The organism is Streptomyces sp. NPDC060049, from assembly GCF_042736715.1.
Lineage (GTDB): Bacteria > Actinomycetota > Actinomycetes > Streptomycetales > Streptomycetaceae > Streptomyces.
In genome coordinates, this window is sequence record NZ_JBHWVV010000006.1 from 396,662 (window position 1) to 441,447 (window position 44,786).

General features: G+C 72.4%; 35 protein-coding genes and 4 pseudogenes (1 of these 39 cut by a window edge). 29 read left to right on the top strand and 10 right to left on the bottom strand.

Annotation, left to right across the window (positions count from 1 at the left end; all coding sequences use genetic code 11):
* From ACFWBY_RS14330 to ACFWBY_RS14375, 10 genes are all read left to right on the top strand, one after another.
* Window positions 1-358, top strand: partial view of a PucR family transcriptional regulator gene (locus tag ACFWBY_RS14330; protein ID WP_385329231.1) — the end only. 1,223 nt of this gene lie to the left of the window's left edge; only the last 358 of its 1,581 coding nucleotides appear in the window; the start codon falls outside the window, past its left edge; the stop codon is at window positions 356-358.
* A gap of 207 nt (window positions 359-565) precedes the next feature.
* Window positions 566-2,011 carry an aldehyde dehydrogenase family protein gene (locus ACFWBY_RS14335; protein WP_385329228.1) on the top strand — a complete coding sequence of 482 codons (1,446 nt, stop codon included), beginning with the start codon at window positions 566-568 and terminating at the stop codon, window positions 2,009-2,011.
* Between the two features lie 158 nt (window positions 2,012-2,169).
* Window positions 2,170-4,155 carry an acyl-CoA dehydrogenase family protein gene (locus ACFWBY_RS14340; RefSeq protein WP_385329225.1) on the top strand — a complete coding sequence of 662 codons (1,986 nt, stop codon included), beginning with the start codon at window positions 2,170-2,172 and terminating at the stop codon, window positions 4,153-4,155.
* Window positions 4,156-4,229: 74 nt separating this feature from the next.
* The gene (locus tag ACFWBY_RS14345) at window positions 4,230-5,546 is read left to right on the top strand and encodes a hypothetical protein (RefSeq protein ID WP_385329222.1); all 1,317 of its coding nucleotides are present in this window, start codon (window positions 4,230-4,232) and stop codon (window positions 5,544-5,546) included.
* A 20-nt stretch (window positions 5,547-5,566) separates the two neighbouring features.
* Window positions 5,567-6,820 (top strand): 1-deoxy-D-xylulose-5-phosphate reductoisomerase, encoded by a 1,254-nt coding sequence (gene dxr, locus ACFWBY_RS14350; protein ID WP_385329220.1) that lies wholly within the window; start codon window positions 5,567-5,569, stop codon window positions 6,818-6,820.
* A complete protein-coding gene (locus ACFWBY_RS14355; protein ID WP_385329217.1) occupies window positions 6,817-8,118 on the top strand; it encodes a M50 family metallopeptidase in 1,302 nt (433 codons plus the stop codon). Before dxr ends, ACFWBY_RS14355 begins: the two co-directional genes overlap by 4 nt.
* 267 nt (window positions 8,119-8,385) lie before the next feature.
* Window positions 8,386-9,543, top strand: a complete 1,158-nt coding sequence (ispG, locus tag ACFWBY_RS14360) for a flavodoxin-dependent (E)-4-hydroxy-3-methylbut-2-enyl-diphosphate synthase (RefSeq protein WP_385329214.1) — start codon at window positions 8,386-8,388, stop codon at window positions 9,541-9,543.
* Between the two features lie 200 nt (window positions 9,544-9,743).
* The gene (locus tag ACFWBY_RS14365) at window positions 9,744-10,589 is read left to right on the top strand and encodes a GNAT family N-acetyltransferase (RefSeq protein ID WP_385329212.1); all 846 of its coding nucleotides are present in this window, start codon (window positions 9,744-9,746) and stop codon (window positions 10,587-10,589) included.
* A 113-nt stretch (window positions 10,590-10,702) separates the two neighbouring features.
* On the top strand, window positions 10,703-11,275 hold the full coding sequence (locus ACFWBY_RS14370) for a GNAT family N-acetyltransferase (RefSeq protein WP_385329209.1): 573 nt from the start codon (window positions 10,703-10,705) through the stop codon (window positions 11,273-11,275).
* Window positions 11,276-11,317: 42 nt separating this feature from the next.
* Window positions 11,318-13,015, top strand: a complete 1,698-nt coding sequence (locus tag ACFWBY_RS14375) for a proline--tRNA ligase (RefSeq protein ID WP_385329206.1) — start codon at window positions 11,318-11,320, stop codon at window positions 13,013-13,015.
* A gap of 129 nt (window positions 13,016-13,144) precedes the next feature.
* On the opposite strand, the gene ACFWBY_RS14380 is transcribed toward ACFWBY_RS14375, so the two are convergent.
* The 4 genes from ACFWBY_RS14380 to ACFWBY_RS14395 form a co-directional block, all read right to left on the bottom strand.
* Window positions 13,145-14,089 (bottom strand): slipin family protein, encoded by a 945-nt coding sequence (locus ACFWBY_RS14380; RefSeq protein ID WP_385329204.1) that lies wholly within the window; start codon window positions 14,087-14,089, stop codon window positions 13,145-13,147.
* Window positions 14,090-14,130: 41 nt separating this feature from the next.
* Window positions 14,131-15,033 carry an aminoglycoside phosphotransferase family protein gene (locus ACFWBY_RS14385; protein WP_385329201.1) on the bottom strand — a complete coding sequence of 301 codons (903 nt, stop codon included), beginning with the start codon at window positions 15,031-15,033 and terminating at the stop codon, window positions 14,131-14,133.
* A 74-nt stretch (window positions 15,034-15,107) separates the two neighbouring features.
* The gene (locus ACFWBY_RS14390) at window positions 15,108-15,563 is read right to left on the bottom strand and encodes a ferritin-like domain-containing protein (protein ID WP_385329199.1); all 456 of its coding nucleotides are present in this window, start codon (window positions 15,561-15,563) and stop codon (window positions 15,108-15,110) included.
* Entirely contained in the window at window positions 15,560-16,105 is a 546-nt protein-coding gene (locus ACFWBY_RS14395) for a hypothetical protein (RefSeq protein WP_385329195.1), read from the bottom strand. The genes ACFWBY_RS14390 and ACFWBY_RS14395 overlap by 4 nt, the downstream gene beginning before the upstream one ends.
* 155 nt (window positions 16,106-16,260) lie before the next feature.
* Here ACFWBY_RS14395 and rimP point away from each other — a divergent pair, with 155 nt between their 5' ends.
* The 9 genes from rimP (at window position 16,261) to ACFWBY_RS14440 (ending at window position 28,264) form a co-directional block, all read left to right on the top strand.
* Window positions 16,261-16,758, top strand: coding sequence for a ribosome maturation factor RimP (rimP, locus tag ACFWBY_RS14400; protein ID WP_385329192.1), 498 nt, complete (start codon window positions 16,261-16,263; stop codon window positions 16,756-16,758).
* 2 nt (window positions 16,759-16,760) lie between these two features.
* Complete coding sequence (gene nusA / locus ACFWBY_RS14405; protein ID WP_385329189.1) at window positions 16,761-17,852, top strand: transcription termination factor NusA; 1,092 nt, start codon at window positions 16,761-16,763, stop codon at window positions 17,850-17,852.
* Between the two features lie 177 nt (window positions 17,853-18,029).
* A complete protein-coding gene (locus tag ACFWBY_RS14410; RefSeq protein ID WP_385329187.1) occupies window positions 18,030-18,317 on the top strand; it encodes a YlxR family protein in 288 nt (95 codons plus the stop codon).
* A gap of 154 nt (window positions 18,318-18,471) precedes the next feature.
* On the top strand, window positions 18,472-21,609 hold the full coding sequence (gene infB / locus ACFWBY_RS14415; RefSeq protein ID WP_385329185.1) for a translation initiation factor IF-2: 3,138 nt from the start codon (window positions 18,472-18,474) through the stop codon (window positions 21,607-21,609).
* A gap of 153 nt (window positions 21,610-21,762) precedes the next feature.
* Complete coding sequence (locus tag ACFWBY_RS14420; protein ID WP_030161467.1) at window positions 21,763-22,056, top strand: DUF503 domain-containing protein; 294 nt, start codon at window positions 21,763-21,765, stop codon at window positions 22,054-22,056.
* 27 nt (window positions 22,057-22,083) lie between these two features.
* A complete protein-coding gene (gene rbfA, locus ACFWBY_RS14425; protein WP_385329182.1) occupies window positions 22,084-22,536 on the top strand; it encodes a 30S ribosome-binding factor RbfA in 453 nt (150 codons plus the stop codon).
* Window positions 22,533-23,441: a tRNA pseudouridine(55) synthase TruB gene (truB, locus tag ACFWBY_RS14430; RefSeq protein ID WP_385329179.1), complete on the top strand. Its 909-nt coding sequence runs from the start codon at window positions 22,533-22,535 to the stop codon at window positions 23,439-23,441. The genes rbfA and truB overlap by 4 nt, the downstream gene beginning before the upstream one ends.
* Before the next feature lie 298 nt (window positions 23,442-23,739).
* Window positions 23,740-27,231, top strand: coding sequence for a serine protease (locus ACFWBY_RS14435; RefSeq protein ID WP_385329176.1), 3,492 nt, complete (start codon window positions 23,740-23,742; stop codon window positions 27,229-27,231).
* 58 nt (window positions 27,232-27,289) lie between these two features.
* Window positions 27,290-28,264, top strand: coding sequence for a bifunctional riboflavin kinase/FAD synthetase (locus tag ACFWBY_RS14440; RefSeq protein WP_385329174.1), 975 nt, complete (start codon window positions 27,290-27,292; stop codon window positions 28,262-28,264).
* A gap of 84 nt (window positions 28,265-28,348) precedes the next feature.
* Here the strand turns inward: ACFWBY_RS14440 and ACFWBY_RS14445 are convergent, their stop codons facing one another.
* A complete protein-coding gene (locus ACFWBY_RS14445; protein ID WP_385409660.1) occupies window positions 28,349-31,759 on the bottom strand; it encodes an SCO5717 family growth-regulating ATPase in 3,411 nt (1,136 codons plus the stop codon).
* Window positions 31,760-32,203: 444 nt separating this feature from the next.
* A pseudogene (locus ACFWBY_RS14450) lies at window positions 32,204-32,594 on the bottom strand (hypothetical protein); the annotation flags it as partial.
* On the opposite strand from ACFWBY_RS14450, the gene ACFWBY_RS14455 reads away from it, so the two are divergent.
* Window positions 32,568-32,900 carry a hypothetical protein gene (locus ACFWBY_RS14455; RefSeq protein WP_385329738.1) on the top strand — a complete coding sequence of 111 codons (333 nt, stop codon included), beginning with the start codon at window positions 32,568-32,570 and terminating at the stop codon, window positions 32,898-32,900. The pseudogene ACFWBY_RS14450 and the gene ACFWBY_RS14455 sit on opposite strands and share 27 nt — an antisense overlap.
* Window positions 32,901-33,077: 177 nt before the next feature.
* Here ACFWBY_RS14455 and ACFWBY_RS14460 read toward each other — a convergent pair whose 3' ends face one another.
* Complete coding sequence (locus ACFWBY_RS14460; RefSeq protein ID WP_030161442.1) at window positions 33,078-33,323, bottom strand: DUF397 domain-containing protein; 246 nt, start codon at window positions 33,321-33,323, stop codon at window positions 33,078-33,080.
* Window positions 33,324-33,453: 130 nt separating this feature from the next.
* Window positions 33,454-33,981: pseudogene (locus tag ACFWBY_RS14465) on the bottom strand (type VII secretion protein EccC); the annotation flags it as partial.
* On the opposite strand from ACFWBY_RS14465, the pseudogene ACFWBY_RS14470 reads away from it, so the two are divergent.
* The 6 genes and pseudogenes from ACFWBY_RS14470 to ACFWBY_RS14495 all read left to right on the top strand — a co-directional run.
* Window positions 33,979-34,582: pseudogene (locus tag ACFWBY_RS14470) on the top strand (type VII secretion integral membrane protein EccD); the annotation flags it as partial. The pseudogenes ACFWBY_RS14465 and ACFWBY_RS14470 sit on opposite strands and share 3 nt — an antisense overlap.
* Window positions 34,583-34,754: 172 nt before the next feature.
* Window positions 34,755-35,042: a 30S ribosomal protein S15 gene (gene rpsO, locus ACFWBY_RS14475; RefSeq protein WP_385329166.1), complete on the top strand. Its 288-nt coding sequence runs from the start codon at window positions 34,755-34,757 to the stop codon at window positions 35,040-35,042.
* Window positions 35,043-35,327: 285 nt separating this feature from the next.
* Window positions 35,328-37,550 carry a polyribonucleotide nucleotidyltransferase gene (locus tag ACFWBY_RS14480; RefSeq protein ID WP_385329702.1) on the top strand — a complete coding sequence of 741 codons (2,223 nt, stop codon included), beginning with the start codon at window positions 35,328-35,330 and terminating at the stop codon, window positions 37,548-37,550.
* The gene (locus tag ACFWBY_RS14485) at window positions 37,547-38,926 is read left to right on the top strand and encodes a M16 family metallopeptidase (protein WP_385329163.1); all 1,380 of its coding nucleotides are present in this window, start codon (window positions 37,547-37,549) and stop codon (window positions 38,924-38,926) included. Before ACFWBY_RS14480 ends, ACFWBY_RS14485 begins: the two co-directional genes overlap by 4 nt.
* A gap of 29 nt (window positions 38,927-38,955) precedes the next feature.
* Window positions 38,956-39,708, top strand: coding sequence for a 4-hydroxy-tetrahydrodipicolinate reductase (gene dapB / locus ACFWBY_RS14490; protein ID WP_385329161.1), 753 nt, complete (start codon window positions 38,956-38,958; stop codon window positions 39,706-39,708).
* An 18-nt stretch (window positions 39,709-39,726) separates the two neighbouring features.
* On the top strand, window positions 39,727-40,173 hold the full coding sequence (locus ACFWBY_RS14495; protein WP_214947946.1) for a hypothetical protein: 447 nt from the start codon (window positions 39,727-39,729) through the stop codon (window positions 40,171-40,173).
* Between the two features lie 68 nt (window positions 40,174-40,241).
* Here ACFWBY_RS14495 and ACFWBY_RS14500 read toward each other — a convergent pair whose 3' ends face one another.
* Window positions 40,242-40,799 carry a PH domain-containing protein gene (locus ACFWBY_RS14500; RefSeq protein WP_385329158.1) on the bottom strand — a complete coding sequence of 186 codons (558 nt, stop codon included), beginning with the start codon at window positions 40,797-40,799 and terminating at the stop codon, window positions 40,242-40,244.
* A gap of 48 nt (window positions 40,800-40,847) precedes the next feature.
* Window positions 40,848-41,087 carry a hypothetical protein gene (locus tag ACFWBY_RS14505; protein ID WP_385329156.1) on the bottom strand — a complete coding sequence of 80 codons (240 nt, stop codon included), beginning with the start codon at window positions 41,085-41,087 and terminating at the stop codon, window positions 40,848-40,850.
* Window positions 41,088-41,320: 233 nt separating this feature from the next.
* Between ACFWBY_RS14505 and ACFWBY_RS14510 the strand changes: the two are divergent.
* The 3 genes and pseudogenes from ACFWBY_RS14510 to ACFWBY_RS14520 all read left to right on the top strand — a co-directional run.
* Window positions 41,321-41,528, top strand: a pseudogene (locus tag ACFWBY_RS14510) (FAD-dependent thymidylate synthase); the annotation flags it as partial.
* A gap of 129 nt (window positions 41,529-41,657) precedes the next feature.
* Window positions 41,658-42,557, top strand: a complete 900-nt coding sequence (gene dapA / locus ACFWBY_RS14515; RefSeq protein WP_385329153.1) for a 4-hydroxy-tetrahydrodipicolinate synthase — start codon at window positions 41,658-41,660, stop codon at window positions 42,555-42,557.
* A 114-nt stretch (window positions 42,558-42,671) separates the two neighbouring features.
* On the top strand, window positions 42,672-44,357 hold the full coding sequence (locus tag ACFWBY_RS14520) for a ribonuclease J (RefSeq protein WP_385329151.1): 1,686 nt from the start codon (window positions 42,672-42,674) through the stop codon (window positions 44,355-44,357).
* The last annotated feature ends 429 nt before the right edge of the window (window positions 44,358-44,786 follow it).

The window sequence follows — 44,786 nt, forward strand, 5'->3', positions numbered from 1 at the left end:
CCAGGCCCTCGCCGTGGCCCGCCGCCGCGGCCGCGCGATGGTCGAGCACGAGGAGCTCGCGGCCGGCTCGGTCCTCCCCCTGCTCGCCGACGACGCGGTGCGGGCCTTCGCGGACGGCACGCTGCGCGCGCTGCGCGAGCACGACGAGAAGGGCCGGGGCGACCTGCTGGCCTCGCTCCAGGCCTGGCTCTCGCGCCACGGCCAGTGGGACGCGGCGTCGGCCGACCTCGGCGTCCACCGCCACACGCTGCGCTACCGGATGCGGCGCGTGGAGGAGATCCTCGGCCGCTCCCTGGACGACCCGGACGTCCGCATGGAGCTCTGGCTGGCACTGAAGGCCACCTCGACCCCGGTATAGCCGGACGACCTCTACGGACTCCCACGGTCGCCCGTACGGGCGACCTGCGGACGGGCCCCGCACGCGCGGCGTCGGCGCCGACACTGACAAAGCGGCGCGCCACGCCGGACACGTACTCCATGCCGGACAAACACCGAATCCGCGCCGGAGTCCTACGGTGGAGGGGACAAGGACCCACCGCACACACTCCGAAGGGCCGGGATCAGCATGACCTCCACCCACGCCTTCTGGCTCGCCGGACGCCAGGCCACCGGCGACGACAGCCTCGACGTCCACTCCCCGTGGGACGGCCGTCTCGTCGGTACCGTGAGCGTCCCCACCGACGCCCAGGTCGAGGAGGCCGTGGCCGCGGCCCACGCCGTGACGGCGGAGTTCTCCGCGACCCCCGCCCACGTACGCGCCGAGGCCCTGGCCCACGTCGCGCGCCGGCTCGCCGAGCGCACCGAGGAGATCGCCCTGCTGATCTCCGCCGAGAACGGCAAGCCCATCAAGTGGGCCCGCGGTGAGGTCGGCCGTGCGGTGTCCGTGTTCCGTTTCGCCGCCGAGGAGGCCCGCCGCTTCAACGGCGGAGAGGCCCAGCGCCTGGACACCGACGCCGGTGGCGTCGGCCGCCTCGCCCTGACCCGCCGCTTCGTCAAGGGCCCGGTCCTCGGCATCGCGCCGTTCAACTTCCCGCTGAACCTGTGCGCCCACAAGGTGGCCCCCGCCATCGCCGTCGGCGCGCCGATCATCCTGAAGCCCGCCCCGGCCACCCCGCTCTCCGGTCTGATCATCGGTGAGCTGCTGGCCGAGACCGACCTGCCGGTCGGTTCCTGGTCCGTGCTCCCCGTCGCCAACGACAAGATGCCGGAGCTGGTCAAGGACGAGCGCCTGCCCGTCATCTCCTTCACCGGTTCCGACAAGGTCGGCTACGCCATCCAGCAGGCCGTGCCCCACAAGCACTGCACCCTGGAGCTCGGCGGCAACGCCGCGGCCGTCGTCCTGGAGGACTGGGCCTCGGAGGCCGACCTCGACTGGGCCGCGACCCGCATCGCCACCTTCTCGAACTACCAGGCCGGCCAGTCCTGCATCGGCGTCCAGCGCGTCATCGCCGACGCCGCCGTCTACGACCGCCTCGTCGAGAAGGTCGTCGCCAAGGTCCAGGAGCAGGTCACCGGCGACCCGAACGACTCGGCGACCGACGTCGGCCCCCTCGTCTCCGAGGACGCCGCCAAGCGCGTCGAGTCCTGGGTCGACGAGGCCGTCGCCGCCGGAGCCAAGCTGCTCACGGGCGGCAAGCGCGAGGGTGCCTCGTACGCGCCCACCGTCGTCTCCGAGGTGCCCGAGGGCGTCACCCTGGCCACCGAGGAGGTCTTCGGGCCGGTCCTGACCCTGCGCAAGGTCGAGAACACCGACGAGGCCTTCGCCGCCGTCAACGACTCGAAGTTCGGCCTCCAGGCGGGCGTCTTCACCCGGAACATCCAGAGCGCGTTCCGTGCCCACCGCGAGCTGGAGGTCGGCGGCGTGATCGTCGGCGACGTCCCGTCCTACCGCGCCGACCAGATGCCGTACGGCGGGGTCAAGCAGTCCGGCGTGGGCCGCGAGGGCGTGCGCTACGCGATGGACGACTACACGTACGAGCGGGTCCTGGTCCTCAGCGGCCTTGACATCTGACCGAACCCGTACGTCGAAGAGCAGACGGCCGGAGCCCACTGTGCGGGGGCTCCGGCCGTCCCCCTTTTACCGCCGCTTCCCCGCCGCCCGAAACGGGTACGACTCACAGGTAGCACCCACCGGTAAGCACCCCCACTCTCGGCGAGGTGAGTCCCCTCATGGCGGCAGCACAGCCCGGCGGTACGCGGCCCGTACAGCCCGCACAGCCCGTACCACCCGTTCGGCCCAAGGTGACCGAGCGCGAGGCGCGACAGGTCGCGGAAGCGGCCCGGGAACAGCACTGGCAGCGGCCGAGCTTCGCCAAGGAGCTGTTCCTCGGCCGGTTCAGGCTCGACCTGATCCATCCCCACCCGGTCCCGGCGGACGAGGACGTCCGGCGCGGTGAAGCCTTCCTGGCCCGGATGCGGGAGTTCTGCGAGACCTCGATCGACGGGGCGCGCATCGAACGCGAGGCGAAGATCCCCGACGAGACCGTGCGCGGGCTGAAAGAGCTCGGCGCGCTCGGCATGAAGATCGACCCGAAGTACGGGGGCCTCGGCCTCACCCAGGTGTACTACAACAAGGCGCTCGCCCTCGTCGGCTCCGTCAGCCCCGCCATCGGGGCCCTGCTCTCCGCCCACCAGTCGATCGGCGTGCCCCAGCCGCTGAAGATGTTCGGCACCCAGGAGCAGAAGGACACCTATCTGCCGCGCTGCGCGACCACCGCCATCAGCGCCTTCCTCCTGACCGAGCCGGACGTCGGCTCCGACCCGGCGCGCCTCGCCACCACGGCGGTCCCGGACGGCGAGGACGCCTACGTCCTGGACGGCGTGAAGCTCTGGACCACCAACGGGGTCGTCGCCGACCTCCTCGTCGTGATGGCCCGCGTGCCCAAGAGCGAGAACCACCGGGGCGGGATCACCGCCTTCGTCGTCGAGGCCGACTCGCCGGGCATCACCGTCGAGCACCGCAACGCCTTCATGGGGCTGCGCGGCCTGGAGAACGGCGTCACCCGCTTCCACCGGGTACGGGTACCGGCCGCCCAGCGCATCGGCGCCGAGGGCGCCGGGCTGAAGATCGCCCTGACCACGCTGAACACCGGCCGGCTCTCGCTGCCCGCCATGTGCGTCGGCGCCGGGAAATGGTGCCTGAAGATCGCCCGCGAATGGTCCGGCGTACGCGAACAGTGGGGCCGGCCGGTCGCGCGGCACGAGGCCGTCGGCGCCAAGATCTCCTTCATCGCCGCCACCACCTTCGCCCTGGAGGCCGTGGTCGACCTGGCCTCCCAGATGGCCGACGACGACCGCAACGACATCCGGATCGAGGCCGCCCTCGCCAAGCTCTACGGCTCCGAGATGGCCTGCCTGATGGCCGACGAGCTGGTCCAGATCCGCGGCGGACGGGGCTTCGAGACCGCCGAATCGCTCGCGGCGCGCGGAGAGCGGGCCGTCCCGGCCGAGCAGATGCTCCGCGACCTGCGCATCAACCGGATCTTCGAGGGATCCACCGAGATCATGCACCTGCTGATCGCCCGCGAGGCCGTGGACGCCCACCTGTCGGTCGCCGGGGACCTCATCGACCCCGACAAGGCGCTGGGCGACAAGGCCAAGGCGGGCGCCCGCGCCGCCGGGTTCTACGCCCGCTGGCTGCCCAAGCTGGCCACCGGAGCGGGCCAGGTCCCCGGCACCTACCGGGCCTTCCACCCCGACGGCCACCCCGACCTCGCCACCCACCTGCGCTACGTCGAGCGCGGATCGCGCAAACTCGCCCGGTCCACCTTCTACGCCATGTCCCGCTGGCAGGGCCGCATGGAGACCAAGCAGGGCTTCCTCGGCCGGATCGTCGACATCGGCGCCGAGCTCTTCGCGATGAGCGCCGCCTGCGTGCGCGCCGAGCACCTGAGGGACGCCGGCGAGCACGGCCGCGAGGCCTACCAGCTCGCCGACGCCTTCTGCCGGCAGTCCCGGCTGCGGGTGGAAGAGCTCTTCGGCCGGCTCTGGGACAACACCGACGACCTGGACCGCAAGGTCGTCGCCGGCGTCCTGTCGGGCACCTACACCTGGCTGGAGGAGGGCATCCTCGACCCCTCCGGCGACGGCCCGTGGATCGCCGACGCGGCCCCCGGCCCCTCCACGCGCAAGAACGTGCACCGCCCGATCCGCTGACCTGCGATCATCGCCGGACACCTGAGGGTGTACGACCCTGGTGACAGGCAAGGGACACGGCGAGGAACAGAGCGATGGACCAGCAGAGGGACAGCCGCAGGCTCGCCTGGTGCGTGGCGCTCGTACTGCGCCACGCACCCCAGCCCGTCGCCACCGTCCTGATCGGGCGCCTCGACCCCGCCACCCGCAACTACCTCGCCCGCGACCAGTGGCTGCCCGCCTCGGCGGTCAGCCTCCTGCTCCGTCTCGGCAACGACCAGGACCGCCGCTCCGTGGCCCGCAACCCCCACGTCCTCGGCCGCCCGCTGCCCGGCCTGCCCGGGCCCGCCCGGTACGCCGCCCGCCGGATCCCACCCGCCCTCCTGCCCGTCCTGCGCGCCGAGCTCGGCCGGGACCCCGCCGGGGCGCCCCTGACCTCCGAAGAACTGCTCCTGCTGCTGCGCCGGCACGGCACGCACCGGCCGCGGGTCCCGCTCGACATCCTGGCGCTGCCGCACGACGCGGACCCCGAGCTCCTCTGGTTCGCGCACGCACGGGACCCGCTGCCCCCCGGCTCGGCCGAGGCCCTGCTGCTGCGCGGCGGCCTGCCCCCGAGAGCCGCACGCGGACTGCTCGACCTGCGCGCCGCCCGGTCGCACGACCGCTCCTGGTACCGGCCCGCCGTCCGGGCCGTCCGGATGGGCCTGATCACCCAGGACGAGCTCGCCGACGACGTCCGCCCCGCGGGCCGCGCGCTGCTGCTCGCCGACCTCCCCACCACCCGCGGACTGCGCTGGAGCCTGCCCGAACTGGCCGGGATGCACACGGCCCTGCGGCGCACCCTCGCCCCGCTGGGGGACGACCCCCGCTTGTGGGCCGAGCTGCTGCGGCACGCCCACACCTTCCCCGGCCCCCTCACCGAACTGGTCTCCGGGACGGCGGCCGGCAGCCTGCCCGAGCCGCCGGCCGGCCCGCTGCTGCCCGGACTGGCCCGTGCCGTGGCCCGCCTCGCCCCGACGGCCGCGGAACCCGCCGGGGGAGTGGAGCGCGAACTCGCCCTGGCCAGCCTCGCCGTGCCCATGGAGACGGTCGAGGAGGACATCCGCTGGGTCCGCGACTGCCTGGCCCGCGGGCTGCTCACCGGCGTCGACGTCATCCGCCACAAGCTCCCGGCCGTCTGGGCCCTGGACGAGGACCACTGGCTGGGCGTCGTCGACCACCCCGACCGGTACGACCGGCCCGAGGCCGTGCTCGCCGCCCGCGCCGAGGCGGACCGGCTGTTCGCCGTGGCCCTGGGCGGCGACCCCGACGCCTGGTGGCGGGCGGCGAGTACCCTCCCGGACTTCGCCGGAACCCTCCCGCACCTCCTCCTGCGGGTCACCGAAGGGGGCTCCGTGTCCGGCCGCCCCTGAGTTGCGGCAACAATGGGGGCATGAGCGACCGTCCAGCCCCCCTCGCCGATCCGCACCTCCTCTTCGACCCCGCGGCCGGCCGCCGGGACATCGTCATCCTCGGCTCCACCGGTTCCATCGGGACCCAGGCCATCGACCTGGCCCTGCGCAACCCGGACCGGTTCCGCGTCACCGCGCTGTCCGCCGCCGGCGGGCGGGTCGCCCTGCTGGCCGAGCAGGCCCGGCTGCTGCGGGTGAACACCGTGGCCGTCGCCCGCGAGGACGCCGTACCGGCCCTGAAGGAAGCGCTGGACGCCCAGTACGGCGCCGGCGAGCCGCTGCCCGAGATCCTCGCGGGGCCCGAGGCCGCGACCGAGCTCGCCGCCTCCGAGTGCCACACCGTCCTCAACGGCATCACCGGCTCCATCGGCCTCGCGCCCACCCTGGCCGCGCTGCGGGCCGGCCGGACCCTGGCCCTCGCCAACAAGGAGTCGCTGATCGTCGGCGGTCCGCTGGTGAAGGCCCTGGCGAAGCCCGGACAGATCATCCCCGTCGACTCGGAGCACGCGGCGCTCTTCCAGGCGCTCGCCGCCGGCACGCGTGCCGACGTGAGCAAGCTCGTGGTAACCGCCTCGGGCGGGCCCTTCCGCGGCCGGACCCGCGCCGAGCTGGCCTCCGTCACCGTCGAGGACGCGCTGGCCCACCCCACCTGGGCCATGGGCCCGGTGATCACCATCAACTCGGCGACCCTGGTCAACAAGGGCCTGGAAGTCATCGAGGCGCACCTGCTCTACGACATCCCCTTCGAGCGCATCGAGGTCGTGGTCCATCCGCAGTCCTACGTCCACTCGATGGTGGAGTTCACGGACGGCTCCACGCTCGCCCAGGCCACCCCGCCGGACATGCGCGGCCCGATCGCGATCGGTCTCGGCTGGCCCCAGCGGATCCCCGACGCGGCCCCCGCCTTCGACTGGACCAAGGCGTCGACCTGGGAGTTCTTCCCGCTGGACACCGAGGCCTTCCCGTCGGTGGGCCTGGCCCGGCACGTGGGCACCCTGGGCGGTACCGCACCCGCCGTGTTCAATGCGGCGAACGAGGAGTGCGTGGAGGCGTTCCTGGCCGGTCGGCTGCCGTTCACAGCAATCATGGATACGGTCTCTGCCGTGGTCGATGAACACGGGACGCCGGACACGGGAACTTCCCTCACGGTGCGGGACGTCCTTGAAGCGGAGACCTGGGCCAGGGCCCGGGCACAGGAGATGGCGGCTCGGGCCGCCGTGGAGGCGCGCGCATGACCGTACTGCTGATGGTGATCGGTGTGCTCGTCTTCGTGGTGGGGCTGCTCTTCTCCATCGCCTGGCACGAGCTCGGCCACCTCTCGACGGCCAAGCTCTTCGGCATCCGGGTGCCCCAGTACATGGTCGGCTTCGGGCCGACCCTCTGGTCGCGCCACAAGGGCGACACCGAGTACGGGCTCAAGGCCATCCCGATGGGCGGCTACATCCGCATGATCGGGATGTTCCCGCCGGGCGAGGACGGCAAGGTCACCGCACGTTCGACCTCCCCGTTCCGCTCGATGATCGAGGACGCGCGCTCGGCGGCGTACGAGGAACTGCAGCCGGGCGACGAGACGCGGCTCTTCTACACGCGCAAGCCGTGGAAGCGCGTGATCGTGATGTTCGCGGGACCCTTCATGAACCTGGTCCTGGCGATGGCCATCTTCTTCGGCGGATGGATGACCTTCGGCGTGGGACAGACCACCACGACGGTGGGCACCGTCCAGGACTGCGTCCTCAGCCAGCGGGAGAACCGCAAGGTCTGTCAGGACGGCGACCCGGTGGCCCCCGGCAAGGCCGCCGGCCTCCAGGTGGGCGACAAGATCGTGGCCGTGGGCAAGAAGCCGGTCAAGGACTGGGAGGCCCTGCAGAAGGCGGTCCGCGACACCATCGGGCCCGCCGTCATCACCGTGCAGCGCGACGGCCGTGAGGTGCGGCTCGACGCGAACCTCGTACAGAACACCGTCCCCAAGTCGGACGGCCACGGCGGCTACGTCAAGGGCCAGTACGTGCCGGCCGGCTGGCTCGGCTTCGGCCCGAAGAACGTGGTCGCCCCGCTCACCTTCAGCCAGTCCGTGGACCGCGTGGGCGAGGTCGTCCAGGGCAGCGTGGAGTCCCTGGCCAAGCTCCCGGGCAAGATCCCGGCACTGTGGAACGCCGCATTCAACGGCGGCGAGCGCGAGCTCGACTCCCCGATGGGAATCGTCGGCGCGGCCCGCATCAACAGCGAGATCGCGATCCTGGACATCCCGGCCGAGCAGAAGGTGGCCAACTGGCTCCAGGTGCTCGGACTGTTCAACCTGGCCCTCTTCCTGTTCAACATGCTGCCGCTGCTGCCGCTCGACGGAGGGCACATCGCGGGCGCCCTGTGGGAGTCGGTGCGGCGCGGCTTCGCGCGGATCTTCCGGCGGGCCGACCCGGGCCCGTTCGACGTGGCGAAGCTGATGCCCGCCGCGTACGTGGTGGCCGGCGTCTTCCTCTGCTTCACCCTGCTGGTGCTCGTCGCCGACGTGGTCAACCCGATCAAGATCACCTGATCTGGTGCTGTGGCCGGGAGGCGTACCGTGCCGGGCCGGGCGCCGCGACCCGGTGGACCTTGCCGGTCGCAGCACCCGGCCGTGAAGACGCCGCTACACCATCCGTGACGGAGCCGGGCACGCATCGTGCCCGGCTCCCTACGGACGGGTGGCGCGCCCCCTGCGATGCGCGGAGCGCTCGCTGCTTGGCGTAATCTCGAAGGCTGGAGCCCGCCGATCTCGGGACCTGATCCACACCTTGATCCACACCTTGGGGTTGCACAGCAGATGACTGCCATCTCTCTCGGAATGCCGGCCGTGCCGACGAAGCTTGCCGACCGCAGGGTCAGCCGCAAGATCCAGGTCGGTTCCGTGGCCGTCGGCGGCGACGCACAGATCTCGGTGCAGTCGATGACCACCACCAGGACCTCCGACATCGGCGCCACGCTCCAGCAGATCGCGGAGCTGACCGCGTCCGGCTGCGACATCGTGCGTGTGGCCTGCCCGACGCAGGACGACGCCGACGCGCTCGCCGTGATCGCGAAGAAGTCCAACATCCCGGTCATCGCCGACATCCACTTCCAGCCGAAGTACGTTTTCGCCGCGATCGACGCCGGCTGCGCCGCCGTTCGCGTGAACCCGGGCAACATCAAGCAGTTCGACGACAAGGTCAAGGAGATCGCGCGGGCCGCCAAGGACGCGGGCACCCCGATCCGGATCGGCGTCAACGCGGGCTCGCTCGACGCCCGACTGCTGAAGAAGTACGGCAAGGCCACCCCCGAGGCGCTGGTCGAGTCCGCGCTGTGGGAGGCCTCCCTCTTCGAGGAGCACGGCTTCAGCGACATCAAGATCTCGGTCAAGCACAACGACCCGGTCGTCATGGTCAACGCCTACCGCCAGCTGGCCGCCCAGTGCGAGTACCCGCTGCACCTCGGCGTCACCGAGGCCGGCCCCGCCTTCCAGGGCACCATCAAGTCCGCCGTCGCCTTCGGCGCGCTGCTCTCCGAGGGCATCGGCGACACCATCCGCGTCTCGCTGTCGGCCCCGCCGGTGGAGGAGATCAAGGTCGGCCGGCAGATCCTGGAGTCGCTGAACCTCAAGCCGCGCCGCCTGGAGATCGTGTCCTGCCCGTCGTGCGGGCGCGCCCAGGTGGACGTGTACAAGCTGGCCGAGGAGGTCACGGCGGGCCTGGAGGGCATGGAGGTCCCGCTGCGCGTCGCGGTCATGGGCTGCGTCGTGAACGGTCCGGGTGAGGCCCGCGAGGCCGACCTCGGCGTCGCCTCCGGCAACGGCAAGGGCCAGATCTTCGTGAAGGGCGAGGTCATCAAGACCGTGCCGGAATCGAAGATCGTGGAGACCCTGATCGAGGAGGCGATGAAGATCGCCGAGCAGATGGAGAAGGACGGCGTGATGTCGGGCGAACCGACGGTCGCGATCGGCGTGTAGCTCCGCGGCTCCGCCCGAACCTCCGACGGGCCCGGCCCCGCCCCAGGCGGCGCCGGGCCCGTCGCGCTGTCCGGGCCCCCCGACGGCGCCCCGCCCCCGGGGCCCGGGCGGGCCGCCGAGGGCCCGCAGGGCCCGCGCGGCATCCCGAAGCCGCGCCGGGTACAGTGCGGAGATCAGCAGACTTGCATGGTGAGGCCCCAGTGTTGACGCAGACCACCACCCGGGTCCTAGAGCCCAGTGATCTTGACGCCGCGCTCGAGATCCTCGGACGCGAGCCGGTCGAGAACGCCTTCATCACCTCCCGGGTCCAGGTCGCCGGGCTGGATCCGTGGCGCCTGGGCGGCGAGATGTGGGGCTGGTACGCCGACGGGGAGCTCCGCTCGCTCTGCTACGCCGGCGCCAACCTGGTGCCCGCCTGCGCCGGCCCCGAGGCCATCCGCGCCTTCGCCGACCGGGCCCGCCGCACCGGCCGCCGCTGTTCCTCCATCGTGGGTCCGGCCACCGCCACCCGGCTGCTGTGGCAGCTCCTGGAGCCCAGCTGGGGTCCGGCCCGCGACGTCCGCTCCCACCAGCCGCTGATGGTCATCGATCAGCCGTCCACCGAGGTCGGCGCCGACTCCCGGGTCCGCCGCGTCCGCAAGGACGAGATGGACCTGATCATGCCCGCCTGCGTCGCCATGTTCACGGAGGAGGTCGGCATCTCCCCGATGGCGGGCGACGGGGGCCTGCTCTACCAGGCGCGGGTCGCCGAGCTGGTCGCCGGCGGCCGCTCCTTCGCCCGCTTCGAGGACGGCAAGGTCGTCTTCAAGGCGGAGATCGGCGCCGCCACTCCCCGCGCCTGCCAGATCCAGGGCGTGTGGGTGGCCCCCGAGTTCCGCGGCCGCGGGCACTCCGAGACCGGGATGGCCGCCGTCGTCGAGTACGCGCTCAGGGACGTGGCCCCCGTGGTGAGCCTGTACGTCAACGACTTCAACACCGCCGCGCGCGCGTCCTACCGCCGGGTGGGCTTCCGCGAGATCGGCGCGTTCATGAGCGTCCTGTTCTGAGCGTCCGCGGGCGACCGCTCCGGGCGTTCCGTTCCGGACGCCGAGCCCGGCCCCGCCCCGGGAGCCCGCCGGTGCCATGCCCGCGGGCCGGGGAGGCCCAGTAAGGTCGCCGCATGCTGCCAACCCCCGGGGGAGAAGACCCCGCCCGGCCCGCCGGACTACGGATCGGGCCCCTCGACCTCGCCGACCGGGTCGACGAGGCCCTGCGCGTGCAGGCCGTGGCCTTCGGGCTCAGCGAGGAGGAGGTCGGCATCCGGCGCTACATCGTCCAGCGCCACATGACCTGCCGTGGGGCCCGCGCGCTCGGGGCCTTCACCGAGGACGGCGCGCTCGCCGGGTTCGTCTACGGCATGCCCAACGACCGCACGCACTGGTGGTCCGGCATCGTCGAGCCGTACCTGCGGGCCGGCGGCCACGACACCTGGCTCGACGGCTCCTTCGTGATCACCGAGCTCCACGTCCACCCCGGTTTCCAGGGCCACGGCGTCGGCCGCACCCTCATCACGACGATCACCGACACCGCCGAGGAGCCGCGCTCGATCCTCTCCGCGATCGACATCGACAGCCCCGCCCGGGGGCTCTACCGGTCCCTCGGCTACCGGGACCTCGCCCGCCCGGTCCACTTCCCGAGCGCCGGCCTCCCGTACGCCGTCATGGGCGCCCCGCTGCCCCTGCGCAGGCCCTGAAACCGTTCCCACGGCCGCGAGCGCTCCCGGTAGCCTCCCGTCATGTCAACGCAACACGTACAGCGCATGTCCCGCCTCATGGCCAAGACCCTCCGTGAGCACCCGGCCGACGCCGAGACCCTCAGCCACCGCCTCCTCGTCCGGGCCGGATACGTCCGGCGCACGTCCGCCGGTGTGTGGAGCTGGCTGCCGCTCGGCAAGCGGGTGCTGGACAACGTCTCGCGCGTCGTCCGCGAGGAGATGGACGCGATCGGGGCGCAGGAGGTGCTGCTCCCCGCGCTGCTGCCGAAGGAGCCCTACGAGGTCAGCGGGCGCTGGTCGGAGTACGGGGACCTGCTGTTCCGGCTCAAGGACCGCAAGGGTGCGGAGTACCTGCTCGGCCCCACCCACGAGGAGATCTTCACCCTGCTGGTCAAGGACCAGTGCACGTCCTACAAGGACCTGCCCGTCATGCTGTACCAGATCCAGACGAAGTACCGGGACGAGGCGCGCCCCCGGTCGGGCGTCCTGCGCGGCCGCGAGTTCCAGATGAAGGACTCGTACTCCTTCGACGTGTCCGACGAGGGCCTGGCGCAGTCGTACGCCCTCCACCGCGCGGCCTACCAGCGGATCTTCGAGCGGCTCGGACTCGACCACCGGATCGTGTCGGCGGTGTCGGGCGCGATGGGCGGCTCGGCGTCGGAGGAGTTCCTGGCGCCGGCCGAGGCGGGCGAGGACACCTTCGCGGACTGCCCCTCCTGCGACTACGCGGCGAACACGGAGGCGGTGACCTTCGCCCTGACACCGGCCGAGGGGGAGCACGGCCCGCTGGAGGAGATCCCGACCCCCGACACCCCCACCATCGAGACCCTCGCGGCGTACTTGGGCATCCCCGCGTCGGCGACGCTCAAGAACCTCCTCGTCACGGTGGACGGCGAGATCACGGCCGTCGGAGTGCCGGGCGACCGGGAGGTCGACCTGGGCAAGCTCGGCGAGCACCTGGCCCCGGCGGTCGTGGAGTTGGTGACGGCGGAGCACTTCGCAGGCCGGCCCGACCTGGTACGGGGCTACGTGGGCCCGCAGGGCCTGGTGAAGGTCCCCTACCTCGCCGACCCCCGTATCGCGCCCGGCACTTCATGGGTCACCGGGGCCAACAAGCCCGGCACGCACGCCCGGAACGTGGTCTGCGGGCGGGACTTCGAGGTGGACCGCTACCTGGACGTGGTGGTCGTCGAGGCGGGCGACCCCTGCCCCGCGTGCGGCGCGGGGCTGCGGCTGGACCGGGCGATCGAGATCGGGCACATCTTCCAGCTGGGCCGCAAGTACGCGGACGCCTTCGGCCTCGACGTCCTCGGCAAGGAGGGCAAGCCGGTCCGGGTCACGATGGGCTCCTACGGCATCGGCGTCTCCCGCGCGGTGGCCGCGCTGGCCGAGCAGACGGCGGACGAGCGGGGACTGTGCTGGCCGGCGGCGGTGGCGCCGGCGGACGTCCACGTGGTGGCGGCGGGCAAGGCCGTGCCGTCGGCCCTCGCCGAGTCGGCGGCCGAAGCCCTGGCGGCGTCGGGCCTGCGCGTACTCCTGGACGACCGCGCGGGCCTGTCCCCGGGCGTGAAGCTCACCGACGCCGAGCTGATCGGGGTCCCGTGGATCCTGGTCGCGGGCCGCCGTTCGGCGGAGTCGGTGGTAGAGCTCCAGAACCGCGCGACGGGCACCCGCGAGGAGCTCCCGCTCACGGAGGCCCTGGCCCGCCTGACGCCGTGACCCGGACGGGACGTGGTGCCGCTGCGCGGGGTTGGATGTTCGGCCCGTCCGGCGCTTGAGGACCGGGTCCGGGCAGAGCGCCCGGGGAACGGGCGAAGGCGGGTGGGGGACCGGACCCCGCGCAGCGGATTACTCGGCCGGGCCTTCCGTGCCCGGTCCGACCGCGGCGGGGCCCTCGGTACCCGGTCCGACCGCGGCCGGGCCTTCCGTACCCGGTCCGACCGCGGCGGGGTCTTCGGGCGCCGGGCCGGCTGGGGGCGGGTCTTGCGCAGGGGCAGGGGCAGCGGCAGCGGCAGGGTCCGTCACCGGAGGCGCGGGGGCCGCGCGTTCCAGGAACCGCAACAGCTCCACCGGGAACGGCAGCACCAGGGTGGAGTTCTTCTCCGCGGCCACGGCGACGACCGTCTGCAGCAGGCGCAGCTGGAGCGCCGCGGGCTGGTCCGACATCACCGCCGCCGCCTCGGCCAGCTTGTGCGAGGCCTGGAGTTCCGCGTCCGCGTTGATCACCCGCGCCCGGCGCTCGCGGTCCGCCTCCGCCTGCCGGGCCATCGACCGCTTCATCGTCTCCGGCAGGGACACGTCCTTGATCTCCACCCGGTCGATCTGCACGCCCCAGCCCACCGCCGGGCTGTCGATCATCAGCTCCAGGCCCTGGTTGAGCATCTCCCGGTTGGACAGCAGATCGTCCAGGTCCGACTTTCCGATGATCGACCTGAGCGAGGTCTGCGCCATCTGCGAGACGGCGAAGCGGTAGTCCTCCACCGCCACGATCGCGCTGGCCGGGTCGACGACCTTGAAGTACACGACCGCGTCCACGCGCACCGTGACGTTGTCCCGGGTGATGCCCTCCTGGGCCGGCACCGGCAGGGTCACGATCTGCATGTTCACTTTGCGCAGCCGGTCCACCGCGGGCACGATCACCGTGAAGCCCGGCGTCCGGATCTCCTCCCGCAGCCGGCCGAAGCGAAAGACCAGGCCCCGCTCGTACTGCTTCACCACGCGGGCCGCGGCGCCCAGATAGACCGCGGTGCCCACGCACACGGCGATTCCCGCTGTCAGCAGCTCTTCGACCATGACGGCCCCCTGCCGGACATACCTCTTTCTTACGGTATGCCCTACAACCAGCCCGCGAACTCCAGCAACTGCTCGGCGTCCCGGCGCCGTCCGGCGGCCAGCGCCCGGTTGCCGGACTCGACCGCGCGGAACAGCGTCCAGCCCCGCAGCCGGTCCCGGTCCACCTCGAGCGCGTCCGCCAGCTTGTTCACGCGGCGCCGGGCGCCCGAGGCTCCCGCGGAGGAGGCGACCTGGTCCTCCAGGCGGTCCCGTACCAGCCGCGCCAGGTCGTAGGCCCGCTCGCCGACCATCGGGTCCGGGCCCACCGCCAGCCACGGCGCCCGGTCCCCGGCGAGGACCTTGCCCTGGCGGAAGTTCCCGTGCAGCAGCATTTCCTCGGCCGGCGCGGCCGTGAGCTCCTCGCGGGCCGCGAGCGCCGCCGAAGCCAGTTCCGCCGCCTCCTCGGGGGCCTTGCGCAACGCCTCGGCCTGCGCGGACGTGCGCTCGGCGACCGTTTCCCAGGCGTGCCCGGGCGTCGGGGCGACCCAGAGCCTGCGCAGCGTGCCGCAGGCCTCCAGCAGCGCCTTCGCCTCCGGCAGCGAGCGCAGCGAGACCTCGGGGTGGAGTCGCTCCAGCAGCAGCCCGCCGTCCTCCTCGTGGTGGCGCGTGTCGAGGACCCGTACGGCCCCGAACCCGCCCCAGTGGGCCAGCGCGGCCAGTTCCCGGTCGGGCCGCAGGGCCGGCGGGGCCAGCTTCAGCGCGGCCGGAGTGCCGTCGGGGTACCGGACGAGTACGACCAGGCTGCTGCGACCGCCGGGGGCCTGCACCCGCTGGGCCTGTACCCCGCGCCTGGCCAGAGCGGTCTCCGTCAGCCGGGGCAGCCGCTCCAGCCAGTCGGTGTTCTGCTCCGGTTCCGGCAGCTCGCCGAGCGCCCGTACGAGCCGCTGCGGCGGTTCGAAAGCCATGCGTGAGTGGTCCCTTTCAGCTGTGCGCGGGCTCGTCGCGCGTGCTTGCGCGCTGGTTCCACACGGGGTCTGCGCTAGTTCTGTGCCGCGGACGCGCGTTCCGTGAGCCCAGGGAAGGCTACGCCGACACCGCGCCAGCGCGCCGCGCGGACGGCCGCTGCGCTCAGCGCGTCGGCCGCCTCACGGCGTAGGCCGCCCTCGGCGGCGCGCACCAGGTCGGAGTACGCGCCGGCCACCCGGTCCTCGATCACGGCGGCCAGCCGCTCGGCGTCGGCGGGGGTGCGCACGGTGAAGGGCAGCGCGTACGCGGCCTCGGACGGCCGGGGGGAACCGCCGAGTTCACGCACGGTGCGGGCGAGCGCGTCACGGCGCGCGAGGTGGCCGCCGTGTGCCTCGCGGGCCTCGGCGCCGCGCGCGCCGGAGGTCCGGGCGCCGATCACGCCGTAGCCGTAGGCGGCGGCGTGCTCCGCGGCGAGCGCGGACTGCGCGGCCTGGAGGACCTGTTCGGCGGCGGGGGGTTCGGCGGTCACGACGGGGCTCCCGGGGTCGAGGTCAGCAGATAGGCGTGTACGTGGCCGCACGCGGCCAGCGAGGCCAGCATCCGGGCCAGTTCCCCGGGGGCGCCGGCCAGGGAGATCGTCCGCGCCTCGGCCAGGCTCCGCTCGGCGTCCGAGAGCGCGGTCAGCGCGTCGGCGGGCTTCGGGGGCACCGGCTCGGCGCTGGGACCCGGCGCCGCGGCGCCCGCCGGGGCGGAGGCGGCCGGTGTGGGCGGGGCGGACCGGGAGGGGGAGGGGGCGGGGGCATCGGCGAGGGCCGACGCGTGCGCCGCGACCGAGGCGCGCAGCGGCGCCAGGCGCGCGGCCAGGGCCGGATGGGCGGTGGCCGTGGCGTCGTAACGTTCCAGCAGTCGCCCACTGTCACGTACGGCGCTCTCGCGCATCCGCCGTTCGAGTGGAATCTCCGGCTCCGCGCCGGGTGCGTCCCCGTCGGAGCAACCGCTGAGCAGCGCGGCACCGGCGATGCCCGCGGCACCGGCGAGCAGGCTTCTTCGCGACGGCAGGATCGAGGGCACGGAGACGTCCTTGGGGTGAGGGCGGGGCAAGGTGTGATCACCGTACCCGGGGCCCCCTCCACAGGGCGGACGGCAACACCCTCCGCGACCGGATACCCTTTGACCTGACGCACGACGGAAATAACAACAGCACACGCGGCCGAGGAGTCACCCGGATGAGCACCACCCAGAGCGACAGGCTGCGCGGATTGCTGGAGCCGCTCGTCGCCGCCAAGGGCCTGGACCTCGAGGAGATCGAGATGTCCAAGGCCGGCAAGCGCCGGATGCTGCGCATCATCGTGGATTCCGACGAAGGCGTGGAGCTGGACGCGTGTGCCGAGCTGAGCCGCGAGGTCTCGGACCTGATGGACGAGACCGACGCGATGGGTGAGGACGAGTACGTCCTCGAGGTGAGCTCCCCGGGCGCGGACCGCCCGCTGACCGAGCACCGTCACTACATCCGGGCGACCGGCCGTCTCGTGAAGTTCCAGACGTCTGACGGCGGGGAACTGATCGCCCGCATTCTCGAAGTCGACGACGAGGGCATGGACCTCGAAGTCCCGGGCGTGAAGGGCCGCAAGGCGACCGCCCGGCGCATCGCATTCACCGACATCGCCAAGGCGCGTGTCGAGATCGAGTTCAACCGCAAGGACAAGAAGGAAGAGGAGGCGTAGCCGTGGACATCGACATGAGTGCCCTGCGGGGTCTGGTCCGGGAGAAGGAGATCTCCTTCGACCTGCTCGTCGAGGCGATCGAGTCGGCCCTCCTCATCGCGTACCACCGCACCGAGGGAAGCTTCCGGCGCGCACGCGTCGTGCTCGACCGCACCAACGGTCACGTGATCGTGTGGGCGACCGAGGACCCGAGGGACCTGGAAGAGGGCCAGGAGGCCAAGGAGTTCGACGACACCCCGTCGGACTTCGGCCGCATCGCCGCGACGACCGCCAAGCAGGTGATCCTGCAGCGTCTGCGCGACGCCGAGGACGACCTGACCTTCGGCGAGTTCCTGGGCCGCGAGGGTGATGTCATCACCGGCGTGGTGCAGCAGGGCAAGGACCCGAAGAACGTCCTCGTCGACATCGGCAAGATGGAGGCCATGCTGCCGGTGCAGGAGCAGGTCCCCGGCGAGGAGTACACGCACGGACTGCGCCTGAAGTCGTACGTCGTGCGGGTGGCGAAGGGTGTCCGCGGCCCGTCCGTGACCCTGTCGCGCACCCACCCGAACCTGGTGAAGAAGCTGTTCGCCCTGGAGGTCCCGGAGATCGCCGACGGCAGCGTCGAGATCTGCGCGATCGCCCGTGAGGCCGGTCACCGCACCAAGATCGCCGTCCGGTCCACCCGCTCCGGCCTCAACCCGAAGGGCGCCTGCATCGGCCCCATGGGCAGCCGCGTGCGCAACGTGATGGCCGAGCTGCACGGTGAGAAGATCGACATCGTCGACTGGTCGGACGACCCGGCGGAGATGGTCGCGAACGCCCTGTCACCCGCCCGGGTGAGCAAGGTCGAGGTCGTCGACTGGGACACCCGCTCCGCGCGGGTGACCGTGCCCGACTACCAGCTGTCGCTGGCCATCGGCAAGGAGGGCCAGAACGCCCGCCTCGCCGCCCGCCTCACCGGCTGGCGCATCGACATCCGGCCCGACACCGAGCAGCCCTCGGACGGGGACCGTGACCGCGGCGAACGTCGGGAAGAGCGGCGCGACGACCGCGGTGACGACCGCCGCGACGACCGGCGTGACGACCGTCGCGATGATCGCCGCGGGGAATAAATCCGGTACCGCCCGGGGCTGACCCGACGGTAGACAGGAACAAGGAACTCGGTCCGTGGTACGCGGCCGCCCGCCGCCGGCGTTTCGGCAGCGGGCGGCCGACCGATGGATCACGACAACGTCCGTTCGATTTTTCGCCCGAAGGGGTGAGGTCGGTGCGGGGAGGTAGACTTAAGCGTGTCTGGCCGGACGCAAGCCCGAGCACGCCCCGAACGCACCTGTGTGGGGTGTCGGGAGCGAGCGGCCAAGAGCGATCTGCTGCGCATCGTGGCGGTCGGTGACGAATGCGTCTCCGATCCACGCGGTACGCTGCCCGGCCGGGGTGCCTACGTGCACCCCGCCGTGGTCTGCCTCGATCAGGCGGTCCGCCGCAGAGCGTTCCCCCGGTCCCTTAGGTCCGCAGGAGCGCTCGACACGGCAGGACTGCGCAGTGCCGTGGTCGGCAAGGCCGAGGCGACACCGTAAGAAGAACGTAGTACGGCACGGATCACCGTGCGGTCAGGTACCTCGCGAGTTGGAAGTAGGTCGAGATTGCGATGAGCACCACTCGATGAGTACGCGATGAGTACGCCCATGAAGTAGCGACGGTCCGGCGTAACCCGGACCTAAAAGGAGCGAAGTGGCTAAGGTCCGGGTATATGAACTCGCCAAGGAGTTCGGAGTTGAGAGCAAGGTCGTCATGGCCAAGCTCCAGGAACTCGGTGAGTTCGTCCGTTCGGCGTCCTCGACCATCGAGGCGCCGGTCGTTCGCAAGTTGACCGACGCACTGCAGGGTCCCGGCGGCAACGCCGGCAAGGCCCCTGCGAAGCCGGGCGCGCCCCGTAGCGCCGCACCGGCCAAGCCCGGGGCCCCGACCCCGGGTCCCGCACGTCCCGCCGCGCCGAAGCCCGGCGCGCCGGCCCCCAAGCCGGTCGTCGCAGAGGCTCCGGCCGCCGCGGCTCCCGCCCCGGTGACTCCGGCCGCCTCCGGCCCGCGTCCCGGCCCGAAGGCCCCGGCCGCCCCGAAGCCCGCTCCGGCGGCTCCCGTGGTGACCGAGTTCTCCGCGCCCCCGGCGGCTCCCGCCGCCCCGGCGCGCACCGAGCGTCCCGCCGCCGCGGCTCCCGGCCCCCGTCCGGCGCAGCAGCGTCCGGCGCAGGGTCAGGGCGGCCAGGCCGGCGCCCGTCCCGGCGCCCCGCGTCCGGCCGGTGCCGCTCCGGCGCGCACCGAGCGTCCCGCCGGTCCCGGTGGAGCCCAGGCTCCGCGTCCGCAGGGCGCCCGTCCGGCCGGTCCCCGTCCGGGCAACAACCCCTTCACCTCTGGTGGCTCCACCGGCATGGCGCGCCCGCAGGCGCCCCGTCCGGCCGGCGCTCCCCGTCCCGGTGCCCCCGGCGCCGGTGGCGGTCAGGGTGCTCCCCGTCCGCAGGGCGGCCCCGGCGGCGCCCCGCGTCCCCAGGGTCAGGGCGCGGGTCGTCCCACCCCGGGCGGCATGCCGCGTCCGCAGGGCGGTGCCCCGCGTCCCGGTGGTGCCCCCGGTGGTAACCGTCCGAACCCGGGCATGATGCCGCAGCGTCCCGCTGCCGGTGGTCCCGGTCCCCGTCCCGGTGGCGGCCCCGGTGGCCGTGGTCCCGGTGCGGGCGGTGCCCGTCCCGGTGGCGCCGGTGGCGCGGGTCGTCCCGCGGGCGGCGGCTTCGCCGGCCGTCCGGCCGGTCCGGGCTCGCGTCCCGGCGGCGGTGGCGGCTTCGGCGGTCCCCGTCCCGGTGGTGGCGGCTTCGGCGGCGGTCCGGCTGGTGCCGGCGGCGGCGGTCGTCCCGGCTTCGGCGGGCGTCCCGGTGGTCCCGGTGCCCGTGGTGGCACGCAGGGCGCCTTCGGCCGTCCCGGCGGTCCGGCCCGTCGTGGTCGCAAGTCCAAGCGTCAGAGGCGCCAGGAGTACGAGGCCATGCAGGCCCCGTCCGTCGGCGGCGTGATGCTGCCCCGCGGCCACGGCGAGACCGTTCGCCTGTCGCGCGGTGCGTCCCTCACCGACTTCGCGGAGAAGATCAACGCCAACCCGGCGTCGCTCGTCGCCGTGATGATGAACCTCGGCGAGATGGTCACTGCCACGCAGTCCGTCTCCGACGAGACCCTCGAAATGCTGGCCGGCGAGATGAACTACGTCGTTCAGATCGTCAGCCCGGAGGAAGAGGACCGCGAGCTCCTCGAGGGCTTCGACATCGAGTTCGGCGAGGACGAGGGTGGCGAGGAATTCCTCATGCCGCGTCCGCCGGTCGTGACCGTCATGGGTCACGTCGACCACGGTAAGACCCGACTGCTCGACGCCATCCGCAAGACCAATGTGGTCGCGGGCGAGGCCGGCGGCATCACGCAGCACATCGGTGCCTACCAGGTCGGTACCGAGGTCAACGGTGAAGAGCGCAAGATCACCTTCATCGACACCCCGGGTCACGAGGCGTTCACCGCCATGCGTGCCCGTGGTGCCAAGTCGACCGACATCGCGATCCTCGTGGTCGCGGCCAACGACGGCGTCATGCCGCAGACGATCGAGGCGCTCAACCACGCCAAGGCCGCCGGCGTCCCGATCGTCGTCGCGGTCAACAAGATCGACGTCGAGGGTGCCGACCCGGTCAAGGTGCGCGGTCAGCTCACCGAGTTCGGTCTGGTCGCCGAGGAGTACGGCGGCGACACGATGTTCGTCGACATCTCCGCCAAGCAGGGTCTGCACATCGACTCCCTGCTCGAGGCCGTCGTCCTCACCGCCGACGCCTCGCTCGACCTGCGCGCCAACCCGGAGCAGGACGCTCAGGGTATTGCGATCGAGTCCCACCTCGACCGCGGCCGCGGTGCCGTCGCCACCGTCCTCGTCCAGCGCGGTACCCTCCGCGTCGGCGACACGATGGTCGTGGGCGACGCCTACGGCCGAGTGCGCGCCATGCTCGACGACAAGGGCAACAACGTCGAGGAAGCGGGTCCGTCGACCCCCGTCCTGGTCCTGGGTCTCACCAACGTCCCCGGCGCCGGCGACAACTTCCTCGTCGTGGACGAGGACCGTACGGCCCGTCAGATCGCCGAGAAGCGTGCTGCGCGTGAGCGCAACGCCAACTTCGCCAAGCGCGTCCGTCGCGTGTCCCTCGAGGACCTCGACTCGGTGCTCAAGGCCGGTCTGGTCCAGGAACTCAACCTCATCATCAAGGGCGACGCGTCCGGTGCGGTCGAGGCTCTCGAGTCCTCGCTGCTCCAGCTCGACGTCGGTGAAGAGGTCGACATCCGGGTCCTGCACCGCGGTGTGGGTGCGGTCACCGAGTCCGACATCTCGCTGGCGATGGGCTCCGACGCCATCGTCATCGGTTACAACGTCCGTGCGGCCGGCCGTGCCGCGCAGATGGCGGACCGCGAGGGTGTCGACGTCCGCTACTACTCGGTGATCTACCAGGCCATCGAGGAGATCGAGGCGGCCCTGAAGGGTCTGCTCAAGCCGGAGTACGAAGAGGTCGAGCTCGGTACGGCGGAGGTCCGCGAGATCTTCCGCTCGTCCAAGCTGGGCAACATCGCGGGTGTTCTCATCCGCTCCGGCGAGGTCAAGCGCAACACCAAGGCGCGGCTCCTGCGCGACGGCAAGGTCGTCGCCGAGAACCTCACCATCTCCGGTCTGCGCCGCTTCAAGGACGACGTCACCGAGATCCGCGAGGGCTTCGAGGGTGGTATCAACCTCGGTTCCTTCAACGACATCAAGATCGACGACGTCATCGCGACGTACGAGATGCGCGAGAAGCCCCGCGCGTAAGCGCGTGGCGGTTCGTACCGTGTCGTAACACCGGGGCCGGTCGGCGGAATATCCGTCGATCGGCCCCGGCCGTTGCGTGTACGGTTCTGGTGACCCTGCCGCGCGACGGCCGGCAGGCCACCGAACCCGCACCGGCGGGATATCCGGAACTGCATGTACGTGGGGACTCTGTCCTTCGACCTGCTCCTCGGCGACGTTCACTCGCTGAAGGAGAAACGCTCCGTCGTCCGGCCCATCGTCGCCGAGCTCCAGCGCAAGTTCTCTGTGAGCGCGGCCGAAGTGGGCGACCAGGACCTGCACCGAAGGGCCCGTATAGGGGTCGCTCTGGTCAGTGGGGACACGGGGTTCCTCTCGGATGTACTGGACCGCTGCGAGCGGCTGGTCGCGGCACGTCCGGAAGTGGAGCTGCTGTCCGTACGACGGCGCCTCCACGGTGATGAAGACTGACCGCAAGACGAAGAAGGAGACGGACCAGTGGCCGACAATGCGCGGGCGAAGAAGCTGGCGGACCTCATCCGGGAGGTGGTGGCCGAGAAGCTGCAGCGTGGTGTCAAGGACCCCCGCCTCGGTACGCACGTGACCATCACGGACACCCGGGTCACCGGCGATCTGCGGGAGGCCACGGTCTTCTACACGGTCTACGGCGACGACGAGGCCCGAACCAGTGCGGCAGCGGGCCTGGAGAGCGCCAAGGGCGTACTGCGCTCCGCGGTCGGCCGGGCGGCGCAGACCAAGTTCACGCCCACCCTGACCTTCGTGGCGGACGCCCTCCCGGAGACCGCCAAGAGCATCGAGGAGCTCCTCGACAAGGCGCGCGCGTCCGACGCGCAGGTGCGGGAGGTGTCCTCCGGCGCGAAGTACGCCGGTGACGCCGACCCGTACAAGAAGCCGGACGAGGACGAGGACGAGGGCGCAACCGCCGAATGAGCAGCAACGCAGGGCAGACTCCGGACGGCTTGGTCATCGTCGACAAGCCGTCCGGCTTCACTTCGCACGACGTGGTCGCCAAGATGCGCGGGATCGCCAAGACCCGCCGGGTCGGCCACGCCGGCACGCTCGACCCGATGGCGACGGGCGTGCTGGTCCTGGGCGTCGAGAAGGCCACCAAGCTCCTCGGCCACCTCGCGCTCACGGAGAAGGAGTACCTCGGCACCATCCGGCTGGGCCAGAACACCCTGACGGACGACGCCGAGGGCGAGATCATCTCCTCGATCGACGCCGCCGGGGTCACCCGCGAGGCCGTGGACGAGGGCATCGCGAAGCTGACCGGCGCGATCATGCAGGTCCCGTCCAAGGTCAGTGCCATCAAGATCAAGGGCGTGCGCTCCTACAAGCGCGCCCGTGACGGCGAGGACTTCGAGATCCCGGCCCGGCCGGTGACCGTCTCGTCGTTCCAGGTGTACGACATGCGCGAGGCGCAGGCGGAGGACGGCACCAAGGTCGTCGACCTCATCGTCTCCGTCGTCTGCTCCAGCGGTACGTACATCCGCGCACTCGCCCGCGACCTGGGCGCCGACCTCGGTGTCGGCGGCCACCTCACGGCGCTGCGGCGCACCCGGGTGGGCCCGTACAAGATCGACCGGGCGCGCACCCTCGACCAGCTCCAGGAGGAGCTGACCGTCATGCCGATCGGTGACGCCGCCGCCGCGGCGTTCCCGCGCTGGGACCTGGACGCCCGGCGGGCGTCGCTGCTGGCGAACGGCGTGCGCATCGAGATGCCGGAGGAGTACGAGGCCGGCAGGGCGATCGCGGTCTACGGACCGGACGGGCAGTTGCTCGGGCTCGTGGAGAGCAAGGGCGGCAAGGCGAAGTCGCTGGCGGTCTTCGTCTGAACCGGCCCCGGCCGGTGTGATCCGGCCGGACCGCCTTCGGCGCGGTCTGGTCGTGTCGGCTCCGGCCCGACCGCCTTCGACGTGGAGCGGTGAGCGCACACATGCACTGCCGCTCACCGCTCCACGACCCCCCTCGGGTAGGTCTCTATCCACCCGGAGCCCCAAATTCACCCGTCCGAGCAGGCGCTCGGAGTGAATGGAGGGAGCACAAGGGGGCGCTTTCGCCTCGCGTGCTGTTCCCGCTGATCTTCATCCCCCTACCGTCGTGGATACGGGGCACGCGGCGGGGAGTGGTGCGGTGACGGCGGAACTGGTCAGGATCTGCGATCTAGCCGGGAGGCCGCGGGGCACCGGCTTCGTCGCCGACGACCGCGGGACGGTGGTGACCGGCCACGAGACCGTGGACGGCATGGCCCGCCTGGTCCTGCACGGCCCGGGCCCGGGGAAGCGGACGTGCCCGGTGGGCGCGTCGGACGTCACCGCCCTGCCCGAGCTCGGACTCGCACTCGTACGCAGCGACGGGCTCGGCGTGCGGCCCCTGCCGATCGCGCGGCGGGAGGCGGTCGCTCCCGGCACGTACGTACGGCTCGCCGCGCGCGGCTGGCGACAGGCACGGGTACTGGGCGGGGCCGAGGTCGCCTACCGGGCGACGGACCGCTCCCACGTGCTGCCGGCCGCGCTGGAACTGGCGATCGGGACCGACGGCCGCGACGCGCTGACGCTGGGCGGGGAGGTCCGCGGGGGCCCGGTCCTGGACGCGGCCACCGGAGCGGTGCTCGCGGTACTGGTCACCGCTCCGCGCACGGAGCACCGCTCCGGCGGCTTCGCGGTGCCCCTCGCCGCCGCCGCGGCCGCCGACCAAGGCGGGCGCCTCGCCGCACTGCTGAGGACCAACGCCGCCACCGTGCCCGGCCACGGCGCCGACCTGAACCTCGCCGGAGCCCTCCAGCTCACGGGGAACACCCTCGGCGCGGCCTTCGCCGCGCAGGGACCCGAACGGGTGGACCGCCCCGCGATCGCGGCCGAACTCGACGCCTTCACCGCAGCGGACCGACCGGTCCTCGCCCTCGTGGGCCTGCCCGGCACCGGCCGCACCACGGCCCTCGCAGCCCTGGCCGTACGCCGCGCCGACGGCCCGGGCCCGGCACCGACCCTCTGGCTCCGCGGCGCCGACCTGAGGGCCCGGGACGCCTCGCTGGCCGACGCGGCCACGCGAGCGCTGGCCGGTGCCTCGCGCATCCTGGCGGTACCGGGGCCCGCGACGACGGCCACGGCCGTCGCCACGCTGGTGGCCCCGGCCGGTCGGCCCCTGCTGGTGGTCCTGGACGCGCCGGAGGAGATGCCGCCCGCGCTCGCGCACGCGCTCGGCCCGTGGACCGACGCCACCGCCGCCTGGCTGCGGACCACCGGAACCCGGCTGGTGATCGCCGCCCGGCCCGAACACTGGGAGGCGGCCGGGAGGTTGTACCCGCCCGAGCTGCTCCACACCCCGGCCCGGCCGGCCCGGCGGCTGCCGCCCGCCCTCCCGATCGGCGATCTCACCCCGGACGAGGCGGAACCCGCCCGGGCCCGCCTGGGGATCCCGGCCGACGCGGTCGCGGAAGCCGACGCCCGCCACCCGCTCACGCTCCGGCTGCTCGCGCAGGTGCGCGCGGCCGGGGTCACCGCCGGGCGGCCGACCCGTGACGAGGTCTTCGCCGCGCACCTGGACCTGCTGTGCCTGCGGGTGGCCGTCCGTGTCTGCGCCGCGCTGCCGCAGCCCCGTAGAACCGCGGGGCAGCCCGCGGAGGAAGCCCCGGCCGGCGGCTCCGCAGGCTCCGGCGGGGACAGGGACGCGGGGAAGGGCGCCGGCCACGGACCGGGTACGGGCGGCGCCGTACCGGCGGACGGCGGCGGGATCCACGGCCCCGGCGTCGGGCGGCTGGCCGCGCGAGTGGCCGGACGGGCGCACGAGGCCGCGCGGCGGTGCCTGGGGCCGGGGCAGGGGCAGCTGGACCGGGCGTCCTTCGAGGAACTGTTCCCCTGGCGCACCGGCTGGGCCTCCGCCGCGCTCGCCGAAGGGCTGCTGGTGCCCGCCGGCGACGGCTACCGCTTCGCCCACGAGGAACTCTCCGACTGGTTGCAGGCCGCGCACCTGGACCTGCCCGCAGCCCTCGACGGCCTGGGCCGCTGCGTCCCCCGCCACCGCATCGGGCCCGTGCTGGAGGCCCTGCTGCGGCTGCCGCCGGACGAGAGCCGCCCGGCGATGACCCGGCTCCTGGCGGTGCTCGCCACGTCCACCGAACCCGAGGCCCTCTGGTGGGCCGGCCGGCTCCTGCGCGAGAGCCTGCTCCGCGCCCCCGACGCCACCCCCCACCTCCCCGTCCTGCACGCCCTGGCCGCACACGTGGCGGACCCGGTCCGGGCGGATCCCCCCGCCGGACCGGTCGCGGAGCAGGCCGCGCGTCCGCTCGCCGAAGAGTTCGGGGGATGGTTCTGGAACCGGCTGCGGCTCGCCGAGGAGGAGCGCTTCGACCTGCTGCGCCGGCTCGTCGCCCGCGACCACCGCTATCTCGATGCCGCCGCCCGGCGGCTCGTCCGGGCGCCGCGCCTCGTGCAGCCGCTGCTCTGCGCGTGGTTCCGCGACGAGCGTCGGCTGCTGGGACGGCCCGGCGCCACCGTCGCCACCGCCGCCCAGGCACTGCTGCACACCCACCGGCGGCTCGCCGTCGACGATCTCGCCGAGGCGCTCGTCACCGCCGCGCACCCCCGCGCCGACGAACTGCTCGCCGTGCTCGCCGAGGACGAGCCCTCCGCGCTCTGCAGGGCGGTGGACCGCTGGGCCCACGACACGCGGCCCGGCCGCCGGGTCGCGGCCGCCGCCCACGGTCCGGCCGCCGCCGCGCACGTGCGCACCCCGGCCGACCGCGAGCTCCTGCGCCACGCCGCGCAGGCCCTGCTCGCCCGACCCGACGACGTCTCCCTGCACGGCAGCGCCCTCGGCATCCTGCTCCGCGACCCCCAGGTCCGGGCCCGCTACCTACCCGATGCCCTCGCCTGCTTCCGCGACCCGGGCAGCGGGACAGGGTTGCCCGCCTCCGCGCTGATCGCGGCCCTGCCCGTGCTGCCCGACCCGGACGCGGTGTTCGCCGCCCTGCGGGACCGGGCCGACGGGGAGGTGGTGCGGGCGCTCGCCGCGCTGGCCACGCCGGGCCTGGCGCGGCGCGCGGGTGACCTCGTACGGGAGCACCTCGCGCGCCACCCGCAGGACGCCGCGCACGGCGCCGAGTTCGTGGAGCGCAGGCTCGAACAGGGCCTGGCTGCCGCCCCGGTGCTGCGCCCGCTCGTGCTCGACCTGCTCCGCTGCGGTTCGCCGCCGGTACGGGCCGCGCTGGCCGCCGTACTGGCCGCGCCGGGCACGGAGCCCTCGTACACGCTCCGCGGCGAGCTGGCCGGCGTACTGCTCGGCGAGGAGACCCACCCCGGTGTGCTCGACGCGTTCCTCGGCGCGCTGGCGGCGGGCGCCGAGGGGCGTCCCGAGGACCGCACGCGCGAGTTGCTCCGGCGCGCCGGGCGGCAACTGCAGCGGGTACCGGGCGGTCCGGCGGTCTTCGAGCGCCGCACGGTCGAGCTGGCACGCGCCCGGCCGGCCTTCGGAGCGGTCGTGGCCCACTGGCTGGAGACGGCGCCGGACGAGGCATCGGCGCTGCTGGGGCCGGGCGCGCGCCGGACCGTGGAGACCCTCGGTCGCGGTGCCTCACGCCCGGCCGACGCCGATGATGGGCACCGGCCACCGGCATGGCAGTCTTAGACCTGCAATCGGCAATCGGTACAGGGTCTACACGGTTCGGGCGAGGAGAGCGGTCACAGTGCAGCGCTGGCGTGGCTTGGAGGACATCCCCCAGGACTGGGGACGCAGCGTCGTCACCATCGGCTCCTACGACGGCGTCCACCGGGGCCATCAGCTGATCATCGGACGGGCCGTGGCCAAGGCGCGGGAGCTCGGCGTCCCCTCGGTCGTCGTCACCTTCAGCCCGCACCCGAGCGAGGTCGTCCGCCCCGGCAGCCACCCGCCGATCCTGGCCCCGTACGACCGGCGCGCCGAGCTGATGGCGGGGCTGGGCGTCGACGCGCTGCTGATCCTGCCCTTCACGGCGGAGTTCTCGCAGCTGTCACCGGCGGAATTCATCGTGAAGGTGCTCGCCGACAAGCTGCACGCGTGCGCGGTCATCGAGGGTCCGAACTTCCGCTTCGGCCACAAGGCCGCCGGCAACGTCGACTTCCTGCGCGAGCTGGGCGCCACCTACGACTACGAGGTCGAGGTCGTCGACCTCGTGGAGCGCGGCGAGGCGGGCGGCGGAGTGCCGTTCTCCTCGACGCTCGCGCGGGCGCTCGTCGCGCAGGGCGACATGGAGGGCGCGGCCGAGATCCTGGGCCGGCCGCACCGGGTCGAGGGCGTCGTGGTGCGCGGTGCGCAGCGCGGGCGCGAACTCGGCTACCCCACGGCGAACGTCGAGACCCAGCCGCACACCGCGATCCCGGCGGACGGGGTGTACGCGGGCTGGCTGACGGCGGACGGCGAGCGGATGCCGGCGGCGATCTCGGTGGGGACGAACCTGCAGTTCGACGCCACCGAGCGGACCGTGGAGGCGTACGCGATCGACCGGGTCGGGCTGGACCTGTACGGCATGCACGTGACCGTCGACTTCCTCGCCTACGTGCGGGGGATGGCGAAGTTCGAGTCGCTGGACGGGCTGCTGGAGGCGATCGCGGACGACGTGAAGCGGGCGCGGGTGCTGACGGAGTCGTACGACGCGGAGGCGCGCGGGGCGCGCGAGCGCTAGGCCGTCGCGCATGTGAGACGGGCGAGGGCCCGTACCGGTCTGCATGCGGACCGGTACGGGCCCTCGCGCGTTCCGTGGCCGCGGTCAGCCCAGGCGCGGGTCGCGCGGGGGCGGGCCGGGCTGCTGGGGCGGCTGCGGCTGTTGGGGCTGTGGTTGTTGCGGCTGCTGCCAGGGCTGGCCGGGTGTCGGGTAGGGCTGCTGCGGCTGGTTGTACGGCTGGGGCTGCTGGTGGGTCTGCTGCGGCTGGCTGTACGGCTGGCCGGGCTGAGGGTGCTGCTGGGGCTGGGGCTGGGGCTGGGGCTGGGGCTGGGGCTGCTGGCCCCAGTGGTTCTGCGCCGCCTGCTGCTGCGCGCGGACGAAGTCCTCGGCGACGAGGGCGGAGAGGTTGAAGTAGGCCTCGCGCGTCTTCGGCTTCATGAGGTCGAGGTCGACCTCCGCGCCGGCCGCCAGGTGGTCGTCGAACGGCACCACGACGACCCCGCGGCAGCGCGTCTCGAAATGCCGCACGATGTCTTCGACCTTGATCATTTTGGCGGTCTCGCGGACCCCGGAGATCACGGTGAGGGAGCGCGACACGAGATCGGCGTACCCGTGCGCGGAGAGCCAGTCGAGGGTGGTGCTGGCGCTGCTCGCGCCGTCGACGGACGGCGTGGAGATGATGATCAGCTGATCGGCCAGATCCAGGACCCCGCGCATCGCGGAGTAGAGGAGGCCGGTACCCGAGTCGGTGAGGATGATCGGGTACTGGCGGCCGACCGTCTCGATGACGCGGCGGTAGTCCTCGTCGTTGAAGGTCGTCGAAACGGCCGGGTCGACGTCGTTGGCGATGATCTCCAGCCCGGAGGGGGCCTGGGAGGTGAACCGCCGGATGTCCATGTACGAATTCAGGTACGGGATGGCCTGGACCAGGTCCCGGATCGTGGCTCCGGTCTCGCGGCGCACGCGACGGCCGAGGGTGCCGGCGTCGGGGTTCGCGTCGATGGCCAGGATCTTGTCCTGGCGCTCGGTGGCGAGGGTGGCACCCAGGGCGGTCGTGGTCGTGGTCTTGCCGACGCCGCCCTTGAGGCTGATGACGGCGATGCGGTAGCAGGACATGACCGGCGTGCGGATCAGCTCCAGCTTGCGGCGCCGTTCCGCTTCGGCCGCCTTGCCGCCGAAGCGGAAGATCCCGCCGCCGGCGGGGGCGTTGCTGCTGCCGCTCTTCGCCTTCTGCTTGCCGCGCAGCAGGCGATCGGAGGAGAGCTCGACGGCGGCGGTGTAGCCGAGCGGGGCGCCGCCGGCGGGCTGGGGGGCGGGATAGCGGGGGTCGTGCCCCGGCTGCGGACCCTGCGGACCCGGGGAGCCTTGGCCGGGCTGCGGGCTTTGCTGCCACTGGCCGGCGTTGCGGGGGTCGGAGTACGGGGCGTTCGGCGCCGGCTGGGCCTGCTGGGGCAGCTGGGGCTGCGGGTCCTGCTGGGCCTGCGGAGGCTGGGGCTGGGCGTACTGCTGCGCGGGCGGCGGGAACCCGTAGCCGGCGGGCTGCTGCTGCGGAGAGCCCGGGGGGAACCCGTAGCCGGCAGGCGGCTGCTGCTGCGGGGCGGTCGGCGGGAACCCGTAACCGGCAGGCTGCTGCTGCTGCTGTGGTGCGGGCGGGGGGTTCTCGTAACCGGCCTGCGGCGGGGCGGCCGCGGCGGGCGGGAGCTCCCAACCGGCCTGGGACTGAGCGGAGGAAGCGAACTCCGGCGGAAGTGGCGGGAGTTCGGCGGCGGCAGCAGCCTCCTCGGACTCTGCGACCTCACGGGCCGGTGAGGCCTGAAGCGGGTCGGACCCTCCGAGCGGGCGCTCCACGAGGTCTGCCGGAACGGCCGTCCCCTGGGCGGGAGTCGGCGTCCGCGCGGGTACGGGCACGCTCGCCGAGGGCGGCTCCGCGGGTGTGGCACCGGCCTCGGCCTCGGCCTCAGGCGCGTCCCCGTGCTGGGGGGCCGAGGGCGCCGGCACGGCATCAACCGGCTCGGCGGCGGGTGCCGGGGCCTTGTAGGGGGAGTACGCGGAGTAGGCGGAGCCTTCGCTAGGCACGCTCCCCGGCTGCGCACTCGCGTAGGGCGCTGTTGGTGTCACGGGGCTCGGAGAGTCGGAGGGCGTGGCGTCGGCCGGGGCCGGGGCGAGGTCCGCGTCGGGGGTGGCCGTGCTCGGCGGGGGCGTCGGGTTGGCGGGAGCCGGCGGTGTGGCCGGGGCCGTGTCCGTGGCGGGTGCCGGGGCCTTGTAGGGGGAGTACGCGGAGTAGGCGGACCTTTCGGGGGATCCGGTCTCCGGCTGCGCACTCGCGTAGGGCGCTGTTGGTGTCACGGGGCTCGGGGAGTCGGAGGGCGTGGCGTCGGCCGGGGCCGGGGCGAGGTCCGCGTCGGGGGTGGCCGTGCTCGGCGGGGGCGTCGGGTTGGCGGGAGCCGGCGGCGTGGCCGGGACCGAGAACGCCGAGGGGCTGGCCGGGGCCGTGTAAGGGGCGGCCGGCGGCGTGGCCGGGGACGCGGCGGTGTCGGTCGGGGTCGACGGTGTGGCCGGGATCGAGAAGCCCGAGGGGTCCGCGCTGGCCCGAGCCGTGTAGGGGGCGGCCGGCGGCGTGGCGGTGTCGGTCGGAGCCGGCGGCGTGGCAGGGATCGAGAACGCCGAGGGGCTGGCCGGGGCCGTGTAAGGGGTGGTCGGCGGCGTGGCCGGGGATGCCGGGGGCGTCGGGTTGGCGGGAGCCGGCGGTGTGGCAGGGATGGAGAACGCCGACGGGTTCGCGCCGGCCGGGGCCGTGTAAGGGGCGGCCGGCGGCGTGGCCGGCGATGCCGGGGGCGTCGGGTTGGCGGGAGCCGGCGGCGTGGCCGGGATCGAGAACGCCGAGGGGTCCGCGCTGGCCCGAGCCGTGTAGGGGGCGGTCGGCGGCGTGGCCGGGGACGCGGCGGTGTCGGTCGGAGCCGGCGGTGCGGCAGGGGTCGAGAACGCCGAGGGGGACGCGGCGGCCGGGCCCGCCGCCGGGGTCGGTGCCGCCTGGCCCGTGGCCGTGTGCGCCGCCGGAGCTGCGTCGGCCGGGGCCGGCCGTGCGGCCGGGATCGAGAACGCTGCGGGGTCCGCGCCGGCCGAACCCGCGTACGCGGTCAGGCGCGGGATGGACGACGGCGCTTCCGGGGCCGCGGCCGGGGCCGGAGCGGGGGTCGCGTACGGGTCCGGTGCGGACCGGTACGCCGACGGGGCGGAGTCCTGTGCGCCGGTCGGTGCCGACGCGTACGACGCGTCCGTCCCGGTGCGCGGTGCCGGCGGGTTGGCCGGCGCGGGCGCCGCCGCCCGGTGGGGCTCGAAGCCGCTGCCCTCGGGCAGGTCCGGGACCGGGGCGGCCGGGGCCGCGCCCTGCGTGTACCAGGCCGGCGCGGTGTAGTCGATGGTGAACTCGCCCGTCGTCTCGGGCTCCGCGTCGGACTGATCGTCCGTCGGGACGTCCCACGTCCCGCCGCGCCTCTCGTTCCGATCGCCGCTCACTGATCCTCCTGGTCTGTCGAACACTGGTCCGGCGTCCGGCACCACGCCACGCCGACGTTCAGCCTAATCGCGCCCAGCAGCCAGTATCCGCCCCCTTCGGCCCGTGCCGTAGGCCACCCGACGCCGGCCCACCGGACGGGGAGCGTCCGCACCCTGACCCCGAGGCTCCGTCACCCGGCCCGGGGAGCAGCCGCGACGCGTCCACGTCGGCTGCCCGCCCGCGCCCCGGCTGCCCCGTGGGGCTGAACTTCCCTCTCCTCCGGGCTCGGTTGACCCGCCGCCGCGCGGGGCCGGGCAGACCCGTCTCCCGTGCCCGTAGCCTCCGTCACCCGGCCGGGGAGCGTCCGCGCCGCGTCCACTTCGGCTGCCCGCCCGCGCCCGCGTCCCCCGCGAGGCTGAGCTTTCCCGCTCCGAGCTCAGCCGATCCGCCGCGCGGAACGCCGGCAGGCCCGTCTCCGTGTCCGTCGGCTCCGTCATCACGAACTGCCGGTCCGGCTCCGTGCACCACAGCGTCACCCCGTCGCCCAGCGTCGGCAGCGACTCCACCCCCCGGGGGCAGCCGCATCGGTCGGCCGATCTGCTCCGCCTCGTCCGGGGAGACCCGCTGGACGCCCGCCGGCGGCGTTGCGCAGCAGTTGGGGTGCCGTCGGCTCAGGCGCGGGAGCAGGGTCAGCACCGACTGCCAGGGGCCGCCGCGCCGCGACCGCGCTGCGGGCGCATCCCGCAGTCGCGGATCACCAGGACCGGACCGCCCGTCGACGCGCCCGGCGGTCGGCACCCGGCCCACCTCGCACAGGGTCACGCATGCATGGGCGGCGTCGCCGCCACCCGCAGCGAGGCCATCGGCCACACGGTCGCCAAGGGTGCGCGGGTCATCGACATCCCGCAGGACGCCGACACACCCATCACCCCGGATTCCCGGCTCGGTCGGGCGGTCGGGCGGGCCGTCGGGGCTGACGTCGTCGTCATCGCCTCCGCGGGCAACGACGGATTGACCGGCCGCAAGTGCCCTACCTACCCGGCGGCCTTTCCCGGCTCCAGCGCAAGTACAAGGGCGGGGCCGACCACGTGCGCGCCCAGCTGCGCCTGGTCGCCGACCTCATCGAGCGCGGCAGGAACGACCACCGCGCCACCGACGTGAAGGCCTCTCGCGCCTGCTCACCGAGGCCTACTGGGCGCGGCGGACGACTCCGGGGTACGGGGAAGGGGTGTGCCCACCGCGCACGCCCCTTCCCCGTACGCGAACCGCGCTGCCCGCGAAAGCCGCGAACCGCGCGAGCCGCGCGCTACGCGCACCGCGCGAAGGCCCGTACGGGCCTCAGCGCGGGCCCCGGTCGAGGTCGAACTCCCCGTCCCTGGCGCCGAGTACGAACGCCTCCCACTCGGCCGCGGTGTAGCGCAGCACGGTGTCCCGGTCCAGGGAGGACCGCATCGCCACCGCGCCCTCGGGCAGCCGCGCGATCTCGACGCGCTCCTCGTCCGGGCTGCTCCCGGGCGGGCCCTCCCACTCGACGCCGCTGATGTCGAGCGCGTACAGCTCGTCCTTCTCCTGCTGAGTGCCCATGTGCGGCCTCTCCTTCGGTGGTGCGGTCGCTGCCGATTATCGGTGCCGGGCGGCCGCGTGCGGGAGGCTTTGCGGAACCTTCCCGCACCTCCCCTGCATCCTCGCGCCCGCGGCCGGCCGACCACCGGCGCTACCTCTCCGGCATCCGGCCGGTCCGCACGAGCGAGGTCCCGCGCCTGCGCGAGACGAAGGACGCCCGGCCCGGCGGCATCGGACGGGGCCGGACACTGCCGACCAGGTCGCCCTCGGACGGACCGCCCGCGAGCACCAGGCCCTGCGCGCCCAGCTCCTCGAGTCGCTGCAGGAACGGCTCGTACAGCGCGCGCGAGGCACCCGCCGAGCTGCGCGCGGTGACGAAGCGGACGCCCGTGTCCCGCGCGAACGGCAGGAACTCCACGAGCTGCGCCGGCGGATTGCCCTGACTCGTGGCCACCAGGTCGAAGTCGTCGATGACGACGAACACGTCCGGGCGCGTCCACCGGCTGCGGTCGCGCAACTGTCGCGCGGTGACGTCCGGCGGAGGCCGCCGCGCGAACACCACGCCCAGCGCCTCCCCGTTCATCTGCGGGGAGCTCGCCATCGGCGCGTACTCCAGCAGGTGCTCCTCCGGCAGCGCCCCGAGCAGGCCCCGCCGGTAGTGCCCGACGACGAGCCGCGCCCCTTCGCCGAGTCCCTGCCGCCCGCCGTCTTCGACGACGTCTCCGACGCCATCGCCTCCGCCGTCGCGCAGCGCCGCCACCGCTGGAACGACGACATGCTGCGCGGCGCGGGCCTGGCCGGCGCATCCGTCCTCTTCGTCCTCCTCGGATCCGTCCTCTGGTACGCCGACCCCGCCCGGCACGACGTGCACGGACTGCCGGGGCCGTCGCAGCGTCCGCCGGCCTGCTCCTCACCGCCGCCGCGCGCGTCCGCGCCCGCGTCTACGGCGACCGCGGCTCCGCCGTCGCCCTCGGCCTCGCCGCGCTCCCGCACCTGCTGCTCGCCGGCCTCGCCGCGGACCCCCCGGCCGCCCTGCTCCGCGCGCTCGCCGAGCCTAGCGACCGCACCGGCCTGGACATCCGTACGATCTGGCTGTCGGCCGCCGTCGCCGCCGGCGGCGCCCTCCTCGTCGTTATTTCGCTGTCATTCACCGCAGGGGTCTGTCACCCTTCTGGGGGCGGCTGCTCGACCTCACCGAGGCGGCGGTCCTGCTCAGCCTGGTCCCCCTGACCCTGGCCGTGCTCGGCGTGTACGCCCGGGCCCGGGCTCTCACCAGCTGAGAGGGGGCGGAGCGGCAGCCTGGTACGCTGTGTGACGGCCGTTTGTGTACGCGCCCTCGGATTCCTCTGGGGGCTGCGCTCAGCGGACCCCGCCTCCCGAGTTACGGAAGATCCCCAGAGAATTCGACCTGGGGCACTCGGTGGCTTACGAAGACCTAAACGAGGAGTACGCGTGCCGCTCGACGCCGCTACGAAGAAGCAGATCATCAGCGAGTTCGGTGCCAAGGAGGGCGACACCGGCTCTCCCGAGGTCCAGGTCGCGATGCTGTCCCGCCGCATCTCGGACCTGACCGAGCACCTGAAGTCCCACAAGCACGACCACCACTCCCGTCGTGGTCTGCTGATCCTGGTCGGCCAGCGCCGCCGCCTTCTGCAGTACCTGGCCAAGAAGGACATCCAGCGCTTCCGTACGCTGGTCGAGCGCCTCGGCATCCGCCGCGGTGCGGCCGGCGCCAAGTAAAGACGCTGTGAAGGGAGCGGTTCCCACACTGAGGGGGCCGCTCCCTTTGCTGTACGTGCGCGACGTACCGGACGCTTTGTAGTCTGGAACCACGTGCACAACTGAAGAGGAGGAGCGCCCTCCCTACGCCGCCGGTCCTCGGTAGTGGCACCCGGAACGCCCGCCACGGGCTCGAACCCCGGATGCTTCGATCGAAGACCGGCCCGCACGCAAGGAGCGCTTCTCCGCAACCGTCCACCACCACACGGGTGGCGGACGGAGACGACGAAAATGGAGAAAACGCTAGTGGAGAACGAGACCCACTACGCCGAGGCCGTCATTGACAACGGTTCCTTCGGCACCCGCACCATCCGCTTCGAGACGGGCCGTCTGGCCCGCCAGGCCGCCGGCTCCGCCGTTGCCTACCTGGACGACGACACGATGGTGCTTTCCGCCACCACCGCGTCGAAGAAGCCCAAGGACCAGCTCGACTTCTTCCCCCTGACGGTCGACGTCGAGGAGCGGATGTACGCGGCCGGCAAGATCCCCGGCTCCTTCTTCCGCCGTGAGGGCCGTCCCTCCGAGGACGCGATCCTCACCTGCCGCCTGATCGACCGCCCGCTGCGCCCCTCCTTCAAGAAGGGCCTGCGCAACGAGATCCAGGTCGTCGCCACGATCATGGCGCTCAACCCCGACCACCTGTACGACGTCATCGCGATCAACGCCGCGTCCGCGTCCACCCAGCTGGCCGGCCTGCCCTTCTCCGGCCCGATCGGCGGCGTCCGCGTCGCGCTGATCCGCGGCCAGTGGGTCGCCTTCCCGACGCACACCGAGCTCGAGGACGCCGTCTTCGACATGGTCGTCGCGGGCCGCGCGCTCGAGGACGGCGACGTCGCGATCATGATGGTCGAGGCCGAGGCCACCGAGAAGACCATCGCGCTGGTCAAGGGCGGCGCCGAGGCGCCGACCGAGGAGATCGTCGCCGCGGGCCTCGAGGCCGCGAAGCCGTTCATCAAGGCCCTGTGCAAGGCGCAGGCCGACCTCGCCGCCAAGGCCGCCAAGCCCGAGGGCGAGTTCCCGGTCTTCCTGGACTACCAGGACGACGTGTACGAGGCCCTCTCGGCCGCCGTCAAGGGCGACCTCTCCCAGGCGCTGACCATCGCGGGCAAGCAGGACCGCGAGGCCGAGCTGGACCGCGTCAAGGAGATCGCCGCCGAGAAGCTCCTCCCGGCCTTCGAAGGCCGCGAGAAGGAGATCTCCGCCGCGTACCGCAGCCTGACCAAGGCCCTGGTCCGCGAGCGCGTCATCAAGGACAAGGTCCGCATCGACGGCCGCGGGATCACGGACATCCGTACCCTCGCCGCCGAGGTCGAGGCCATCCCGCGCGTGCACGGCTCGGCGCTGTTCGAGCGTGGCGAGACCCAGATCCTGGGCGTCACCACCCTGAACATGCTCCGTATGGAGCAGCAGCTGGACACCCTTTCCCCGGTGACCCGCAAGCGCTACATGCACAACTACAACTTCCCGCCGTACTCGGTCGGCGAGACCGGCCGCGTCGGTTCGCCGAAGCGCCGCGAGATCGGCCACGGCGCGCTCGCCGAGCGCGCGATCGTGCCGGTCCTCCCGACGCGCGAGGAGTTCCCCTACGCGATCCGCCAGGTGTCCGAGGCTCTCGGCTCCAACGGCTCGACGTCCATGGGCTCGGTCTGCGCCTCCACCATGTCGCTGCTGAACGCCGGTGTGCCCCTCAAGGCCCCCGTCGCCGGTATCGCCATGGGCCTGATCTCCCAGGAGATCGACGGCAAGACCCACTACGTCGCCCTCACCGACATCCTCGGTGCGGAGGACGCCTTCGGCGACATGGACTTCAAGGTCGCCGGCACCAAGGAGTTCGTCACCGCGCTCCAGCTGGACACCAAGCTCGACGGCATCCCGGCCTCGGTTCTGGCCGCCGCCCTCAAGCAGGCCCGCGACGCCCGCCTCCACATCCTCGACGTGATGATGGAAGCGATCGACACGCCGGACGCCATGTCCCCGTTCGCCCCGCGGATCATCACCGTCAAGATCCCGGTGGACAAGATCGGTGAGGTCATCGGCCCCAAGGGCAAGATGATCAACCAGATCCAGGAGGACACCGGCGCCGAGATCACGATCGAGGACGACGGCACCATCTACATCGGTGCCTCCGACGGCCCGGCCGCCGAGGCCGCCCGCGCCACGATCAACCAGATCGCCAACCCGACCATGCCGGAGGTCGGCGAGCGGTACCTGGGTACGGTCGTCAAGACCACCACCTTCGGTGCCTTCGTCTCCCTCATGCCCGGCAAGGACGGCCTCCTGCACATCTCGCAGATCCGCAAGCTCGCCGGTGGCAAGCGCGTGGAGAACGTCGAGGACGTGCTCGCGGTCGGCACCAAGGTCCAGGTCGAGATCGCCGAGATCGACTCGCGCGGCAAGCTCTCCCTGGTCCCCGTGATCGACGGCGAGGCCGCCGGCGACGACGCTGACAAGGACGACTCCGACAAGTGATGTCGCGTAGTTCCCGTGTGACGGCCCGCCCCTCTTCGGAGGGGCGGGCCGTCGCCCGTACCCAAACAGTGCTCAAGGGCACGAACGGCATCGGCACCGTTCGGCACACGGTCCTCCCCGGCGGACTGCGCGTCGTCACCGAGACCCTGCCGTCCGTCCGCTCCGCCACCTTCGGCATCTGGGCCCACGTCGGCTCCCGGGACGAGACGCCTTCGCTGAACGGCGCCACGCACTACCTGGAGCACCTCCTCTTCAAGGGCACCGAGAAGCGCAGTGCCCTGGACATCTCCTCCGCGATCGACGCGGTCGGCGGCGAGATGAACGCCTTCACGGCGAAGGAGTACACCTGCTATTACGCGCGGGTGCTCGACACCGACCTGCCGCTGGCCATCGACGTCGTGTGCGACATGCTCACCGGCTCGCTGATCCTCGAATCCGATGTCGACGCCGAGCGCGGCGTCATCCTCGAAGAGATCGCGATGACCGAGGACGACCCGGGCGACATGGTCCACGACCTGTTCGCCCAGACCATGTACGGGGACACCCCGCTCGGGCGCCCCGTCCTCGGCACCGTCGACACGATCAACGCGCTCACCGCCGACCGGATCCGCCGCTTCTACAAGAAGCACTACGACCCGACGCACCTGGTCGTGGCCGCCGCGGGCAACGTCGACCACAACAAGGTCGTACGCCAGGTCCGCGCTGCCTTCGAGAAGGCCGGCGCCCTGACCCGCACCGACGCCGAGCCGATCGGCCCGCGCACCGGCACCAAGCGGATCCGTACCTCCGGCCGCGTCGAGCTGGTCAACCGCAAGACCGAGCAGGCCCACGTGGTCCTCGGCATGCCGGGCCTGGCCCGCACCGACGAGCGCCGCTGGGCGCTGGGCGTGCTGAACACCGCGCTCGGCGGAGGAATGTCCTCCCGCCTCTTCCAGGAGGTCCGCGAGAAGCGCGGCCTGGCCTACAGCGTGTACTCGTACACCTCGGGCTTCGCCGACACCGGCCTCTTCGGCGTCTACGCCGGGTGCCGCCCCAGCCAGGTCCACGACGTGCTGCGGATCTGCCGGGAAGAACTCGACAAGGTCGCCTCCGACGGGCTCACCGACGAGGAGATCCGGCGGGCCGTCGGCCAGCTGTCGGGCTCCACGGTCCTCGGCCTGGAGGACACCGGCGCGATCATGAACCGCATCGGCAAGAGCGAGCTGTGCTGGGGCGAGCAGATGTCGGTGGACGACATGCTGGCCCGGATCGCCGCCGTCACCCCGGACGACGTGCGTTCGGTCGCCCAGGACGTGCTGGCCCAGCGGCCGTCGCTCGCGGTGATCGGACCGCTCAAGGAGAAGCAGGCCGCCCGCCTCGACGAAGCGGTCGCCTAGTCCCGTACGCACGTAAGGAAGCAAGCAAAATGAGCAAGCTGCGCGTGGCAGTCCTCGGCGCCCAGGGCCGCATCGGCTCCGAGGCGGTCAAGGCCGTCGAGGCCGCCGAAGACATGGAGCTGGTGGCCGCCCTCGGCCGCGGCGACAAGTTGGAGACGCTGGCCGAGGCCGGCGCCCAGGTCGCCGTCGAGCTGACCACTCCCGCCTCGGTGATGGAGAACCTGGACTTCCTCATCCGCCACGGCATCCACGGAGTGGTCGGCACCACCGGCTGGACCGAGGACCGCCTCGCCCGGCTCGACACCTGGCTCGCCGCTTCTCCGGCGACCGGTGTGCTCATCGCACCGAACTTCTCCATCGGCGCCGTCCTCACGATGAAGTTCGCCGCCCAGGCCGCCCGGTACTTCGAGTCCGTCGAGGTCGTCGAACTGCACCACCCCCACAAGGCAGACGCCCCCTCCGGCACGGCGACCCGTACGGCCCAGCTCATCGCGGCCGCCCGAGCGGAGGCGGGCCTCGGCGCACAGCCCGACGCCACCACCACCGCCCTCGACGGCGCGCGCGGCGCGAACGTCGACGGCGTCCCGGTGCACGCGATCCGCCTGCGCGGCCTGCTGGCCCACCAGGAGGTCCTCCTCGGAGGCGAGGGCGAAACCCTGACGATCCGTCACGACTCCCTGCACCACAGCAGCTTCATGCCGGGCATCCTGCTCGGCGCGCGCCGCGTGACGCAGACCCCGGGCCTCACGTTCGGCCTGGAAAACTTCCTCGAACTCGGCTGACGAGCAGGCAGCGGAACCATGCGCGCGAAGATCACTTACTTCATCACGGCCGCCGTCCTGGCCGTCTACTTCGTCCTGGCCGGCGGCCGGGGCCTGATGCTCATCCGGCTCGGGACCCCGATCACCGTCCCCTTCGGGCTGGCCGTGCTGATCCTGCCGGTCATCGGCGTCTGGTTCCTCTGGCAGAACACCCGGTTCGTCACCAAGGCAAACCAGCTCGCGACCGAGCTGGAGGCCGAGGGGGGTCTGCCCGTGGACGAGCTCGAGCGGGACAAGTACGGCCGGATCCTGCGGGACTCCGCTGACGAGGTCTTCGCGCGCCGCAAGGCGGAGACCGAGGACGCGCCCGGGGACTGGCGCAGCTGGTTCCGCCTCGCGGTCGCCTACCGCGACGCCCGCGACACCCCGCGGGCCCGCAAGGCCATGCAGCGGGCGATCTCCCTGCACGACGTCCCCGCCCCATGAAGAAGAGCCCGTACAGGACCGGTTCCCGTACGGGCTCCTCGTACGGGCCCTGCGTGCCCGCGCGGCAGTCAGGCGGGCGCGCCCCGGTACTCGGCGGCCCACGCCTCGACCGAGTCGGCGGCCCGGTCGAAGGCCTCGGTCCGCGACAGGAAGTCCGCGTTGTGGTCGGTCAGCAGGACCGGGAGCCCGGAGCCGCCGCGCGCCGCCACGGTCAGCGCCTGCCCCTGTACGGTCCTCGGCAGTCCGAGCCAGCGCACGGGCTGCTGCACGGTGCGCACCTCGGCGACCTGGCTCCACGGGATCGAGCGGGTCCCGAGGAACCCCACCCGGCGCAGCCCCTTGCGGCTGACCCAGACGCCCGTGCGCAGCAGGCGCAGGGCGCTTCCCACGACGGCGAGCGAGGCGGCGAGACCGCCCAGGGCGCCGGTCCAGGTGCCCGCGGCGGTGATGATCACCGTGGCGAACAGCATGAAGGAGCCGACCAGGAGCATCACCGCGGCGATGGCGACCCGCCAGGGCCCCGGGCGGTAGGGGCGACGCCACCGGTCCGGGTCCTCGAAGGGGAGGGTGTCCCCGGTGTCGTGCGCGTCGAATGCGCCGTCGGCCGTCAGGAAGGGCAGGGGCACGGCAGGACCTCACTCACATGCACGTTCGGTTGGGCTGTGCCCGTGAGGCTACCGCCCCTCGGAAGCCTCCGGCTGCTGCGACTTCGCCGGTGCCTGGCTCGGCTGCAGTGCGGGCATCCCGAAGAGCAGCGAGCCGACGAGCCCCGCCACGACGGTCAGTCCGACCAGACTACGGGCGGCGATCTGTGTCTTGCTCAGGCTCTCGGGCGGCGGCGGAGTGACGTTGCTGCGAAAACGGTCGGCCTCGGCGACGAAGGCGAACGGGACGGGTTCGCGCCGGCGGAACATGGGAGTGACTCTCCTGACGGTCGGGCCCTGGGGCCGTGGTGACAAGGTGGACTGACGTTCTACTAGGTAGGACGCGCGAACGCCCCGATCGGTGCCGGATTTCGGGACATTAACCAAATTTTGTGGCGATGCGTCAGGTGAACCGGCCGCGGCGCCGCCGATCCGCCCGGAACCCAGCTTCCGCAGTCATGTGCCGGTGGAGCTGGTGAAGCACTCCGCCGCCGAAGACGCGGGCGGCGGGCGTGGGCCGCGAGGTTGCCCGTTCGGTCCTGCCGGTCGGCCTTTTCTCCTCGATGTACGCGACCTGCGACGCCCGCTCGCTCGCGCACTTCGCCGGCCCCGCGCACCCAGCACGAGCCGCCAGCGGTCCCGTCCGTCCCGCCGAACCCCGCACACATGTACGGACCAAGTCCAAAGTGTCCGTATTGCGGCGTTTCGTAAAGTTCATCTAGGCTGATCAGACGGACCCGGCACTGCTTGAACCCCCGAGCAGGCAGTGCCGGGCTCCAACACACTCATCACGTCCCCCGAGGGGACACCGCGAGCATGGCAGCGAGTAGCGTGTTACCCATGGCTCCGATCTCGACTCCGCAGACCCCCTTCGGGCGGGTCCTCACCGCCATGATCACGCCGTTTACGGCGGATGGCGCACTCGACCTCGACGGCGCGCAGCAGCTCGCCGTCCACCTGGTGGACGCAGGCAACGACGGCCTGATCGTCAACGGCACCACCGGTGAGTCGCCGACCACCACCGACGCGGAGAAAAACGACCTCGTACGAGCCGTACTCGAAGCAGTCGGAGACCGGGCCCACGTGGTCGCCGGCATCGGCACCAACGACACCCGCCACACCCTCGAGCTCGCCCGCCAGGCCGAGCTCACCGGTGCCCACGGCCTGCTCGCGGTCACCCCGTACTACAGCAAGCCGCCGCAAGAGGGCCTCTTCCGGCACTTCACGGCGATCGCGGACGCCACCGGGCTGCCGGTCATGCTCTACGACATCCCCGGCCGCAGCGGTGTCCCGATCAACACGGAAACCCTCGTCCGGCTGGCCGAGCACCCCCGTATCGTTGCCAACAAGGACGCCAAGGGTGACCTCGGCCGTGCCAGCTGGGCCATCGCCCAGAGCGGCCTGGCCTGGTACTCGGGCGACGACATGCTGAACCTGCCGCTCCTGTCGGTCGGCGCGGTCGGCTTCGTCTCCGTGGTCGGCCACGTGGTCACCCCCGAGCTCCGCGAGATGCTCGAGGCCCACCTGGGCGGCGACGTCCAGAAGGCCACCGAGATCCACCAGAAGCTGCTCCCCGTCTTCACCGGTATGTTCCGCACCCAGGGTGTGATCACCACCAAGGGCGCGCTGAACCTGCAGGGCCTGCCCGCGGGCCCGCTGCGGCTCCCGCTGGTCGAGCTGACCACCGAAGAGGCGGCACAGCTCAAGATCGATCTTGCTGCCGGCGGGGTACAGCTCTGACACCAGACTTCACAACTGAACAAGCGGAACCACACAAGACAAAGCAAGTGCACGAATGACACGCGCGCCACGTGCCTCGAAGGCTGCGTGGCGCGTGTGGTGAAGGAGAACCTTTTGAGCCATCCGCATCCTGAACTCGGTCCGCCGCCGAAGCTCCCCAAGGGCGGCCTTCGGGTCACCCCTCTGGGCGGTCTCGGTGAGATCGGCCGCAACATGACCGTCTTCGAGTTCGACGGCCGCCTGCTGATCGTCGACTGCGGCGTCCTCTTCCCCGAAGAGGAGCAGCCGGGCATCGACCTGATCCTGCCGGACTTCTCGTCCATCCGGGATCGCCTGGACGACATCGAGGGCATCGTCCTCACGCACGGCCACGAAGACCACATCGGCGCCGTCCCCTACCTCCTCCGGGAGAAGCCGGACATCCCGCTGATCGGCTCCAAGCTGACGCTGGCCCTCATCGAGGCGAAGCTCCAGGAGCACCGCATCCGCCCCTACACCCTCGAGGTGAAGGAAGGCGAGCGCGAGAACCTCGGCCCCTTCGACTGCGAGTTCATCGCGGTCAACCACTCCATCCCGGACGCCCTGGCCGTGGCCATCCGCACCGGCGCCGGCATGGTCGTGTGCACCGGCGACTTCAAGATGGACCAGCTGCCGCTGGACAAGCGCCTCACCGACCTGCACGCCTTCGCGCGTCTGAGCGAAGAGGGCATCGACCTCCTCCTCTCGGACTCCACGAACGCCGAGGTCCCGGGCTTCGTCCCGCCCGAGCGCGAGATCTCCAACGTCCTGCGCACGGTTTTCGCGAACGCCAACAACCGGATCATCGTGGCCAGCTTCGCCAGCCACGTGCACCGCATCCAGCAGATCCTCGACGCCGCCCACGAGTACGGCCGCAGGGTCGCCTTCGTCGGCCGCTCGATGGTCCGCAACATGGGCATCGCGCGCGACCTCGGCTACCTGAAGGTCCCGGCCGGTCTCGTCGTGGACGTCAAGACCCTCGATGACCTGCCGGCCCACGAGGTCGTCCTGGTCTGCACGGGTTCCCAGGGCGAGCCGATGGCGGCCCTGTCCCGCATGGCCAACCGCGACCACCAGATCAGGATCGTCCCCGGCGACACCGTGATCCTGGCGTCGTCCCTGATCCCGGGCAACGAGAACGCGGTCTACCGCGTGATCAACGGCCTGACCCGCTGGGGCGCCAACGTCGTGCACAAGGGCAATGCCAAGGTGCACGTCTCGGGCCACGCCTCCGCCGGCGAGCTGCTGTACTTCTACAACATCTGCAAGCCGCGGAACCTGATGCCGGTCCACGGCGAATGGCGCCACCTGCGCGCCAACGCGGAGCTCGGCGCCCTGACGGGCGTCCCGAAGGACCGCATCGTCATCGCGGAGGACGGCGTGGTCGTCGACCTCATCGACGGCAAGGCGCGGATCTCCGGCAAGGTCCAGGCCGGCTACGTGTACGTGGACGGCCTCTCGGTCGGCGATGTCACCGAAGCACACCTCAAGGACCGCAAGATCCTCGGCGACGAGGGCATCATCTCGGTCTACGTCGTGGTGGACAGCACCACGGGCAAGGTCGTCAGCGGCCCGAACATCCAGGCCCGCGGTTCCGGCATCGAGGACTCGGCGTTCGCCTCCGTCATGCCGAAGATCGAGGAAGCCATCGCCCGCGCCGCGGCCGACGGCGTGGCCGAGCCGCACCAGATCCAGCAGCTCATCCGCCGCACGATGGGCAAGTGGGTCTCGGACGGCTACCGCCGCCGCCCGATGATCCTCCCGGTCGTCGTCGAGGTCTGACCCTCGCCGTAGCGACCTCACTGGAGCGGGGCAACCGGATTTGCATCCGGGGGCCCCGCTCCAGTACGTTTACGTCTCCACCTCGCGCGACGCCCGGGCACACACGTGTGCCCGAACAGGTCGATGCGGGAGGGTGGAATCCAGACCGGGGAAACCTGATAAAGTCTGGCTCGCCCGAAAGGGAATGGCTCTCCAATGGCCATCCAATTCAAATCCAAGCCACTGTGACTTTCGAGAAACAGGCGCGGAAGTGATCTGGTAGAGTTGGAATCGCCGGAAAGGGAAACGCGAAAGCGAAGAACTGGAAAGCGAAACCCGCTTCGACCGGGAATCAGACACGAAAGAGTCTGATAGAGTCGGAAACACAAGAACGAAGGAAGCGCCCGGAGGAAAACCCGCGAGGGTGAGTACAAAGGAAGCGTCCGTTCC

Bases quoted from the DNA above. Each gene is read 5' to 3' on its own strand.
- ACFWBY_RS14335 (WP_385329228.1), top strand. From the start codon at position 566: ATGACCTCCACCCACGCCTTCTGGCTCGCCGGACGCCAGGCCACCGGC.
- ACFWBY_RS14340 (WP_385329225.1), top strand. From the start codon at position 2,170: ATGGCGGCAGCACAGCCCGGCGGTACGCGGCCCGTACAGCCCGCACAG.
- ACFWBY_RS14345 (WP_385329222.1), top strand. From the start codon at position 4,230: ATGGACCAGCAGAGGGACAGCCGCAGGCTCGCCTGGTGCGTGGCGCTC.
- dxr (WP_385329220.1), top strand. From the start codon at position 5,567: ATGAGCGACCGTCCAGCCCCCCTCGCCGATCCGCACCTCCTCTTCGAC.
- ACFWBY_RS14355 (WP_385329217.1), top strand. From the start codon at position 6,817: ATGACCGTACTGCTGATGGTGATCGGTGTGCTCGTCTTCGTGGTGGGG.
- ispG (WP_385329214.1), top strand. From the start codon at position 8,386: ATGACTGCCATCTCTCTCGGAATGCCGGCCGTGCCGACGAAGCTTGCC.
- ACFWBY_RS14370 (WP_385329209.1), top strand. From the start codon at position 10,703: ATGCTGCCAACCCCCGGGGGAGAAGACCCCGCCCGGCCCGCCGGACTA.
- ACFWBY_RS14375 (WP_385329206.1), top strand. From the start codon at position 11,318: ATGTCAACGCAACACGTACAGCGCATGTCCCGCCTCATGGCCAAGACC.
- ACFWBY_RS14380 (WP_385329204.1), bottom strand. From the start codon at position 14,089: ATGGTCGAAGAGCTGCTGACAGCGGGAATCGCCGTGTGCGTGGGCACC.
- ACFWBY_RS14385 (WP_385329201.1), bottom strand. From the start codon at position 15,033: ATGGCTTTCGAACCGCCGCAGCGGCTCGTACGGGCGCTCGGCGAGCTG.
- rimP (WP_385329192.1), top strand. From the start codon at position 16,261: ATGAGCACCACCCAGAGCGACAGGCTGCGCGGATTGCTGGAGCCGCTC.
- ACFWBY_RS14420 (WP_030161467.1), top strand. From the start codon at position 21,763: ATGTACGTGGGGACTCTGTCCTTCGACCTGCTCCTCGGCGACGTTCAC.
- truB (WP_385329179.1), top strand. From the start codon at position 22,533: ATGAGCAGCAACGCAGGGCAGACTCCGGACGGCTTGGTCATCGTCGAC.
- ACFWBY_RS14455 (WP_385329738.1), top strand. From the start codon at position 32,568: ATGGGCGGCGTCGCCGCCACCCGCAGCGAGGCCATCGGCCACACGGTC.
- ACFWBY_RS14460 (WP_030161442.1), bottom strand. From the start codon at position 33,323: ATGGGCACTCAGCAGGAGAAGGACGAGCTGTACGCGCTCGACATCAGC.
- dapB (WP_385329161.1), top strand. From the start codon at position 38,956: ATGAGCAAGCTGCGCGTGGCAGTCCTCGGCGCCCAGGGCCGCATCGGC.
- ACFWBY_RS14495 (WP_214947946.1), top strand. From the start codon at position 39,727: ATGCGCGCGAAGATCACTTACTTCATCACGGCCGCCGTCCTGGCCGTC.
- ACFWBY_RS14505 (WP_385329156.1), bottom strand. From the start codon at position 41,087: ATGTTCCGCCGGCGCGAACCCGTCCCGTTCGCCTTCGTCGCCGAGGCC.
- dapA (WP_385329153.1), top strand. From the start codon at position 41,658: ATGGCTCCGATCTCGACTCCGCAGACCCCCTTCGGGCGGGTCCTCACC.